At 51.4% G+C, this 54,752-nt stretch carries 69 protein-coding genes and 2 pseudogenes (2 of these 71 only partly in view); 53 read left to right on the forward strand and 18 right to left on the reverse strand.

The genetic code is table 11. The features are described 5' to 3' along the window. The 3 genes in view from fliH to fliF are tightly spaced (each overlapping or abutting the next) and all read right to left on the reverse strand, a layout consistent with a single transcriptional unit that may run on beyond the window. Positions 1-23: the 5' portion of a flagellar assembly protein FliH gene (gene fliH, locus U0026_RS09055; RefSeq protein WP_062778167.1), read on the reverse strand. The gene continues 676 nt to the left of window position 1, outside the view; the window shows 23 of its 699 coding nt (coding positions 1-23); its start codon is at positions 21-23; the stop codon falls past the left edge of the window. Next, positions 16-1,011, reverse strand: coding sequence for a flagellar motor switch protein FliG (gene fliG / locus U0026_RS09060; RefSeq protein ID WP_062778169.1), 996 nt, complete (start codon positions 1,009-1,011; stop codon positions 16-18). The genes fliH and fliG overlap by 8 nt, the downstream gene beginning before the upstream one ends. Continuing rightward, the gene (gene fliF, locus U0026_RS09065; protein ID WP_062778171.1) at positions 1,004-2,686 is read right to left on the reverse strand and encodes a flagellar basal-body MS-ring/collar protein FliF; all 1,683 of its coding nucleotides are present in this window, start codon (positions 2,684-2,686) and stop codon (positions 1,004-1,006) included. Before fliF ends, fliG begins: the two co-directional genes overlap by 8 nt. A 215-nt stretch (positions 2,687-2,901) precedes the next feature. On the opposite strand from fliF, the gene fliE reads away from it, so the two are divergent. The 3 genes from fliE (at position 2,902) to yedD (ending at position 4,582) form a co-directional block, all read left to right on the forward strand. Next, entirely contained in the window at positions 2,902-3,213 is a 312-nt protein-coding gene (fliE, locus tag U0026_RS09070; RefSeq protein WP_062778173.1) for a flagellar hook-basal body complex protein FliE, read from the forward strand. Between the two features lie 195 nt (positions 3,214-3,408). After that, on the forward strand, positions 3,409-4,077 hold the full coding sequence (locus tag U0026_RS09075) for a hypothetical protein (protein ID WP_062778175.1): 669 nt from the start codon (positions 3,409-3,411) through the stop codon (positions 4,075-4,077). Between the two features lie 91 nt (positions 4,078-4,168). After that, on the forward strand, positions 4,169-4,582 hold the full coding sequence (gene yedD / locus U0026_RS09080) for a lipoprotein YedD (RefSeq protein ID WP_062778177.1): 414 nt from the start codon (positions 4,169-4,171) through the stop codon (positions 4,580-4,582). A 43-nt stretch (positions 4,583-4,625) separates the two neighbouring features. On the opposite strand, the gene fliT is transcribed toward yedD, so the two are convergent. The 3 genes from fliT to fliD are packed head-to-tail and all read right to left on the reverse strand — an operon-like array spanning position 4,626 to position 6,834. Further along, positions 4,626-5,000, reverse strand: coding sequence for a flagella biosynthesis regulatory protein FliT (gene fliT, locus U0026_RS09085; RefSeq protein WP_062778179.1), 375 nt, complete (start codon positions 4,998-5,000; stop codon positions 4,626-4,628). Next, a complete protein-coding gene (gene fliS, locus U0026_RS09090) occupies positions 5,000-5,410 on the reverse strand; it encodes a flagellar export chaperone FliS (protein WP_062778181.1) in 411 nt (136 codons plus the stop codon). Before fliS ends, fliT begins: the two co-directional genes overlap by 1 nt. Positions 5,411-5,433: 23 nt before the next feature. Next, positions 5,434-6,834, reverse strand: a complete 1,401-nt coding sequence (gene fliD, locus U0026_RS09095; protein WP_062778183.1) for a flagellar filament capping protein FliD — start codon at positions 6,832-6,834, stop codon at positions 5,434-5,436. 264 nt (positions 6,835-7,098) lie between these two features. Here fliD and U0026_RS09100 point away from each other — a divergent pair, with 264 nt between their 5' ends. The 4 genes from U0026_RS09100 to tcyJ all read left to right on the forward strand — a co-directional run bounded on the left by U0026_RS09100 (position 7,099) and on the right by tcyJ (position 11,128). After that, complete coding sequence (locus U0026_RS09100) at positions 7,099-8,745, forward strand: FliC/FljB family flagellin (RefSeq protein ID WP_126440692.1); 1,647 nt, start codon at positions 7,099-7,101, stop codon at positions 8,743-8,745. 164 nt (positions 8,746-8,909) lie between these two features. Next, positions 8,910-9,629 (forward strand): RNA polymerase sigma factor FliA, encoded by a 720-nt coding sequence (locus U0026_RS09105; protein ID WP_062778248.1) that lies wholly within the window; start codon positions 8,910-8,912, stop codon positions 9,627-9,629. Between the two features lie 59 nt (positions 9,630-9,688). Then, a complete protein-coding gene (gene fliZ, locus U0026_RS09110) occupies positions 9,689-10,240 on the forward strand; it encodes a flagella biosynthesis regulatory protein FliZ (RefSeq protein WP_126440694.1) in 552 nt (183 codons plus the stop codon). Between the two features lie 87 nt (positions 10,241-10,327). Continuing rightward, the gene (tcyJ, locus tag U0026_RS09115) at positions 10,328-11,128 is read left to right on the forward strand and encodes a cystine ABC transporter substrate-binding protein (RefSeq protein ID WP_062778187.1); all 801 of its coding nucleotides are present in this window, start codon (positions 10,328-10,330) and stop codon (positions 11,126-11,128) included. Between the two features lie 85 nt (positions 11,129-11,213). Here tcyJ and U0026_RS09120 read toward each other — a convergent pair whose 3' ends face one another. From U0026_RS09120 to U0026_RS09175, 12 genes are all read right to left on the reverse strand, one after another. Then, the gene (locus tag U0026_RS09120; RefSeq protein WP_062778189.1) at positions 11,214-12,506 is read right to left on the reverse strand and encodes a tyrosine-type recombinase/integrase; all 1,293 of its coding nucleotides are present in this window, start codon (positions 12,504-12,506) and stop codon (positions 11,214-11,216) included. A 55-nt stretch (positions 12,507-12,561) separates the two neighbouring features. Continuing rightward, positions 12,562-12,798 carry an excisionase family protein gene (locus U0026_RS09125; protein WP_073971208.1) on the reverse strand — a complete coding sequence of 79 codons (237 nt, stop codon included), beginning with the start codon at positions 12,796-12,798 and terminating at the stop codon, positions 12,562-12,564. Between the two features lie 33 nt (positions 12,799-12,831). Further along, a complete protein-coding gene (locus tag U0026_RS09130) occupies positions 12,832-13,248 on the reverse strand; it encodes a hypothetical protein (protein WP_062778191.1) in 417 nt (138 codons plus the stop codon). Next, the gene (locus tag U0026_RS09135) at positions 13,245-13,529 is read right to left on the reverse strand and encodes a hypothetical protein (RefSeq protein ID WP_255265581.1); all 285 of its coding nucleotides are present in this window, start codon (positions 13,527-13,529) and stop codon (positions 13,245-13,247) included. Before U0026_RS09135 ends, U0026_RS09130 begins: the two co-directional genes overlap by 4 nt. A 2-nt stretch (positions 13,530-13,531) precedes the next feature. Further along, positions 13,532-14,080, reverse strand: coding sequence for a hypothetical protein (locus U0026_RS09140; RefSeq protein WP_062778193.1), 549 nt, complete (start codon positions 14,078-14,080; stop codon positions 13,532-13,534). Then, positions 14,077-14,400, reverse strand: coding sequence for a hypothetical protein (locus U0026_RS09145; RefSeq protein WP_062778195.1), 324 nt, complete (start codon positions 14,398-14,400; stop codon positions 14,077-14,079). The genes U0026_RS09140 and U0026_RS09145 overlap by 4 nt, the downstream gene beginning before the upstream one ends. After that, positions 14,393-14,737 (reverse strand): hypothetical protein, encoded by a 345-nt coding sequence (locus U0026_RS09150; RefSeq protein WP_062778197.1) that lies wholly within the window; start codon positions 14,735-14,737, stop codon positions 14,393-14,395. Before U0026_RS09150 ends, U0026_RS09145 begins: the two co-directional genes overlap by 8 nt. Then, a complete protein-coding gene (locus U0026_RS09155; RefSeq protein WP_062778199.1) occupies positions 14,734-14,931 on the reverse strand; it encodes a hypothetical protein in 198 nt (65 codons plus the stop codon). Before U0026_RS09155 ends, U0026_RS09150 begins: the two co-directional genes overlap by 4 nt. Next, on the reverse strand, positions 14,919-15,458 hold the full coding sequence (locus U0026_RS09160; protein ID WP_062778201.1) for a hypothetical protein: 540 nt from the start codon (positions 15,456-15,458) through the stop codon (positions 14,919-14,921). Before U0026_RS09160 ends, U0026_RS09155 begins: the two co-directional genes overlap by 13 nt. 135 nt (positions 15,459-15,593) lie before the next feature. After that, positions 15,594-16,421 (reverse strand): YfdQ family protein, encoded by an 828-nt coding sequence (locus U0026_RS09165; RefSeq protein WP_062778202.1) that lies wholly within the window; start codon positions 16,419-16,421, stop codon positions 15,594-15,596. Between the two features lie 57 nt (positions 16,422-16,478). Next, a complete protein-coding gene (locus tag U0026_RS09170) occupies positions 16,479-16,850 on the reverse strand; it encodes a hypothetical protein (RefSeq protein ID WP_062778204.1) in 372 nt (123 codons plus the stop codon). 420 nt (positions 16,851-17,270) lie between these two features. Further along, a complete protein-coding gene (locus tag U0026_RS09175; RefSeq protein WP_062778205.1) occupies positions 17,271-17,897 on the reverse strand; it encodes a LexA family protein in 627 nt (208 codons plus the stop codon). 102 nt (positions 17,898-17,999) lie between these two features. On the opposite strand from U0026_RS09175, the gene U0026_RS09180 reads away from it, so the two are divergent. The 46 genes and pseudogenes from U0026_RS09180 to sdiA form a co-directional block, all read left to right on the forward strand. Further along, a complete protein-coding gene (locus U0026_RS09180; RefSeq protein ID WP_062778207.1) occupies positions 18,000-18,245 on the forward strand; it encodes a Cro/CI family transcriptional regulator in 246 nt (81 codons plus the stop codon). Further along, positions 18,238-18,789, forward strand: coding sequence for a YmfL family putative regulatory protein (locus U0026_RS09185; protein WP_062778208.1), 552 nt, complete (start codon positions 18,238-18,240; stop codon positions 18,787-18,789). The genes U0026_RS09180 and U0026_RS09185 overlap by 8 nt, the downstream gene beginning before the upstream one ends. A gap of 163 nt (positions 18,790-18,952) precedes the next feature. Beyond that, entirely contained in the window at positions 18,953-19,132 is a 180-nt protein-coding gene (locus U0026_RS09190; RefSeq protein WP_073971209.1) for a DUF4222 domain-containing protein, read from the forward strand. Further along, entirely contained in the window at positions 19,122-19,982 is an 861-nt protein-coding gene (locus U0026_RS09195; protein WP_062778212.1) for a conserved phage C-terminal domain-containing protein, read from the forward strand. Before U0026_RS09190 ends, U0026_RS09195 begins: the two co-directional genes overlap by 11 nt. Then, on the forward strand, positions 19,979-21,313 hold the full coding sequence (locus tag U0026_RS09200) for a phage N-6-adenine-methyltransferase (protein ID WP_062778214.1): 1,335 nt from the start codon (positions 19,979-19,981) through the stop codon (positions 21,311-21,313). The genes U0026_RS09195 and U0026_RS09200 overlap by 4 nt, the downstream gene beginning before the upstream one ends. Continuing rightward, positions 21,313-21,444: pseudogene (locus U0026_RS09205) on the forward strand (LexA family protein); the annotation flags it as partial. The gene U0026_RS09200 and the pseudogene U0026_RS09205, both read left to right, overlap by 1 nt. 105 nt (positions 21,445-21,549) lie before the next feature. Beyond that, entirely contained in the window at positions 21,550-21,918 is a 369-nt protein-coding gene (locus U0026_RS09210) for a RusA family crossover junction endodeoxyribonuclease (protein WP_062778252.1), read from the forward strand. Positions 21,919-22,034: 116 nt separating this feature from the next. Beyond that, positions 22,035-22,406, forward strand: a complete 372-nt coding sequence (locus U0026_RS09215) for a KilA-N domain-containing protein (protein WP_062778216.1) — start codon at positions 22,035-22,037, stop codon at positions 22,404-22,406. Further along, positions 22,403-23,239, forward strand: a complete 837-nt coding sequence (locus U0026_RS09220; protein ID WP_255265582.1) for an antA/AntB antirepressor family protein — start codon at positions 22,403-22,405, stop codon at positions 23,237-23,239. Before U0026_RS09215 ends, U0026_RS09220 begins: the two co-directional genes overlap by 4 nt. Next, positions 23,236-24,255 (forward strand): DUF968 domain-containing protein, encoded by a 1,020-nt coding sequence (locus U0026_RS09225; RefSeq protein ID WP_062778218.1) that lies wholly within the window; start codon positions 23,236-23,238, stop codon positions 24,253-24,255. Before U0026_RS09220 ends, U0026_RS09225 begins: the two co-directional genes overlap by 4 nt. Positions 24,256-24,276: 21 nt before the next feature. Continuing rightward, positions 24,277-24,966 (forward strand): bacteriophage antitermination protein Q, encoded by a 690-nt coding sequence (locus U0026_RS09230; RefSeq protein ID WP_062778220.1) that lies wholly within the window; start codon positions 24,277-24,279, stop codon positions 24,964-24,966. 240 nt (positions 24,967-25,206) lie between these two features. Further along, the gene (locus tag U0026_RS09235; RefSeq protein ID WP_062778222.1) at positions 25,207-25,398 is read left to right on the forward strand and encodes a hypothetical protein; all 192 of its coding nucleotides are present in this window, start codon (positions 25,207-25,209) and stop codon (positions 25,396-25,398) included. Positions 25,399-25,548: 150 nt separating this feature from the next. Next, positions 25,549-26,601, forward strand: coding sequence for a DNA-methyltransferase (locus tag U0026_RS09240; protein ID WP_062778224.1), 1,053 nt, complete (start codon positions 25,549-25,551; stop codon positions 26,599-26,601). A 139-nt stretch (positions 26,602-26,740) separates the two neighbouring features. After that, on the forward strand, positions 26,741-26,956 hold the full coding sequence (locus tag U0026_RS09245) for a class II holin family protein (protein WP_062778226.1): 216 nt from the start codon (positions 26,741-26,743) through the stop codon (positions 26,954-26,956). Beyond that, the gene (locus U0026_RS09250; RefSeq protein ID WP_062778228.1) at positions 26,956-27,486 is read left to right on the forward strand and encodes a lysozyme; all 531 of its coding nucleotides are present in this window, start codon (positions 26,956-26,958) and stop codon (positions 27,484-27,486) included. The genes U0026_RS09245 and U0026_RS09250 overlap by 1 nt, the downstream gene beginning before the upstream one ends. Positions 27,487-27,501: 15 nt before the next feature. Continuing rightward, positions 27,502-28,014, forward strand: a complete 513-nt coding sequence (locus U0026_RS09255) for an HNH endonuclease (RefSeq protein WP_082806336.1) — start codon at positions 27,502-27,504, stop codon at positions 28,012-28,014. Continuing rightward, a complete protein-coding gene (locus U0026_RS09260; RefSeq protein ID WP_062778232.1) occupies positions 28,011-28,529 on the forward strand; it encodes a DUF2514 domain-containing protein in 519 nt (172 codons plus the stop codon). The genes U0026_RS09255 and U0026_RS09260 overlap by 4 nt, the downstream gene beginning before the upstream one ends. 86 nt (positions 28,530-28,615) lie before the next feature. Beyond that, on the forward strand, positions 28,616-29,071 hold the full coding sequence (locus U0026_RS09265) for a hypothetical protein (protein WP_062778234.1): 456 nt from the start codon (positions 28,616-28,618) through the stop codon (positions 29,069-29,071). Between the two features lie 375 nt (positions 29,072-29,446). Beyond that, complete coding sequence (locus tag U0026_RS09270; RefSeq protein ID WP_164717391.1) at positions 29,447-29,623, forward strand: hypothetical protein; 177 nt, start codon at positions 29,447-29,449, stop codon at positions 29,621-29,623. Positions 29,624-29,634: 11 nt separating this feature from the next. Then, positions 29,635-30,135, forward strand: a complete 501-nt coding sequence (locus U0026_RS09275) for a hypothetical protein (protein WP_126440696.1) — start codon at positions 29,635-29,637, stop codon at positions 30,133-30,135. Positions 30,136-30,309: 174 nt separating this feature from the next. Next, positions 30,310-30,798, forward strand: a complete 489-nt coding sequence (locus tag U0026_RS09280; RefSeq protein WP_062779693.1) for a DUF1441 family protein — start codon at positions 30,310-30,312, stop codon at positions 30,796-30,798. Further along, positions 30,798-32,903 (forward strand): phage terminase large subunit family protein, encoded by a 2,106-nt coding sequence (locus tag U0026_RS09285; protein WP_062779662.1) that lies wholly within the window; start codon positions 30,798-30,800, stop codon positions 32,901-32,903. Before U0026_RS09280 ends, U0026_RS09285 begins: the two co-directional genes overlap by 1 nt. Beyond that, complete coding sequence (locus tag U0026_RS09290) at positions 32,900-33,115, forward strand: hypothetical protein (protein WP_062779664.1); 216 nt, start codon at positions 32,900-32,902, stop codon at positions 33,113-33,115. The genes U0026_RS09285 and U0026_RS09290 overlap by 4 nt, the downstream gene beginning before the upstream one ends. After that, positions 33,040-34,617 (forward strand): phage portal protein, encoded by a 1,578-nt coding sequence (locus tag U0026_RS09295; protein WP_164717392.1) that lies wholly within the window; start codon positions 33,040-33,042, stop codon positions 34,615-34,617. The genes U0026_RS09290 and U0026_RS09295 overlap by 76 nt, the downstream gene beginning before the upstream one ends. Further along, positions 34,562-36,562 (forward strand): ClpP-like prohead protease/major capsid protein fusion protein, encoded by a 2,001-nt coding sequence (locus tag U0026_RS09300; RefSeq protein ID WP_082806343.1) that lies wholly within the window; start codon positions 34,562-34,564, stop codon positions 36,560-36,562. The genes U0026_RS09295 and U0026_RS09300 overlap by 56 nt, the downstream gene beginning before the upstream one ends. Positions 36,563-36,654: 92 nt before the next feature. Then, positions 36,655-36,981 carry a DUF2190 family protein gene (locus U0026_RS09305; RefSeq protein ID WP_062779697.1) on the forward strand — a complete coding sequence of 109 codons (327 nt, stop codon included), beginning with the start codon at positions 36,655-36,657 and terminating at the stop codon, positions 36,979-36,981. After that, positions 36,974-37,249, forward strand: a complete 276-nt coding sequence (locus U0026_RS09310; protein ID WP_062779668.1) for an ATP-binding protein — start codon at positions 36,974-36,976, stop codon at positions 37,247-37,249. Before U0026_RS09305 ends, U0026_RS09310 begins: the two co-directional genes overlap by 8 nt. Before the next feature lie 8 nt (positions 37,250-37,257). Continuing rightward, a complete protein-coding gene (locus U0026_RS09315) occupies positions 37,258-37,836 on the forward strand; it encodes a phage tail protein (protein WP_062779670.1) in 579 nt (192 codons plus the stop codon). After that, positions 37,833-38,234: a phage minor tail U family protein gene (locus U0026_RS09320; RefSeq protein ID WP_062779672.1), complete on the forward strand. Its 402-nt coding sequence runs from the start codon at positions 37,833-37,835 to the stop codon at positions 38,232-38,234. Before U0026_RS09315 ends, U0026_RS09320 begins: the two co-directional genes overlap by 4 nt. A gap of 10 nt (positions 38,235-38,244) precedes the next feature. Next, entirely contained in the window at positions 38,245-38,988 is a 744-nt protein-coding gene (locus U0026_RS09325) for a phage tail protein (protein WP_062779674.1), read from the forward strand. A gap of 54 nt (positions 38,989-39,042) precedes the next feature. Beyond that, positions 39,043-39,453, forward strand: coding sequence for a phage tail assembly chaperone G (gene gpG, locus U0026_RS09330; protein WP_062779676.1), 411 nt, complete (start codon positions 39,043-39,045; stop codon positions 39,451-39,453). A gap of 65 nt (positions 39,454-39,518) precedes the next feature. Further along, positions 39,519-39,782: a phage tail assembly protein T gene (locus U0026_RS09335; RefSeq protein WP_062779678.1), complete on the forward strand. Its 264-nt coding sequence runs from the start codon at positions 39,519-39,521 to the stop codon at positions 39,780-39,782. Further along, entirely contained in the window at positions 39,766-42,840 is a 3,075-nt protein-coding gene (locus U0026_RS09340) for a phage tail tape measure protein (protein ID WP_062779680.1), read from the forward strand. Before U0026_RS09335 ends, U0026_RS09340 begins: the two co-directional genes overlap by 17 nt. 20 nt (positions 42,841-42,860) lie before the next feature. After that, entirely contained in the window at positions 42,861-43,208 is a 348-nt protein-coding gene (locus tag U0026_RS09345) for a phage tail protein (RefSeq protein ID WP_062779682.1), read from the forward strand. Continuing rightward, positions 43,205-43,960 carry a phage minor tail protein L gene (locus U0026_RS09350; protein WP_062779684.1) on the forward strand — a complete coding sequence of 252 codons (756 nt, stop codon included), beginning with the start codon at positions 43,205-43,207 and terminating at the stop codon, positions 43,958-43,960. The genes U0026_RS09345 and U0026_RS09350 overlap by 4 nt, the downstream gene beginning before the upstream one ends. Before the next feature lies 1 nt (position 43,961). Then, complete coding sequence (locus tag U0026_RS09355; protein WP_062779686.1) at positions 43,962-44,672, forward strand: C40 family peptidase; 711 nt, start codon at positions 43,962-43,964, stop codon at positions 44,670-44,672. 30 nt (positions 44,673-44,702) lie between these two features. Continuing rightward, complete coding sequence (locus U0026_RS09360) at positions 44,703-45,038, forward strand: hypothetical protein (RefSeq protein ID WP_062779688.1); 336 nt, start codon at positions 44,703-44,705, stop codon at positions 45,036-45,038. Between the two features lie 53 nt (positions 45,039-45,091). Beyond that, positions 45,092-45,694: a tail assembly protein gene (locus U0026_RS09365; RefSeq protein WP_062779690.1), complete on the forward strand. Its 603-nt coding sequence runs from the start codon at positions 45,092-45,094 to the stop codon at positions 45,692-45,694. Between the two features lie 51 nt (positions 45,695-45,745). After that, positions 45,746-49,306, forward strand: a complete 3,561-nt coding sequence (locus tag U0026_RS09370; protein ID WP_241973973.1) for a TipJ family phage tail tip protein — start codon at positions 45,746-45,748, stop codon at positions 49,304-49,306. Positions 49,307-49,354: 48 nt separating this feature from the next. Further along, positions 49,355-50,503 (forward strand): tail fiber domain-containing protein, encoded by a 1,149-nt coding sequence (locus U0026_RS09375; RefSeq protein ID WP_126440697.1) that lies wholly within the window; start codon positions 49,355-49,357, stop codon positions 50,501-50,503. Positions 50,504-50,508: 5 nt separating this feature from the next. Further along, positions 50,509-50,673, forward strand: a complete 165-nt coding sequence (locus U0026_RS09380; RefSeq protein WP_156484230.1) for a hypothetical protein — start codon at positions 50,509-50,511, stop codon at positions 50,671-50,673. A gap of 472 nt (positions 50,674-51,145) precedes the next feature. Beyond that, positions 51,146-51,226 (forward strand): annotated as a pseudogene (locus U0026_RS09385) (S24 family peptidase); the annotation flags it as partial. Positions 51,227-51,449: 223 nt separating this feature from the next. Further along, positions 51,450-52,436, forward strand: coding sequence for a D-cysteine desulfhydrase (gene dcyD / locus U0026_RS09390; RefSeq protein ID WP_062778563.1), 987 nt, complete (start codon positions 51,450-51,452; stop codon positions 52,434-52,436). A 13-nt stretch (positions 52,437-52,449) separates the two neighbouring features. Next, positions 52,450-53,118 (forward strand): cystine ABC transporter permease, encoded by a 669-nt coding sequence (gene tcyL / locus U0026_RS09395; protein WP_062778561.1) that lies wholly within the window; start codon positions 52,450-52,452, stop codon positions 53,116-53,118. Further along, a complete protein-coding gene (gene tcyN, locus U0026_RS09400) occupies positions 53,115-53,867 on the forward strand; it encodes an L-cystine ABC transporter ATP-binding protein TcyN (protein ID WP_062778559.1) in 753 nt (250 codons plus the stop codon). Before tcyL ends, tcyN begins: the two co-directional genes overlap by 4 nt. 319 nt (positions 53,868-54,186) lie before the next feature. Beyond that, positions 54,187-54,752: the 5' portion of a transcriptional regulator SdiA gene (gene sdiA / locus U0026_RS09405; protein WP_062778557.1), read on the forward strand. Its footprint extends 157 nt past the window's final position; only the first 566 of its 723 coding nucleotides appear in the window; its start codon is at positions 54,187-54,189; its stop codon lies off the right edge, out of view.

Here is a 54,752-nt window from a genome sequence, read left to right on the forward strand (position 1 = left end):
TTCCACGGTGTGGTATCAGACATAGGTGTCGTCTCCGCTGCCAATCACCATCTCGCCGGTTTCGGCCAGTCGGCGCACAATAAGCAGAATCGCTTTCTGTTCGTTTTCCACCTGAGACAGACGCACCGGGCCACGGTTGGCCAGATCGTCTCTGAGAATGTCGGCTGCACGTTGGGACATATTGCGCAGGAACTTCTCGCGAAGCGGTGGCTCGGAACCTTTGAGTGCGATAAGCAGCGATTCGGAGTCCACTTCCTGCAACAGACGCTGGATACTGCGATCGTCGACTTCGACCAGGTTCTCGAACAGGAACATCTCGTCGATAATTTTCTGTGCCAGATCGCCATCGAACTCGCGAACGGCTGAGATAACCGCTTCTTCCTGCTGTGTTTTCATCAGGTTGATGATTTCGGCCGCCGTTCTCACGCCGCCCATTTTGCTGCGCTTGAGGTTCTGACCGTCGAGCAGGTTGTTCAGCACTTCGGTCAGCTCCGCCAGTGCGGCTGGCTGTACACCGCCGAAGGTGGCGATACGCAGCATCACATCGTGACGCAGACGTTCATCGAACAGCGCCAGAATATCGGCCGCCTGACCCCGTTTAAGGTGCACAAGGATGGTGGCGATAATCTGCGGATGCTCGTCGCGAATGATATCGGCCGCGCTCTGCGGTTCCATAAAGTTGAGTGTTTCGATACCGCTGGTGGTTTCGCGGGTTTCGAGAATATCTTCCAGTAGGCTGGAAGCACGTTCTTCACCCAACGCTTTGACCAACACTGAACGCAGGTATTCGTTGGCGTTGACGCTCAGCGCCGCGAACTGTTCGGCCTCAATTTCAAACTCAGCCAGTACATCGGTGAGCTGTTTATTGGAGATTTGCTTCACGCCTGCCATGGCGGTACTGAGCTGCTGGACTTCGCGCGTGCTGAGGTGCTTGAACACCTCGGCGGCGCGATCTTCGCCAATCGTCATCAGCAAAATGACGCTTTTATCGATCCCGGAAAGATTACTCATGGTCGTTATTCATCCATTGGCGAATGACCAGCGCCACCACGCGCGGATCGTTATCAGACATCTCACGAATACGTTGGCTCATTACCTCAGCACCCAGGCGCTGGTTGGCACGGCGCTGCTGCGTCTGCTCATCTTTGCTCAGGCGAACCTCAACGGCTTCCTGAATTTCATGTTGTGCTTTGTTCTGCTCAACGGCGGCCTGTGCAATTTGCTCACGACGTTGTAGCTGCGGTTTAACCGCTTTACGCCACAGCAGCCATGCCACGATAAGCACCAGCAACCAGCGTCCGGTGGACATCAACTGATCGATAAAGGTCTGTTGTTTCCAGAACGGCAGTTCGCCACCGGTTTCTTCGGTATCGTTAAATGGTGAATTGACCACGTTCAGGGTATCGCCACGGGGGGTGGAGAAGCCCATTGCTTCGCGGGTCAAATCCTCAATTTGCTTCATCTGATCGTTGGTCAACGGCAGCGGTTTGCCGGTCGGCAGATTGCGGTAATTGACCACGACGGCCACCGAAAGACGCTGGACATCGCCGACGTTCTTTTTGGTGTGCATGATGGTGCGGTCAACTTCAAAGTTGCTGGTTTCACTGCGCTGGCTGTTATGAGGGCCATTGGTGGTTGTGGTGCGCGATGCACCGTTCTGCGCATTCTGACCATTGGCGGCCTGGTTTGCAGGTTGGTTGGCAATCGGGGCCGATGGTGCGGGAGCCGGGGTATTAGACAGGGCGCCCGGAACGCCGCCCGGATACGGGCTGCCGCTTTGATCGCTCTCGCTCACCTGACGTGAGCGAACCGCCGCCTGGCTGGCGTCGCCGTTTGGCCGGTACTGTTCGTCGGTTTGTTCTTTGTTGTCAAAGTTAACCTGTGCGGTGACCTGCGCGTGAACGTTGCCGTTGCCGACAATCGGCCCAAGAATCGCTTCAATGCGGCGTTGTACGCGGCCTTCAACATCGGCGGTATATTTGAGCTGTGCGTCATTGAGGTCGCGCGCGCTGGTGTTGGATTGGGTCAGTAAATGCCCGCCCTGATCGACGAGCGTAACGTTACCCGGTGGCAGACCGGCAACGGCGCTGGAGACCAGGTGAACGACCGCAGAGATTTGCCCTTCATCGAGCGCACGGCCCGGTTCGAGGTTAACGGTAATCGAGGCGGAAGGGGATTTTTGCTCGCGCACGAACAGCGACGGTTTTGGCATCGCTAAATGCACGCGCGCGCTCTTCACCGGGCCGAGGGTTTCAATGGTGCGCGACAGTTCGCCTTCAAGCGCACGCTGGTAATTCACCTGCTCGCTAAACTGGCTGATGCCAAATTTTTCCTGATCGAGCAGTTCAAACCCGACGCTGCCGCCTTTTGGCAGACCCAGCTGTGCCAGACGCAGGCGCAGTTCATGCACTTTATCCGCCGGAACTTCCAGCGCGCCGCCGTTATCGGCAAAACGATAGGGGACATTCATCTGGGTCAGTTGGCTAACGATAGCGCCGCCATCCTGGTCAGACAGGTTGCTAAACAGCGTGCGGTAGTCCGGGGCTTTTGCCCACAGCACCATCGCCACGAGAATCGCTACCGCAGCAGCGCTCGCCACCATCAGCGGAATTTTTGGATTAGCGCGCAGGCGATTGACCCATTCCTGGGTTTTATTTTGTGGTGTAGCCGTAGCACTGGCGCTCATTGCGCACCTCGTTGATCCTGATCAATGGCGTTAAACGTGAACGAAAACAAAGCAGACTCCCAGGTCAGAACACATAAAGACAGCCATGCCATTATTTGACGCTTTGCAATTTTTGATGGGCCAAATAACCCATTTTTATAGCGCTATTTAACGCCTTTATCTTATTGACAAACTGGTAAGCTCGTTCACAGGTTAAAATCAATCTGGGAGTCAAGATGGCAATTCAGGGTATTGAAGGCGTCCTGTCACAGCTGCAGGCAACAGCGTCGATGGCACGAAATCAAAGCGTCGATACGCAGCCAACCATCAGTTTTGCCGGGCAACTGCACGCCGCGCTCGACCGCGTGAGCGAAACGCAAACCAGTGCCAGAACCCAAGCGGAGAAGTTCTCGCTGGGCGAGCCGGGCATTGCGCTAAATGATGTGATGACCGATTTGCAAAAAGCGTCGGTGTCGTTGCAGATGGGGATTCAGGTGCGTAATAAGCTGGTGAGTGCTTATCAGGAAGTGATGGGCATGCAGGTGTAGGTTGACGTGGGTGGCGAGGTTTCGCCACCGCGATGCTTAAAAATAAGTATCATGACAAGTGATTCCTTCTACAACGCTCTGTTCTCTCTTCCTGTTTATAGCGGGCGGTTTTGCCCTTTAACCCCGTGCGAACGGTGATTGCCGGGTGTAAACTGCCCACCGAATTTATCCGTTCTATAAACAGGGGTCTTTGAAATGCCATTATCCTTATGGGATAACTTTTGTGCGGGTTTAAATGTTGCGCGCAATGCCGTGCCTCTTTTTGAAACCGATGAGAACAGGGCCGTATCGGTAAAATTACGCGGTAAAGCTGGCATTCCCATTCTCAAGCGCTCAGCCCAAATGGATGCATTGATTCTGCAACAAACGGATCAACTACATAGTGGTTTTCTTGAACAAGACAATCGCTATGATGGATTGATTTATATGATGTTCTATCTCCGTGGCGGTAAAATTGTTCCCCTCTATATTGGCAAGACGGAATCGAAAGGTACTCGTAATCCTGTGTCCGCCAACATAAAAGATTTGCATATTGATACCGGCAAATTTGCGCGCTGGGGGGATAATTATGCCTACCATATTGGTGATCTCAGCGCCGTTGTCCTTCCCGGACATTTACCTGTGAAACAGACAATTAAATATCAGCGATGGGCCGAGGCCTTGTTTGCAAGCTATCCGACAGCGACGCCGGTACTCAAAGAACCAGTCTATTTTTGGTGTCATGCATGGGATAAATCGACCACCGGTATTTGGGCGCAATTCGGTGCGACTCGACTCACGTTTCTTGAGTATCTCATGATTGGTGTTGCCAGTGCGGCATTCCCGTGTTTGCTCAATTTCGAAGGTCGTAACCGTGCGCAATAAAGCAGCGATTCAATTCAGTCAATTACCGTGAAACGCCGACGGGTTTAACGCTATAATGTTTCTGTTTTTTTCTCCCGAAACAGGACGAATAATGAAAAAATTAGCCATTGTGGTGGCGCTGTTGACGCTTACGGGTTGTGCGCGGATTGAGGATTATTCAGCCGTGGTGAAAACGCCAGCACCGGCAGGATTGGCGGGTTACTGGCAGACCATAGGGCCGCAGAGTGCATTAATTAGCCCGGAAGCGATGGGGAGCCTTATCGTGACGGCAGATGGCGACACGCTGGATTGTCGTCAGTGGCAACGCGTGATTGCGCTGCCGGGTAAATTGACCCTGCGCGATGACGATCTTTATAACGTGACGCGGAAACTCGATGTGTATGCGGTCGAACGTGATGGCAACACCTTAGAGTACGACGGAATGATGTTGCAGCGTGTGGAGCGTCCTACTGTCGAGTGTGCGGCGGTGCTGGCCAAAACACCACTAGCCTCGGTATTGCCTTAAGAATAATGCTGCTCCGGCGTCGAGAGACCCGGAGCCCAGCACGTCAGTGGTTGCTGTCAACATTATCTTGCGGAACCAGTACATAGCCACCCTGGTTGCCATAAGTGTTCATTACCGTTTTTTGTATCGACGATTGGCCGACCAGTTTTGCCAGTTCGTCCATACGCGCCTGCAGCAGACGTTTCACCTGGCTTTCATTATCCAGCACGGTGCGCAAAAGCGGACGGAGCTGTTCCTGGAGCGGATCGCTGGGCTGGCTGTCCTGGGTTAATTGAGCAATATTCTGCACCGCATTAACGTAGTCCATCTCACTGGCAATCAGTTCGTCCCACAATCCATCCGTGGCAAGTCGCAGCATCATATTGCTTTTTTCAACCAGCTTTTGGTACGAGAGATAAAGGTGCGGTGCGTGGCTCATTAGACGGCGTCCTGAATCAAATTAGGCGTAAGTAAAGATTCCTTCCAGGCATCGGCGATATTGCGCATCAGGCCTTCGACCTCTTCCACGGCGCGGGTATCGTTGTGCAGATTAGCCTGCAGAAGGCGTCTGACCATATAGGCGTAGAGCGCTAACAGGTTTTTCGTCAGCTCGTCGCGGCTGTCTTCATCAAGGCCTATCTTCAGGCCGTTTTCGATGATATTGATGGCTTTTGACAGAGAAGTACCTTTCCCCTGCAAATTACCGTCCTGCATAAACAGGCGGGCGCGAATCAGCGCGCTGAGCGCACCATCGAACAGCATGGTGACCAGCTGTTGCTGACTGGCGCTCATCACCGCGCTTTCTACTCCAATCTGTGCGTAGGCCTGCGTACCTTTTGCCCCGTACATACCGTCTCTCCCGATATTGATGATTATTTAGAACTGCTGGTGGATTCGAACTGCTGCGTTAAGTAGCTGCTGGTGTTATTTAACGAAGACATCAGGACATCCAACTGAGTAAATTGTGCTTTATAGCGCGCGACCTTTTGATCGATAAGATCGCTGGCGGTGTTGTAATCTTTAGTGAGTTTATTCAGCGTCTTGCTGACGCCATCTTTGGCGGCCTGAATGATCCCGGTGGTGGAAAGCCAACTGGTCAGGTTGCTGCCGATGGCGGTGGTGATGCCGGTTTTTTTGCCGTCGCCGACGATAAGCGTGCCGACGCCTGCTGAATCTTTTTTCAGTGCTTCGGTGAGTTTTTTATCATCAATTTCAAGCTGACCGGTACTTGGGTCACTGGTGACGCCAATCTGCGCAAGGGTTTTATAGGACGATGAACTTAAGGTGTTGCTCAGTATACTTTTGAGCTGGGTCTGAATTGTACGCAGGGTGGTGTCACCGATCAGTGCGCCGTTATTGGTGCTTTGCGCATCGGCACCGGGATCGACGGCGGTGTATTTGGTCAGGCTGCTGAAGGTATCCTGCAGCGCGTTATACGCCGTCACCCAATCTTTTACCGCGGTCTGGGCTTTGGTGTTGTCCTGAGTGATGGTCAACGTCTGGTTACCGCTAGTGACATCATTCAGATTTAAGGTGATATCTTCCAGCGCATCGCTAATGGTGTTGCTGCTGTTTTCGATTGCTACATTATTGACGGTCAGTTCAGCATTTTGAGCGGTAACACTCTCTTTCATGCCGCCAGTGGTGCCGTTGTAGCCCATAAAGGTCTGGAGCGCACTGTCACCGCTGACGCTCAACGTCATGGCGTTGTCTTTACCCGTCTCATTTGAAGTGATGGACAGGCGATATTCGCCGTTGCCGACGTTGATGATACTGGCGCTGACGCCCGCTTTGGCGTTGTTAATCGCATCGCGGATTCCGGTTAATGATGAGTTCGCGGCGCTGATATCAATGGTCACCGGCTTTTTGTCGCCGCCTTGCTGAATGGTTAGCACGCTGTCGCTGGTGGCAATGGCGGCTTTATTGTCTTTCTGCACTGCTGTTGAGGTCAGCGTTTGCGCCTGCGCCAGTTGGGTAATGGCAATGGTGTATTTCCCGGCAATGGCGTTCCCGGTGGTGGTGGCGCTAAATGCGGTGCTGCTGCTGGTAGTAGTGGTGGCCGTAAACAGGTCGGCTTTCCCCAGCGCGGTATTGGCGGTCTGGAATGCTTCCAGCGCGCTTTTCATCGTGCCGTAGGCGCTGAGCTTAGAAGTATAAGATGATTGTTGTTTTGTAATAGGTGTCAGTGTGGCTTTTTCTGCCGCAGTCAGGCTATCCAGAATATCACCAAGCTTCAGGCCCGATCCTATTCCCAGTGAAGAAATGCTTGCCATTTTTAATCCTTAATATGTCGACACGTAAAATGAATATCTGGGTTATCGGCCTGAATACGTCAAAGTTTACGCTTATTGCGTTTTTTTTAATGGCAGGAATAAGGGGGATAGAAAAGAGTATTTCGGCGGCTAAAAAAAATCGTGATTACGAAAAAAAATTCTAAAGGTTGTTTTGCAGCAGACGATAACACCTTTGACGGCGATTGAGCCGACGGGTGAAAACCCAATACGTAATCAACGACTTGAAATATAGGATAACGAATCATGGCACAAGTCATTAATACCAACAGCCTCTCGCTGATCACTCAGAACAACATCAACAAGAACCAGTCTGCTCTGTCCAGTTCTATCGAGCGTCTGTCTTCTGGCTTGCGTATCAACAGCGCGAAGGATGACGCAGCGGGTCAGGCGATTGCTAACCGTTTCACCTCTAACATTAAAGGCCTGACTCAGGCAGCACGTAACGCCAACGACGGTATCTCCGTTGCACAGACCACTGAAGGCGCGCTGTCTGAAATCAACAACAACTTACAGCGTGTGCGTGAACTGACCGTTCAGGCAACTACCGGTACTAACTCCCAGTCTGACCTGGACTCTATTCAGGACGAAATCAAATCCCGTCTGGACGAAATTGACCGCGTATCTGGTCAGACCCAGTTCAACGGCGTGAACGTACTGGCAAAAGACGGTTCCATGAAAATCCAGGTTGGTGCGAACGATGGTCAGACCATCACTATCGATCTGAAGAAGATTGACTCATCTACATTGAAACTGACCGGCTTCAACGTGAACGGTAAAGGTGAAACAGCTAATACGGCTGCGACCTTGAAAGACATGGCAGGGCTTACTGCTTCTGCGTCAGGTACACCTGGTATTACTCTCTATACCGATAACAACGCAATTGCTAGCAGTGCCGACATTCTTAATGCAGTTGCTGGTACGAATGGTAGTACTGTCGCAACTAAGGCTGATGTAGGATTCGGCACAAGCACTGCAGATGTTATTTATACATATGATAAAGATGCTAATTCTTATTCTGCTACCACGACCGGTATCACAGGAAACAACCTCGCAACCTTCCTTAACCCAGAGGCAGGGGATACCGCTAAAGCGTCTATTTCTATCGGTGGTAAATCGCAAGATGTTATCATTGACAAAGCAGGTAAAATTACAGCGGCTGATGATGGCGCAGCTCTTTATCTTGACGGCACCGGTAACTTAACTAAAAACCGAGCGAATGCAGCAGATCCAGAGGCAACCTTGGCTGGTCTTCAGGCAGCTACGGCAACTAAAGAAGCTACTATTACAACCGATAAAGGTACATTTACTAGTAATGCGACTACAAACTTTGGTAGCACAGATATCAAAGTGGACGCAAACACTCTGGCTAACGTAGCTAAAAATGGTGGCTATACAGCTGTTGTAGCTGGTAAAACCTATGCCGTCACTGGTGGTACTGCTGCTGCAGGTACCGCATTCATTAATAACGGCCAGCTTAGCAATGATGCACCAACATACTATGCACAAAAAGATGGTTCTATTACTACAACTGAAAATGCTTCTTTAGGTAAGGTTGTTTATACGGATGCCGCTGGTAAATTAACTACAGATGCTACAAGTAAAGCCCAGTCTACTACTAACCCACTGGCAGCCCTGGACGATGCTATCAGCTCCATCGATAAATTCCGTTCTTCCCTGGGTGCTATCCAGAACCGTCTGGATTCTGCAGTAACCAACCTGAACAACACCACCACCAACCTGTCTGAAGCGCAGTCCCGTATTCAGGACGCCGACTATGCGACTGAAGTGTCGAACATGTCTAAAGCGCAGATCATCCAGCAGGCCGGTAACTCCGTGTTGGCAAAAGCTAACCAGGTTCCACAGCAGGTTCTGTCTCTGCTGCAGGGTTAATCTCCCGCAACCTGACCAACCCCGCCTCGGCGGGGTTTTTTTGATCCCTGAATTTCACTTACTCTTCAAATAAACCCCTCTTTTCCCCATTGTTCCATCGATTAAAACGCCTGTAGAAACGGATAATTGTGCCGATAACTCATATTAATGCAGGGCTGTTTATCGTGAATTCAATGTATACCGCTGAAGGTGTAATGGATAAACACTCGCTTTGGCAACGCTATGTGCCGCTGGTGCGTCACGAAGCGCTGCGCCTTCAGGTGCGTTTGCCAGCGAGCGTGGAACTGGACGATCTGCTCCAGGCGGGCGGTATCGGCTTATTGAATGCTGTTGAACGCTATGACGCTCTGCAGGGAACGGCATTTACAACTTACGCAGTGCAACGCATCCGTGGGGCGATGCTGGACGAACTACGCAGCCGAGACTGGGTGCCGCGTAGCGTTCGGCGGAACGCGCGTGAAGTTGCGCAAACGCTGGGTCAACTTGAGCAAGAGCTGGGACGAAACGCGACGGAAACTGAAGTCGCGCAGCGATTGGGAATCGCGATTGAGGAATACCGTCAGGTGTTGCTGGATACTAACAATAGTCAGCTTTTCTCCTACGATGAGTGGCGGGAAGAGTACGGCGACAGTATTGAGCTGGTGACGGAAGAGAATCAACACGAAAACCCATTACATCAACTGCTAGAAGGTTCTTTACGCGAACGCGTGATGGAGGCGATTGATGCCTTACCGGAACGTGAAAAGTTGGTGTTAACCCTCTATTACCAGGAAGAGCTGAATCTCAAAGAGATTGGCGCGGTTCTGGAAGTGGGGGAGTCGCGTGTCAGTCAGCTACACAGCCAGGCGATTAAGCGTCTGCGCATCAAGCTGGGTAAGTTGTAGGTTGGAATAACATATCGTTGGACCAAAAATGCCGCATTATGCAATGAAAACCCGGAGTTATCATGATGATGCAGGTAAAAAGACGGCCATTAAGCCGCTATCTGAAAGACTTCAAACACAGCCAAACGCATTGCGCTCACTGTCATAAACTGCTCGACCGCATCACACTGGTGCGTCAGGGCGAGATAGTGAATAAAATCGCTATTTCCCGTCTTGATACTCCCATGGATGAAACCGCGTGGCAGCAGGAGCGCAGCGCATGGTCTGCCCTGTGTCGCTTCTGCGGCGACCTGCACTGTAAAGAACAGAGCGCATTCTTCAATATTATCGACTTCAAACAATACCTTCTCGAAAAGACCGATATGAGCACCGGTACCGTACGCGAATACGTGGTGCGGTTACGGCGATTAGGCAACCATTTCAACGAACATCAAGTGCCGCAGTCCTTGCTGCTTGAACGTCATGCCGAGGAACAACTTGAGCCGTGGCTGCCGCAAATCAGCACCAATAACTATCGTATTGCGCTGCGTAAATACCTGCGCTTTCATCGCCAACACGCCTGCAGTGAAGCGCAAAACCTCGCGGATTGTGAAACCTCTGATATATATTAAATTGGAATATCATGGATCTGTTGGTTGTTTGTCATTGATGGTGAACGGTTTACACTACCAAAAAAGTGATGCTTTTCGGGGGGCATAATGAAGCTGAAGTTTCTGGGTCGTCAGGCGTTGATGGGCGTAATGGCCGTTGCGCTGGTAGCGGGAGCAAGCGTACAGACGTTTGCTGCTGAGAATTTGTTAAACCAGGTTAAAGAGCGCGGTACGCTGCGTGTCGGGCTGGAAGGCACCTATCCTCCGTTCAGTTTCCAGGGCGAAGATGGCAAGTTGACCGGTTTTGAAGTGGAGTTCGCCAACGAACTGGCAGAACACCTCGGCGTGAAAGCCGACCTGAAACCGACCAAATGGGACGGGATGCTGGCATCGCTGGATTCTAAGCGTATTGATGTGGTTATCAATCAGGTGACCATTTCACCAGACCGCCAGAAGAAATATGACTTCTCCACGCCGTACACCATCTCCGGTATTCAGGCGCTGGTGAAAAAAGGCAGTGAAGATTCCATCAAAACGGCGGCTGACCTGAAAGGGAAAAAAGTCGGCGTGGGTCTGGGCACCAACTATGAAGAGTGGCTGCGTCAGAACGTTCAGGGTGTGGATATTCGTACTTATGACGATGACCCAACCAAATATCAGGATCTGCGCGTAGGCCGTATCAACGCGATTCTGGTCGATCGTCTGGCCGCGCTGGATCTGGTGAAGAAAACCAACAACACGTTGGCGGTTGCTGGTGAAGCGTTCTCGCGTCAGGAATCCGGCGTTGCGCTGCGTAAAGGCAACGAAGATCTGCAAAAAGCCATTGATGGCGCCATTGACGCCATGCATAAAGACGGTAGCCTGAAGGCGCTGTCTGAAAAATGGTTCGGTGCTGACGTTACACAGTAACCGTTCTGATTGAAAAAAGGCGCTGATAGGGCGCCTTTTTTCATTTAAGGCGCGCTAGCGGCTTAAGTGACTGAATTGTATAACCCTATTTAACCATGCCCACCATTTGGGACACTCTTGGGACATAATTTGTTAGCTGCCTGTTCAGCATCTCCACCTGCAAGGCATTACTCTCTGGCATCCATGCGCCATATACCTTAAATACCATTTGTGCATCTGCGTGACCCATCTGGTTTGCAATGAAGTTTGGGTTTGCGCCTGCGGCCAGTGACCAGCATGCATAAGTGTGGCGCGACTGGTATGCTTTACGGTGCCTGATTCCCGCGCGCTTCATTGCTGCATCCCATGTTTTGTTGATAGAATTCATCGAATAGCAATCCCCTGCACGCTGTGATTTATCAGCTACTCGTGGGCTGAAGACGAAAGTGCATGAGTGGTTAACACTACGTCCGTACTCTCTGGTCACAACATTAACCTGGTGCTGTTTCCCTAAACGGGTTAGCTCCGCTTGATCCTTAAGCACGTCGATAGCCGGTTGAATAAGATGAATCACCCTGTCTGTACTCGCCAAAGTTTTTGGCAGGGTGAACTCTTTCAGCTTGGTCCGATTTCGTCTGACCATCAGCGTTCCTTCCTTCAAGTCGACATCCTCCCAGGCTAGCGCGCAAATCTCTCCATGTCGTAGCCCTGTGTAAACCGCCAGCACCCACAGATTTTTAAGTTGCCGCTGGTGGCAGGCATCAATAAATCTGATGAACTCCTCTTTGGTTAGAGGATCGGGCGGCTGGCGTGACTTCTTCAGGAGGGACACCCCAGTAAATGGATTTTGCCCAATGTAGCCATTATCGACGGCAAATTTAAATACGCCGGATGTTATCGACAGATACTGATTTACGGTCGCAACACTGCGTCCCTTCACGATTGTTTTCTTCCCACCGCCAGGCGTTTGATAACCGGTTAGCAACTCTCTTCTAATGAAAAGGATATCTTCCTGGTTAATAGACGACGCTAGTTTATGCGGGCCCAGCTTTTGCAGCATGTTGTCCATAACTGATTCATAGCTATGAAGAGTACGGCTGGCGATCTCCATTTCCTTCAATGAAAGCCATTTTTTTACCAGTTGAGAAACGGTGATTTCTTTGCTGGCGATCCCGAATAATTCCAGATTAGGTGATTCCGGAAACCGAGTGGCGTAATCAAAGCTGCCCATTCTGATAGAGAAGACAACCGACGAACGCAGCTCGCCGGCTAGTTTTCTATTCTTCATGGTGTTAGGGACACCGAGGTTTTCCCTGACACGTTTACCTTTATAGTTAAACCAGATGCGTAAGGTGCCACCATGGTTTTCGACGCCTGTTGGATATGTGATTTTATCCATTGATTCCTCCGGGCGCCCAAGAGCGATGTGAGCTTACCTTTTTCATGGTGTTAAATCATCCCGGTTGCTTGTTTCTCAGTGACGCGACCCATGAATCAACGGCTTTTCTGTTGTACATGCACTCGCTGGACGGCTTCGGGCTGCCGTCAGGGGACACGTGGATATACTCCCGGCCAACGAGCCAGCATTCTTTTCTGGCCCGAAGAATGGTTCCTGGCTTAAGGCCGGTGACAGCTATAAGAACGCTTTCACAAACCCACTCGTTCGGGGCTAGCTGGATAACATTGCTCATGATTTTTTCTCCAAATAAACCGGCTGCACCCGGTTATTTATCTTTGTAAGCGCATGACGAGCAACCATTACGGATGCCGTCATTGCAATTACGACACATAGGGTGTTCTTCTCTTTCGTGTTGCTGGTGGCCTTCGGTAATCATCCCAGCATCTGCATGAGCTTCAGCGTCGACTGCCGGCGCTGGCGGGACGGTGTAGAGGTTATAGACATCATCAGGGAGAGAGTGCCCAGCGCTGGTGAAACATAGCGCGTATTTTCTGCCGTCTCCGCGTCCGCGCTGGATATCAACCACCGCCACCGGCTCACCCTTAGCCCTCCGCACTTCCCGCAGCTCTTTCAGGGCAGCCAGCTGGCGCGGATAAAGCCCATAGCGCTCAAGCCCCCAGATAAGCTGATCGAGCTCTTCATCGGTTACTGGTGCTTGAGGGGCTGTTAAGTTGATTGTCATAATCCACGCTCCTTCCTCGTCTGAGCGCCAACTGCGCCGCTAATACCATCTGGCGTTAAATTCACGCTATAGAACAAGCCATCAATTTTTTTACATGAGCGGTTACACCAATCAACAAGCCCCTCACGAAATAAAACAGGAAGCGATGGGCAATTAACTCTATGAGAACCTTTGTCCTGCTCACCTCTTTCCATATCGCCTCGCATAAAATATCGTGTGCCGCTGTTCATGCGACGTAACGTATAAACCTGAGCATCTGTTAATCGAATTTGACGGCTCATCATCATTCTCCTTCGATAACCTGGATGCCTGCGACGCGGGCCTGTATGTCAGACTTCGCAACGCTTTCCCATTTATCTCCATGCTCAAGATAAATACCGAGGAACCAATGGATGACCGCTGCCTGCTCATTCTCTGATTTCCGCTTAATCTCCTCGCCGGATTTACGCAGGAGTTCCGCCAAGTGTGCGCACAGGAAGTTGGGGCGTCCGAGGATGGCTATCAGGTCATCATTTAGCGCTGGAAGCTTCACGGTGACGGTGCGGGACTCGCCTTCCATCGGTGGCAGGTCAGGCGTATTGACGCCGAAAAGCGCCGCCAGCGCCCGGTAGTTCAGCTCACTGTGATAGCGAACTTTGCAGCGAACCAGTTTCTCGGCGGCTGCGTTGATTGCCTGCGCCTTCTCCAGCGCCTCTACCACCTGAATCACGGCATCAGGAGTTGCTTCATCGTGGAAGGCATCCGTGTCATAGCCCCATTCATTGGCTTCTGATTTTGCTTTTAGCGCCGCCGCTTTCATGCGCTGCGCCAATGGGGTGATTTCGTTGCTCATGCCGTCATCTCCTTCCGTTCATGGCCCAGCGCATAGCGGGCTTCAATCGGATCATTCTCTTCATAATCGCCATTCACGCTGGCTACCATCGCCACACAGCAGGCATTACAGCAGCGGTACGACATCAGCTCGCCGTCAAATTTCCATGTAGTGCTGCGATGCACTTCACCTTTGGCAAGTGAGCCAGCACAAACATGGCATTTGTATTCACTGCGGCCAGTAACGATTTTGTTCGATAGCTCAGTGTCACCAGGTGTGCCGAAATCACCTTCAAAGAGGTCAAAATCCAGCGCATCGTCTAAAGCCGCTTTATCAGTCATTCCACGCCTCCAGCTCGTTCAGTATCTCTTCGTCGATTTCGTCGTTTGTGGCCTCTTCGTTGAGGTAGTCGCGTGCCTCTTTGAGATACTTTTCGCGACGTTCGTCGTACCATGCTGAAAACTCTGGCGACCAACCAATCGTCGTGCCGTCATAGTCAAATTTGGCGTTGTTTTCGGCCATGCGCTCTACCATGCAATTAGCCATAGTCAGTGCGGCTTCCCGGATATAGCCGCGCAAGTGATGCTTACGCCAGTGCGGGCTTACTTTGGAATCACAGAGGCTTTTGAATTCAACAGCCCAGCGGCGGATACAGCGTGCGTTCAGTGATTTGCTCATTCTGCAGCTCCGTGGCGTAGTTGTTCTATTTCAGCCCTAGCGGTCACCAGTTGATCCATAGCTTCAGTCAGGGCCACGAATGTTGTATCAAGGCGGCTGGCTACTTCACGCATAACCTGGCCTTGTGCTGGTGGTAGTCCTGCAACCGATGCATGTGCTTCAGCCACGAGTTCCTTCACTTTTAGGCGGCGCATTTGCGGATCTCCATCAGTTCGTTAAAGCGATTAATGAACAAACCAAAAGCCTGCCCGGGTCTAAGTGGGATAATCTGGATAAGGTCAGAGCACGGAATACCCTCCAGACAGTCCCATTTTGATCCGTCGTCGATTTCCAGATCGCGGCGCTCGGTGGCCAGCAAAACTAGATCCGCATACTTCACAACGGAAGCCTGTTCAAGCGGGATGCCATATTTGAAACGGATAAGCCCGTCAACATAGGTTTCGATCCGACGATAATCCGGCAGCAGTGCTTTAAGTGGGGCGGGAATGTCCTGACAATATGCTTCGGCTGCATCGTGCATCAGCGCTTCAAAGGCGAATTCTGGCGGTACGATCTGGCTAACCAGCACCGAGTGCTGAGCCACGCTATAGAACTCCGGCAGGTGCCCTGCGAATCGGCAGATGTGGGAAAGGGCGGTCGCAATATCTTCAATATCGATATCGTCAATAGTGGCATTAAGGTAGTTAAATTTTTTGCCGGATAAGGTCTGAATGTAGCTCATCGTTTTCTCCATACTGGTTTTGCGCTCTGCACTGCGCGGATTTTGGTTGCACGAATCCCTCGCCGGGTGGCGATAATTAACGGAATTACGCTTCACTAATAACCCCCAGCGACGGGGGCTATTAAGGCAGAACAATTACGCGCTGAATTTACCGATAAAGGTTTCAACCGGTTTGCTGTCAAATTTGCCGATCAGCAGGTCGCGGAATTCACTGGCGATCGCTTCTTCCTGGGCTTCCAGCTGTACGATACGGAGAACAAAACACGGTTCACCGCTTTTGAGCAGGCTATTGCGCAGACTGAATGCACGCTCACCCAGACCTTCATACGGTACGCACTTAAATTCGAACGCCACCGGCATAACGTCTTTGCTGCTGGCTTCAATGCTTTGCATCAGTGATTTCTTACCTGCGAAATCACCATCTTCGTGATCAGACTGGGTTGCCTGTTGGATGGTGACGCGGCGAACGGCTTGGGCAGCCTGCGTAATCTGCATTGTGTTACCGTCGGCATCGAATGCCAGCAGGAAGTCTTTCCAGTCTTCCAGCCATTCAGCAATCTGCTTTTGGCTCAGGCGTTCACCGTTAATAGCCAGCAATGCGCGGAATGGAGCCGTCTTCTTCAGGCCGATCGATGCAATGTTATCTGCATGGCCAGGGTTAACGAGAGTGCCGATGTTGAAGATCGAACGGGCGCGCATGTTATCGGCATCAATGAAGCAGCGGGCTGGTGTTTCCTCGCTGGCATAACCCGTAGAATAACGAGCGAAGTCGTCAATGCTTGTTGTTTCCATTGTGCCACGGAAGCGGAAGCGCTCGATGCCAAAGCGTTCCAGGCTTTCGATACTGATGTTTTGAGGGAGTAGGGCGGTTGGGCATGCGGTTTCACGTACCTTATCCAGCGAGAACGCGGAAATAGTAAGTGCCTGAACGTCCTGGATCGCGCCGCTATTTAGCTGGGTCATAACAATTCCTTAAAAGTAGATGTTTAGAAATTAAATCGATGCTGAATTAATTGCGGCTTACTTCGCCGTGCGTAGTTTTGCGTCTGGATCACCTGCAAGAGTAAACAGGTTGCCCTGGTCTTCCTGCAAAATGGTGAGCTTCCCGCCTTTGTTAACCCACATAGGGGTTTCGGTGGTGTCTTCCTCTGTGGCCTTACCGCGTGGCGTTGGGGTGACGTATTGAAGCTTATGTTTAATTTTCACACGCTTCTCTTCGACGGAATTACCCATGCGCTCAAAGTCAAAGGTCAGCGTGACCTTGCCTTTATTGCCATTATTCAGAACGCCCAGAGCGGTGTTGTTTAGTGCCGCTGCGATTTTGTTCATGAACACGCCGGCATCCAGTTCGCCCAGAAAATCGGGCACTACGGTCATGCGATCATTACTCATGGTTACCTCATTGTGACGGCTGCCACCGTCATTAAGTTTTCATCCATACACGAAGTTGTGGCGGTGGTGCCTCCACCTGCCGGTTCAGCCACGACCGGCGACGTACACTTCAAGACACATATTCATTTTTAAGTTGAATAAGCTGTTGGCCTCGTCACGTGCGCATAGCCGCAATTACCACAACGAAGAGAGCACTGCCGGTGTCCGAATTGAACGGACCTTTTCGTTGCCCATTGCCACTGATTCGTGGTGTCAGGAATCGAACCGAACATTAAACCTTGCTCGTCAATGCTCTCATCGTTGTGTGTTGTGATACGGAGTTGCTGTTAGTAAATAAAATCTAACTTAACTTAGTTTTGTGGTCAAGGCAAAATACCAAACATTTCTTAGTTTGGTACTTAGAGAAGGATTAGGTTGAAGTTAGAGTTCGTACTGAACGCCTTTAACAACACCAATGATGGTGCAGTTTCCGTTGATAGAAATATTAGGGTAGCGAGGGTTTAGGGGGACAAGGAACTTTTGTGGCCCATCAATGACCAGTTTTTTAACGGTTGCCTCGTTAGTCCCATCTAATCGGGCTACCACAATTTTCCCATGCGATGGCTCTGCATCTGGATCAACAATGACCGTTGCGCCCTGAGGGATAGTTGGTAAGCCGTTAGGGTTTGTCATTGAATCTCCCTGAACATCAAGTGCAAAAGAGCGGTCGCTGATTCGTAATGAGGTTTCAACCCATCGTTCCGCATCTTCAAAGGCGCAGGCCTGCCTACTTTCAGTGAAGGCACCTGCTTGCACCCAAGAGATAACTGGAATTTTACGCATGCTAGTTATCAATTTATCTTCAAAATTAGTTCCGTAAAGAATGTAATCTATTGATGTATTGAAATATTTTGCAACCTTGCTTAAGGCTTCTCCACTGGGAGTATTCAAGTCTTTTTCCCAATATCCCACCGCAACATCGCTTACCCCACAGAATTTACCTAACTCTTTCTGTGTTGTTTTTGTTATGCGCCGCAGACCTTTTATACGCTGGCCTACCGATTCCATGTTTTCTCCTTTAATCGATAAAAAACTAACTAATCTTAGTTTTTGTTGACCAAAGTAAGATTGATTATTAATATCTAACATAACTTAGTTAAAGGGGGTTCCATGACCACAGATGACATTGAAAAATACTTTGGTAGTGCTGAAAAAGTTGCCGATTTTTTTGGGATTACGAGTGAGGCCGTTTACCAGTGGAGAAACAGGCCGGGTCGGTTAATACCAAAGGGCAGGGCAGCTGAAGCAGCTTACAGAACCGACGGAAAACTTACCTTTTGCCCTGAGGTATATGGGAAGACTAGCGGAACATCAGCAAACCAGAAACCACAGATTCAGGGGGGTAACCGTGGGTAACGAACCTCTGTGGAAAATTGAACGTCAGCCTGCCTGGCTGGTGGCCGCAATTAAAAAGACGATTACCGATCTGCCTGGTGGATATGTTGAGGCGGCGGAATGGTTGGGAACGACTGAGAACGCATTGTTTAACCGCCTACGTACCGAAGGCGATCAGATTTTCCCGCTGGGCTGGGCGATGTTGTTACAGCGTGCTGGTGGTTCAAACCATATTGCAGACGCAATTGCACACCACACCAACGGCGTTTTCGTAAAGCTCCCGGACATTGAGCAGATGGGTAACGAGGAACTGTTAACGAAATTTAATGATCTGCTGGCAGCGTTAGGGCGTTTTGCTCAGTTCCACAATGAATCAACAGCGGACGGTGTGTTGGACAACGAGGAAAACAAAAAGATGAAGGCAAAAGGCTACCGTGTGCAGTCGCTGGTGGCAGAAATAATGGTAGTGACAGAAATGTTATTTGGGGAAGGTGACGCCCGCGAGTGTGCAGCTCCGGGCGTCCTGGCGAATAACTCTACGTGTATGGAGAAAAAATCCGCATGACCAGTTTAACGGCTTTTAACCGTCTACCGCAACTCAGGATGATCCCGGTACCGGGTGTCCCGATGTTTCGGTATGAACGCAGAGTATCAAACCGCTGGGTACCGTGTAACCACAGTCGGGCGCTATCCATTGTGGGTGTCTACTACCGGAGGGCAAAACGCTTATGCGCGAACTTAACCGAAGGTTCAAAGACCACCGTGGAATCCAAGTCCTTGTTATCCGCTGGGAGCCAGAAACACAGCGCGTTATCTATCTGCGTGAAGGCTACGCGCACGAGTGCTTCAGTCCACTCGAACTGTTTCGCAAAAAGTTCAGGGAGATAAGGGACGATCATGAGCACTAAATTAACCGGCTACGTATGGGATGGTTGCGCGGCGTCGGGCATGAAGTTGTCTAGTGTTGCAATTATGGCTCGCCTGGCTGATTTCAGCAGCGATGAGGGCGTGTGCTGGCCGTCCATTGAGACTATCGCTCGTCAGCTTGGTGCTGGGGTTAGTACGGTCAGAACTGCAATTGCAAAACTGGAGACTGATGGTTGGTTAACACGTAAAGCCCGCCGTCAGGGCAACCGGAACGCGTCCAATGTTTACCACCTGAATGTCAAAAAGCTCCAGGCTGCTGCCTTTTCTCACCTGTCAGAATCTGACGCGTCAAAATCCGACGCATCAAAATTTGACGGCTCAAAATCTGCCCCGTCGGATTCGAGCAAAAGCGGCGGTTTTGACCCGGCAGAATCTGGCGGGGATCCGTCAGTAAAATCAAAACCAGAACCACAAGTAACTACTAAAGCCCCTTGTCCGGTTGCTGGGCAACCCGACCCTGAAGTTGAAATTACTGATCAAGCGATTGTGGTTTTAACCCATCTGAACCTGATTAGCGGATCCCGGTACCAGAAATCAAAAACCTCTCTGGAAAACATCAGAGCCCGATTGCGTGAGGGTTACAGCGTTGCAGACCTGCAGTTGGTTATCGACCTGAAACATGAACACTGGACCGGCAACGACGAACAGTACCAGTACATGCGACCAGAAACGTTATTCGGGCCGAAGAAATTTGAAGGTTATCTGTCTAGCGCTGCCCGCTGGGAGAAAAAAGGTCGGCCCGCTCGTAATACCTGGAACAAAACTGGCGAACGCGACGTAAATGCCATCAGTCAACCTAACGACACTATTCCACCGGGGTTCAGAGGATGATTAAAAATCAATACTGCCAGGCGCTGGCGGAAATGCGCAGCAAAAGCGCGCACAAGTTGAAGGAAGTTGGCGATCAGTGGCGAACTCCGGATCTGCTGTTTTGGGGCATCAATGCAATGTTCGGTCCACTGGTTCTCGATCTGTTTGCAGATGATGATAATGCGAAGTGCCCGGCATGGTACACCGCAGAAGATAACGCGTTAACGCAGAACTGGTCTGGTCGCCTGCTGGAACTCGGCGGCGCTGGATACGGTAACCCACCATACAGCCGGTCTCAGTATCACGAAAAGCAGGCGATCACCGGCATGTCTCACATCATGAATTATGCAGCAGCTGAGCGTGAAAAAGGCGGGCGTTACGTGTTTCTGATTAAAGCTGCACCGAGTGAGGCATGGTGGCCCGAAGATGCTGATCATGTCGTCTTTATTCGAGGACGGATTGGCTTTGATCTGCCTAACTGGTTTATCCCGGCAGACGATAAGCAGGTGCCAACTAGTGCGTTTTTCGCTGGTGCAATCGTAGTCTTTGATAAGTCATGGCGTGGGGAACGTTTCAGCTACGTCGGGCGAACTGAGCTAGAGGCAAAAGGCCGGGCGTTTATGTCGCTGGCACAGTTTGCCGCCAGCAAGGCACAACTTGCCGCCGCACCTTCCGAACCACCAGCACCAGTGCAAGAGGCGGACAAGCCAGAGCTGCCACTTACCCAGAAGGATATTTTTCATGTCAGCGGTGCCGAGGCGTGGGCATGCGTCAGTGCAGCGTTCGGCGACAAAGAAGTGTACTCATTCAGTGAATCGAAGTTTGGGCATACCTGGGCGGCGGACTCCGTTGAATCGCCAGAATTTACCCAGGTTTCTCCTTTGACGATCAACAAAGCAAAACAGTATTTACGTGAGAGCATTTTGTTTGGTGTGAATGAATGGTTGCTGTCAATTCAGTTCGACATCGAAGAGGCGAGGGCTGATATGTCAGAACGGCTTCGCACGGTAGCCCTTGAATCCTCCAACGAATACGGCATGGACAGCACTGGTTTTATTGCAGCTATGGAAAGTCTGGATGTTGCCAGTTGGTCCAATATCCGCCACATCCGTATGCATATCCGTGAGAAGGCAAAACCAGTTGCCGATCCACTTCCTGAGTCCCGCATCTGGCCACTGGAAGTTGGTCTGGTCTTCAATCAGATTGAAGGCTCAGACGCCCTGGCGCCACAGCAGCAAAATAACCTCAAAGCACACATCAACCAGCTTTGGCTTGAGCGCACACCTACGAACGAGATTATCTCAATAGCGCGCAGCCTGGCTGAGAATATGCAGGAGGAAAAAGTCGAATGATGAACTTAACTCCACGCCAGCAGCATGTTCTGGATCTAATTAATGCGTATCAGCGTGAGCATGGTTTCCCACCAACTAATTCGGAGCTGTCGGGGCTGCTGGGGTGCAGCTCCCCCAATGCTGCTGCGGATCATCTGCGCGCACTGGAGAAAAAAGGGGCGATCAGCATTACCCGGGGTGTATCTCGCGGGATTTCCATCATCCAGCCAAAACCGGAAAACAATGCCGGGCGGGGTATGAAGCTTGTACTGCCGTTCCCCCCGAGCGTTAACGCCTACTGGCGCGCCCCCAACAAGGGGCCGCTGGCCGGTCGCCATTTGGTCAGCGCCGACGGCCGCAAATACCAGAGCGCTGCCAGTGTTGCAATCATCGAGCAGCTTCGCCGCCTGCCTAAACCGTCAACAGAGCAGGCTTCAGTAGAAATCACCCTGTATCCGCCGGACGCGCGCCGCCGTGATCTGGACAATTACAATAAAGCGCTGTTTGACGCGCTGACACATGCGGGGGTTTGGGAGGACGACAGCCAGGTAAAACGCATGCTGGTGGAGTGGGGGCCAATAGTGCCGAAAGGCCGGGTTGAAATAACGATTACGCCATTCAACTAAGGGGAAAATATATGTCCAACTGTGGGTTGAATGACTGGCGTGATGGCAGTAATGTCGGACAGTGCAAGCGAAATGGGCGTGCAGGCCCTTCGCAACAATCAGTGTATGGAGAGAATATGACCAATAATCATGTTGTGGGCACTGCTACGCCCAAAAAAGACACTTATCTCGTTGTTGACGGATGTTTAATCAATTCATTCGAACCAAATCTCTACAGCCTCAATGATATTCATAAGGCTTCTGGTGGATCTGCGTCAAAAAAACCTGCGTTTTACCTCAGAACGCTGACAGCAAAGAGAATCCTTAATGCCATCCCTGGCGATCATTGGGAAAAATTGCATGTTATCCGTGGTGGAGCAGTTCAGGGGACTTTTGCCTGCCGGGAGTTAGTTTTTGCCTATGCTCTTTGGTTGAGCCCTGACTTCTATGTTCGTGTTCTGAGCAATCTCCCTTTCATCGGCACTCTGTGCAACGGGGAGGCAAAATGAGTCAATTACATCAGATAATACCGATCACGCAGGGGAGTATCGGCAATCACATGGCCTCAATGGCCAGTGCTAAACGTCTCCATGCATTTCTTGGAGTCGGTCGTGACTTCACTACCTGGATCAAAGCCCGCATTAAGCAATATGGGTTTGTTGAAGGCGCTGATTATGTTCTTGTCGAAGATTTGAGCTCCCCAAAATGGGGGAGCTCAAAAGCACGACCTCAGGTAGAGCATGACTATCTGATCACTATTGATATGGGTAAAGAATTGGCCATGGTGGAGAGAAATGAAAAGGGCCGTCAGGTTCGACGCTATTTCATCACCTGCGAACAACAAGCGAAAATGCGTGCAGGCGTTTCATCGCTGCCAAATTTCTCTGATCCAGCACAAGCCGCTCGAGCATGGGCTGATGAATTCGAAGCACGACAACGTGCCGAAGCTGTTACCCACCAGCAGGCCGAATATATCGAGCATCTCGAGAGCCTCTTTACCGATGGACTCTCTCCTGTTCAGTTCTGCAAGCGCCTGAATGGCGTAAACACTAGCAAGATCAGCGCCTGGCTTGTCTCTGCTAATTGGCTATACGACGACAATCCAGACGGGCGCAGCGCGCAATGGCGTGTTCGTTCCTATGCTCGTGACAAATACCTCACAGAGAAAAGCAGCAAAGTCTCACCAAATTCAGCTGTTAGCTTTACCACCTATCAACCTGTCTTGCTCCGGGAAGGTGCTATCTGGATCTACAAAAACTACCTGAAAGGTAAGCTTCCGATGAAGGTCACGTGGAACGGCAACTTTACTCACGATAAAGAGCTGGCCGGGGTCGACCATTGAGAGCATTACTCACGCCTGAAATAGTGCCGCGCCTCGGAGTGGTTCTGTTCAAGCCTGGTCGGGAGTTAATGCACCTGTTTGCATCTGGACGGGTGCTGGTCGAACGTGAGCCAGAAAACATGGCTCGGTTTCCGTCAGGCCGGATCCCCAATGCTCGCCAGCCGCTGCTGGAAGATGCCCGGCTAAACACCTTCTTCACTGATGAACGGGTTATTGCAGCTGCTGGTGGAATGGCTGGGCTTGAACATTGGCTGCGCCAGCGCGTAACGAAGTGCCAGAACCCGGATCCGGATTACCACCATGCGGAATTAACTACCTTATGGCATCAGCCTGGCGCGCTGTTGGTGTGCTGGCATTGCGATAACAAACTGCGTGGGCAGACGACGGAAGAGTTACAGGCGCTTGCGCTGGGCAATGTCGCCGAATGGATTATTGATATTGTGCAGGCAGGGCTGGGTTACAACAAAGAGCGTTCTCTCTCTTTAGCTGAACTTTGCTGGTGGGCCGTTCAGTCTGGCATTGCAGATGCTATCACCGAAGGGATGGCGCAGCGGGCGCTACGATTGCCGGAGGAGCCACATCAATCTGTTATGCGGGAGAGTGACATTGTGCCAGCGCTGCCCGCCACCAGCATTTTACAGAGTAAGGCGCGTATCCCGGTTGAACAGGTGAAGTCGGTTCTGACATTAAAAGCGGATCCAGAATCACCGGAATCGTTCATGCTGCGTCCTAAGCGCCGCCGCTGGGTGAATGAGCCGTATACCCAGTGGGTTAAAACGCAGCCCTGTGAAGGCTGCCGACGGCCAGCAGACGACCCGCATCATATCGTTGGGCACGGTATGGGCGGCACAGCAACAAAAGCCCACGACCTCTTCGTGATCCCTCTGTGCAGAGAGTGTCACGACGAATTGCACGCCGGTGTATCGGCATTCGAACAGAAGCACGGCACTCAGTTAGAGATGCTGCTGCATTTTCTGGATCGGGCGCTGGCGATCGGGGTAATTGCGAAAGCTTAAGTGTATGGAGCGTTACAGCGCATGAATCAACAGAATCTGAATTACGTTAGGAATGAACTTCGCCGGGCGCTGCTGGATCTTTCTGGTGGGACCAAAGGGCAGTTAGAGGCATTTAGCGAACATCCACCAGCGGACAAGAATGCCACACCGCGCCGTTGCGTTAACCTCGTTGAACTGGAGGGAGAGTCAGGGGGACGCTTTATTAACTCCCTGAGCGCCCCTTTATATGTGCTGGAGACACGCAGCCGCCGCCGGCCTATGCCGCCAATTAAAGATATTGAGTTTGAATCAGCACCGTGGCGCCGCGCTGTTAATTCACTGAATCAATACCAGCAAGCCTGGCTGCGATATTGCTACGGGTTTGACCTCAGTTATAAGCATCAGGTGATGATGTGTGAGCATGTCTGGAGCAGCTATCAGAAGTGTCAGGTGGATAACCCGTTACAATCCCGCGTCATTAAAAAACTGGTCGGTCTGGTATGGCTTGCTGGGCAGGAAGTTGCCGCCACGAGAAGTAATGAAACCTATAAGGACTATGCTGGTGCGGCGCTGGCGCGAATGGTTAGCGTTGACCGTTCTACCTGGTTGCGTGTTTATTCGGGCCATTGGGCTGCGTTGAAAGCGGCCTTTGTGGATCTGGATGAGCATGCTTTGTGCCTTGCACTGGATCACTTTGAGGATGAAGAAGTGCTTAAAGTGGTAGAAATGTGAACTAAATTTCACTATCTCCTTCAATCTCGCTTGCAAAATGCAACAAAATAAGCCATATTTGAAGCATATTTGATATGTTGCCAAAGTTTTATAAACCCGCCACCGAGCGGGTTTTTTTATGGCAAAACAGACCTGCCGGGCGAATTAACGCGCTGGTGGTAGCAGTATAGAATTCTTCTCTTGCTGGCTTGGGCGACCAGAGTTATCTGTATGTCACACCATAAAATAAAGGTAAAAGACATGCTAAATCAGCAAGATATGACAGAAACAGCAAAGGCTGTTTTGAATGAATTAAGCGAAAAACCAGCTACGGCTGGAGAGATTGCGCAGAATACCCACCTTAGCCGCGAACGTTGCCAGCTCATTCTCACGCAGTTGGTTATGGCGGGGTTATCAGATTACCAGTTCGGATGTTATAAGCGCCTCCAGTGATGGGGGCATTTCGCTGTGGAAATGGGCGGCTGGTGGGTGTTGTAGCACCCAGCCAGCCATTAGCTCATGCTTTCAGGTCACAAGCTAACCAAGGCCCACTGCTTTAGCGCAAAAGCAAAGTGAGGTTATCAGAGTTACGCTTACTGATCTATGAAAAATACTGTAAAAATACACAGTGTTGAGTTAATCAACGCTGATAGTCTGCATTATATTGCCAGCCTCCCTGATAACTCGATTGATCTGATTGTTACGGATCCGCCGTATTTTAAGGTGAAGCCGAACGGCTGGGACAATCAATGGAAAGGGGATGAAGACTACCTACGCTGGCTTGATAGCTGTCTGGCTGAATATGCCCGAGTGCTTAAACCAGCTGGCAGCATTTATCTATTTTGCGGTCACCGTCTGGCCTCAGACATTGAGATCATGATGCGGGGCCGCTTCAACGTCCTAAACCATATCATCTGGGCTAAACCATCTGGTCGTTGGAATGGCTGCAATAAAGAAAGCCTGCGCGCCTACTTCCCCTCAACGGAGCGGATCCTGTTTGCTGAACATTATCTGGGGCCGTATACGGGGAAAGAGGACGCCTACGAGAGTAAAAGCACTGAACTCAAACAGCACCTTATGACGCCGCTGATCGACTATTTCCGCAATGCCCGTGAATCGCTGGGTGTTAGTTCAAAGGAAATAGCAAAGGCAACCGGAAAGAAAAATATGGCGTCTCACTGGTTCGGTGCAAGCCAGTGGCAGCTACCGAATGGAGTGGATTACCGAAAGCTGCAGGAATTGTTCACCCGGATCGCCATCGAGAAACACCTGCAGCAAAAGCTGGAACATCCTCACCACCAGCTGGTGGCTACCTACCAGTCATTGAATCGTAAGTATTCGGAATTGCTGGAAGAGTATAAAACGCTCCGGCGTTGCTTCTCCGTTTCTGCTGCCGTTCCGTATACCGACGTATGGACACATAAGCCCGTTCAGTTTTATCCAGGTAAACATCCATGCGAAAAGCCTGCCGACATGCTGAAGCAAATCATCAGCGCCAGCAGCAGGCCGGGCGATATTGTTGCCGATTTCTTTATGGGGTCTGGTTCCACAGTGAAAGCTGCAATGGAGTTAGGTCGCCGAGCTATCGGTGTAGAGCTCGAAGCTGACCGCTTCATGCAAACGGTCGGTGAAGTAAAAGACCTCAGTAAACCATAACGGACACCATGGCCTCGTTGCTGTGGTGGCCATCGAATTCAGGATTCGGGAATCACTCCTAACTTACCCTTTGACATAAGAGCCCGCGAGCCTGACCCCTTTCCAACACACAGCACCCGCCACGCTGCGAGGTGAGAGCATGTATCGAATGGACAAACTGACAACAGGCATTGCCTACGGTGCGTCAGCCGGAAACGCCGGATTCTGGGTACTCCAACTGCTGGATAAAGTATCTCCATCACAGTGGGCGGCTATTGGCGTTCTCGGAAGCCTGATGTTTGGTCTGCTGACATATCTGACAAACCTCTATTACAAAATCAAAGATGATCGGCGTAAGGCTGCCCGGGAGGACTGATGTCGAATAAAGCCAAATTGAGTGCCGCGATGTTGGCTCTCATTGCTGCTGGTGCGTCTGCTCCGGCGTTGTTTGACCAGTTCATGAGTGAGAAAGAAGGCAATGCGCTGGTAGCTGTGGTCGATCCAGGCGGTGTCTGGTCGCTATGCCACGGTGTCACCGTAATCGACGGTAAGCGAGTCGTGAAAGGCCAAACCGCTACTGAAGCGCAATGTAAGACGATTAACGCTATCGAGCGTGACAAGGCGCTGGCGTGGGTTGACCGCAATATCAAGGTGCCGCTGACTGAACCGCAGAAGGTCGGCATCGCGTCGTTCTGCCCTTATAACATCGGGCCGGGTAAATGCTATCCGTCAACGTTCTATAAGCGGATGAATGCCGGTGATACGAAAGGCGCCTGTGAAGCTATCCGCTGGTGGATTAAAGACGGTGGACGAGATTGCCGTATTCGTTCGAATAATTGCTTTGGACAAGTAGAACGTCGTGATCAGGAATCAGCTCTGACCTGCTGGGGAATAGATAAAAGCTAAGCCTCTGGAGGGGCTATGAACCCGATTGAGAAACTTTCTTATGATGAAACCTCACCTAGTTGCTTGCGATGGAATAACGGTGCAGCCCGCCAGGTGAGAGGAAAATCCGTCTCACATAAAAACTCGGATGGATACTTTTGTGTAACGCATTATCGGAAATGCTTCATGGACCATAGAATTGTATGGGAAATGCATAACGGGCCGATACCAGAGGAGATGCAGATTGATCATATTTCAGGAGATCGAGCTGATAACAAGATTGAGAATCTCCGACTGGTGACCAGCGCGCAGAATCAGTGGAACAGAGAAACAATCAAGCGCGAGCTTCCAAGGGGTGTATCCGCACACCATAAAGGTTGCTATCTGGCAGCTATTCGTTGTCGTGGTGTTCGGCATCGTAAATGGTTTAAAGACATTCACAATGCGACCAACTGGATAAAAGCTATGAGAGATTCCTTGCATGGCGAATACGCCTTACATTCTAGCACTCGCGATGGTGCGCTCACGTGCTGGGGGATAGACCAGTGAACCTGCGCTGTCAGTTCATTGCTATTTCGTTGCTGGTGGCCGTTGCATTCATCGCCGGTAGCGTATGGAGCAGCCGCGGTTGGGAAAAGAAGTGGGCAGAGCGTGACAGCGTGGAATCATCGCAAACCGCGAACGCGCAGACTGCCGCCCGCATGATTGAACAAGGGCGAATTATTGCCCGTGATGAGGCTGTAAAAGATGCACAAGCACAAGCCGCTAAATCTGCTGCCACTGCTGCTGGCTTGTCTGCCACTGTTAGCCAGTTGCGCACCGAAGCAACAAAACTTGCCACCCGCCTGGACGCCGCAAAGCATACCGCAGATCTTGCCGCTGCCGTCAGAAGCAAAACAACCGACGCCGACGCCAGAATGCTCGCCGACATGCTCGGAGGCCTTGCAGAGGAAGCTAGATATTATGCTGGAAGAGCTGACGAAAGCTACAGGGCAGGAATGACGTGTGAGCGGATTTACGAGTCGGTGAGAGAGTCAAACAATAACCCTATAGCCTCGCAATAGAAGGGGTTTTAACAGAGGTGACCACTGGGCTTTTGACTTTGTTGTCTTTAGGTTAAAATATTAGTTCTCATAGAATGGAGAATTTAATGTTCAAGCAATTCAGGCGCAATATTGCTTCTGCAAAGGTAAGAAAGTATATAGCTCACTGGATGGAAGTTATGTCGCTTACATTCAGGAATTCTATGGCAGGAAATTATATTGACCAGAAGGATTTAGACAGAATTAGCCTTGTTATTATTAGCACTGCAATCACTGAGGCAAAAGTTTGTAGTGGCATAATCATGACATGTGTTGCTGATGTAGCGGCTAGAGCAGGCATGACCGAAGAGGATTTAAGCTATCTTCCGTATCAGGTGCTTGCCATAACGAAAGGGGTGGAAGGTCGTTCCCCGTTAGAGTCTAAGAAAGGTATGCTTGGGCTCATTTCACCTGGTTATGAGTTTTCTGATCAGGATGCGGGTTGGTTCGATACTAATATTGAAATCATAACTAAGCAGCTTAAAAATGATTTGCGAAGCGTAGTTAATACGTTGCAGGATTGATTACTTTTGCGCGTATGATTTCACAGCCCCCTTTGGGGTGGTTTCCATTAGTTTAGGTTTTACAGCGGGCGTTCACTGAGTGCCTGCGATATTGTCGACCAATAATCAGGTGCGCGAGATGTCGGGTAATACCGATCCGGACGAAGCGTGACGCTGCTATAAGCTGGAGGATGGTGCAGACGACCAATATCTTCTGGCTCAATGGTTCGAATCCATTCCTGATTACCACACCCAAGCCACTGGCATTCGCTGGTGGTTTTTTTATGCGCATCGCACGCGCAAATCTAAGAAAGTCTTTCAGCTGTGAGCCTGGGCAAACCGTTAACTTTCGGCGGACCTGCCGTGCGATAGGCTCACGCCTAAAAGGAAAATATCATGCAATTAGGCAAAAAATCGAAAGCTGGGTTGAGAGTGTTTATTCGTACTCATGGGAATTTCATCGTTGCCAATAAACGGGGAATACCACGCATTGTTGTAGGGGCTATTGACGAAACCCAAAACACCTTGCGTAGCGGAAGTCCTTCTACGTTCAAAAAATTCAGCTCACGCTAAAAGGAAATACCATGCCTAATACCTATCAAATTTGTGAAGTAACAGTAACGCTTCCACCCCTTGGCTCCACAACTACTGACGGTTGCGGCAACAAGATTAAACATGGCGATAAACGCCGCGTGCATCTTTATGCCGTGAAACCTGATTGGTGCCAAGGAAGCACCTTTGAAGGTTTTATTGTTGGATGGTTTACACATGCAGGTTATAGCGAGTCTCAGCACAAGCGCAGCCAAAGAATTATGATGCCAGATGGTTATAAATTGGTGGCCATAAGTGTTGACGAGTACGGATTGCCAAAGTCACGGGATAGCTTGCCAGTGCATTTTTCTGGTGGTTACGTGAGTAACCTAGAAGATGTCGATGCCACAGCGTCTGCGGAATATAGTGTAAAAATGGGCATCAGTATTGAAAACAACGATAAGGCAACTTCATTTTTTGAAGAGGCCGTCCGCAAAGCCGTTCAGAAAGAATGTCAGCCCGGCGGTGCTGTCTGGCGTATGCGCTGCCGATAATCATTCAAATTTGAATGGGTCCTCCCGGCGGGGTGGCCTGCCACGGGGCGGCTGGCTCGCGGGAAACGGCTAGTTTTTCGGATCCTAGGTCATCATCATCATTCGCGCAGGTTATTGATCTCATTAGAGGCGATTTCGTGCAGATGTCGAATCGTTCAAAAAGTGTTCACCATCATGGACCAGGAAATTGCTGCATTAAAACTGAATATCAACCAGCTGGCAGGAATAACTGGCGTACATCGCCAGACGGTAGCCACCAGGCTGAAAAACATCGAACCTGCGCCGGGCAGTAACAGCAAATTAAAGCTTTATCTGGTCACTGATATTCTGGCTGAACTGATGATCCCCACTGTGTCAGCCAACATTGATGACATGCCGCCATCTGACAGGCTTTCTCACTGGAAAGCGGAGAATGAACGGCTGAAGTTCGAGCAGGATACCGGGCAGTTAATACCTGCCGATGAAGTGGCGCGAGAATTCTCATTGATGGCGAAAGCCGTCGTCATGGTACTTGAAACCCTCCCTGATGTACTCGAGCGTGACTGCGCGTTAACGCCGGCTGCGGTTTCTCGCGTGCAAAGCGTTATCGACGATCTACGCGACCAGATGGCAGAGAGGGTACAGGACGCTGAAGCAGAGGAGGAAGAGCCAGAGGAGGACTGATGGCAAAGCGGGCATCCGCCAGGGGCATCCGTCGTGATGTTTCCGGTATTTTACGCGCCCCGCGTCGCATGCAGGTGGCCGATGCGGTCAGTACTTATATGCGCGTGCCAATGGGGGCGGGGAACTCCGTTCCATGGGATCCGGATCTAGCACCTTACGTAATTGAGCCGATGAACTGTCTGGCATCACGTGAATATGATGCGGTGGTGTTTGTTGGTCCGGCGCGAACAGGTAAAACCATTGGCCTGATTGATGGCTGGATTGTCTACAACGTTGTCTGCGACCCGGCGGATATGCTGCTGATCCAGATGACGGAGGAGAAAGCACGCGAGCACTCCAAAAAGCGTCTTGATCGTACCTTCCGTTGTAGCCCCGAAGTGAAAATCCGGCTCAGTCCGCGTCGCAATGATAACAACGTCTACGACCGCACGTTCCGCGCCGGCAACTACCTGAAAATTGGCTGGCCATCGGTCAATATCATGTCCTCATCGGATTATAAGTGCGTGGCACTGACCGATTATGACCGCTTCCCGGAAGACATCGACGGCGAGGGCGATGCTTTTTCACTGGCATCAAAGCGAACGACAACGTTTATGTCGTCGGGTATGACGCTGGTCGAGAGTTCACCGGGCCGAGATGTACGTGATACAAAATGGCGCCGTAGCTCTCCACATGAAGCGCCACCCTCAACGGGTATTCTGGCGCTGTATAACCGCGGCGACCGCCGCCGGCTTTATTGGCCTTGCCCACATTGCGGTGAACACTTCCAGCCTGAAATGGACAACATGGCAGGCTACCGGGATATTGCTGATCCGGTGCAAGCTGGTGAAAACGCTCATTTGCAGTGTCCAGCGTGTAAGGGGCAAATCACCCCTGATATGAAGCGCGGCCTGAATATGAAGGGGGTATGGTTACGTGATGGGCAATCTATTGACGACCAGGGTGTTGTAACAGGAGTGGGGCGACGTTCGCGCATTGCCTCTTTCTGGATGGAAGGCCCGGCAGCTGCATACCAGACCTGGTCGCAGCTCATCTACAAATTCCTAACCGCCGAGCAAGATTATCAGGCAACCGGTAGCGAAGAAGCTCTTAAAACCGTCGTTAATACCGACTTCGGGCGTCCGTATCTTCCTCGTTCCAGTATGGAGCAGCGTAAAAGCGAGTTGCTTGAACAGCGCGCCGAGGATGTGCCGAAACGGTCCGTGCCGGATGGTGTCAGTTTCCTTGTGGCGACAGTTGACGTACAGGCGGGGCGTAACCGACGGTTCGTAGTGCAGATCACCGGGTATGGAAGCATGGGCGAACGGTGGCTGGTGGACCGGTACAACATACGGCAATCAATGCGCTATGACGCTAATGGCGAGAGCCAGCAGATTGACCCAGCGAGTTACCCGGAGGACTGGGACCTATTGCTGAGCGATGTGTTTAATAAAGCCTGGCCGCTGTCCTCCGACCCGACCCGGTGCATGCGTCTGATGGCGATGGCAGTGGACTCCGGTGGGGAAGATGGTGTTACCGATAATGCCTATAAATTCTGGCGCCAATGTCGGCGCGATGGGCTCAGCAAACGGATTTATCTCTTCAAAGGCGACAGCGTTCGCCGCTCAAAACTCATTACCAGAACCTTTCCCGATAATACCGGCCGCTCAAGCCGACGGGCACAGGCATCTGGTGATGTACCGCTTTTCCTGCTCCAGACCGATGCTCTGAAAGACCGGGTGAACAACGCGTTATGGCGTGAATCACCTGGCCCCGGTTATGTGCATTTCCCGGAATGGCTCGGTAGCTGGTTTTACGATGAACTGACCTATGAGGAGCGTTCAACTGATGGTAAATGGAGTAAGCCGGGACGCGGCGCGAATGAAGCGTTTGACCTTCTGGTCTATGCAGATGCGCTCGCCATCCTCCACGGCTACGAGAAAATTAAATGGCCCGATGCTCCTGAGTGGGCGCGGCGGGAAACGTGGCTGGAGAATGCGCCGGCGGAAGCTGGCGAAGCGGCATCCCAGAAACCTGAGCCTGTACCAACGAAAACCCGGAAGCGGAAAAAGCCCGTAACCGATGATGATAATCCCTGGACAAGTCCAGGAGGAGGGTGGTTGTGAGTCAAAGTACGATTGAAACGATGATCCAGCGTTACACAGAAGCAGAAATGGCAGTGCTGGAAGGCAAAACCATCCGCTTTAATGGGCAGGAAATGACGATGGAAAACCTCTCCGAGATCCGTAAAGGTCGGCAGGAGTGGGAACGCCGCCTCGCTTCCCTTATTTCGCAGCGTCGTGGGCGACCCGGCTACCGACTGGCGAGGTTTCCATGAGCCTCTTAGATGATGCGATTGGTGTTTTATCCCCCGGATGGAAGGCTGCCCGATTGCAGGCGCGCGCGAAAATCAGGGCGTATGAGGCTGTGACCCCGACCCGAACCCACAAAGGCCGCCGTGAGAATCGCTCCGCCGACCAGCTAAGTAATATGGGGGCTGTTTCATTGCGGGAGCAGGCCCGGTGGCTTGATAACAACCACGATCTTGTGATTGGGGTATTCGACAAGCTGGAAGAGCGGGTGGTTGGTAAGGCCGGAATTATTGTCGAACCGCACCCGAAAATGACTAACGGGAAAATAGCCAAAAAGCTGGCCGATCAGATTCGTAGCAAATGGGCTGAGTGGTCTGTCAGGCCCGATGTAACAAACCAGTTTACCCGTCCGATGCTTGAGCGTCTGATGCTGCGTACCTGGTTGCGGGACGGAGAAGTGTTTGCTCAGCTTGTCAGCGGAACGGGGAATGGGCTGACGCCAGCCGCCGGGATACCTTTCTGGCTTGAAGCGCTTGAGCCTGATTTCATCCCCATGAACAGCGACGCGGCGCGCCAGCTCAATCAGGGTGTTTTTGTCGATAACTGGGGCAGGCCAAGGAAATTTCAGGTTTATAAAAGCCTGCCTGTATCAGGTCGGCAGTTTGATACGAAAGAGATCGATGCGGAAAACATGCTGCATCTGAAATTCGTCCGTCGCCTGCACCAGACCCGAGGTGTGTCGATGCTATCAGGTGTTCTGATGCGTCTTAGCGCACTAAAAGAGTATGAAGATGCAGAACTCACCGCCGCGCGTATTGCTGCCGCGTTGGGGATGTATATCAAAAAAGGCGATGGCCAGAGTCTGGAGGACAACAATAGTTCATCAGATGATGACCGTGAACTGATGATTCAGCCCGGGATCATCTACGACGATCTAAAGCCGGGTGAAGATATCGGCATGGTGAAATCTGACCGGCCAAATCCCAACCTTGAAACTTTCCGCAATGGGCAACTTCGAGCTGTCGCCGCAGGCAGTCGGCTCAGCTTCTCGAGTACCTCCCGAAACTACAACGGCACCTACAGCGCGCAGCGGCAGGAGCTGGTTGAATCCACAGACGGTTACCTCATTTTGCAGGACTGGTTTATTGGCGCGGTAACCCGGCCAATGTATCGCGCCTGGCTGAAAATGGCGGTAGCCGCTGGCGAGATCCAATTACCCCGCGGTGTCGACATGGATTCGCTGTATTCGGCGGTGTATTCCGGTCCTGTCATGCCGTGGATCGACCCGGTTAAGGAGGCTAATGCCTGGAAAGCTCAAATCCGGGGTGGTGCCGCGACGGAATCTGACTGGGTACGCGCCAGCGGTCGCAACCCGAACGATGTCAAAGCGCGCCGTAAGGCTGAGATTGACGAAAACAAAGAGATGGGCCTGGTGTTTGATACCGACCCTGCTAACGACAAAGGAGGCACCAGTGCCGAAGCCAAAGAACCGGGCGCACCGCCGTCCGAAAGCCAGCGCAGAAAGTAATTCGTGGTTCCGCATGCAGGCCAGTGCCGATAACGAAGCAGATATCTATATCTACGACGAAATTGGCTACTGGGGCGTGACGGCGCGTCAGTTTGTGAATGACCTGAAGGCGCTGGGCGATGTAACCCATATTAACCTTCATATCAATTCGCCCGGTGGCGATGTCTTTGATGGCATCGCCATTTTTAATGCCCTGAAATTCCACGGTGCCGCGATTACCGTTCATATCGACGGGCTGGCGGCATCAATGGCATCGGTGATCGCCATGGTGGGGAATCCGGTGATCATGCCGGAAAATACCATGATGATGATTCACAAGCCCTGGGGATTCTCCGGTGGTGACGCGAACGATATGCGCGACTACGCCGATTTGCTGGATAAAGTTGAATCCGTCCTGATCCCCGCATATGCGGAGAAAACCGGTAAATCAACCGAAGAAATCGCCGCCATGCTGGAAGATGAAACCTGGATGGATGGTAAAGAGTGCCTCGAGCTGGGCTTTGCTGACCAGGTCACGACTTCTCTGCAGGCGATGGCCTGTATTCAATCAAAACGTATTGAGGATTTTGAAAAGATGCCAAAAAGCATTCGTAATATGGTCACCCCGCCACGCAACACCGCTCAGCGTGACCCACAACCGCAGGTGCCAGCGCCTGCTGCTGGTGCAGATGAAGCAACTATTCGCGCCCAGGTGCTCGCCGAGCAAAAGAACCGTGTAAACGCAATTAACGATCTCTTTGCAATGTTCGGCGGCAAGCATCATGAGCTGCAGAATAAATGTATTGCGGATCCGGAATGCACCGTTGCACAGGCAAAAGATGATCTGCTGGCTGCTCTGGGCAAAACAGCGACCCCGTCGAATAAAACCAGTGATGCGCACATTTACGCTGGTAACGGTAACTTTGTCGGTGATGGTGTCCGTCAGGCGCTGATGGCGCGTGCAGGTTTTGAAAGCATGGAACGAGACAACGTCTACAACGGCATGACACTGCGTGAGTATGCGCGTATGGCGCTGACCGAACGCGGTATCGGTGTATCCAGCTATAACCCGATGCAGATGGTCGGCATGGCGCTGACGCACAGCACCTCGGACTTCGGTAATATCCTGCTGGATGTTGCCAACAAAGCGCTGCTGCAGGGATGGGAAGAGGCAGCAGAAACCTTTGAGCAGTGGACCAAAAAAGGCCAGTTGTCAGACTTTAAAACGGCGCATCGTGTCGGTCTGGGTGGCTTCCCATCTCTGCGTCAGGTTCGCGAAGGGGCTGAATATAAGCATGTGACCACCAAAGATAAAGGTGAAAGCATCGCGCTGGCCACCTACGGAGAAATCTTCTCCATTACCCGCCAGGCGATTATCAACGATGATCTAAACCAGTTGACGGATGTCCCTATGAAAATGGGCCGTGCGGCAAAAGGGACGATCGGCGATCTGGTCTACGCCGTCCTGACCGATAACGTTAAATTGTCCGATGGTAAGGCGCTGTTCCATGCGGATCACGCCAACCTGTCTGCGGGTGCCATTTCTGTTGGCAGCCTTGATGATGCACGCAAGATGATGCGCCTGCAGAAAGAGGGTGAACGCTTCCTGAACATTCGCCCGGCTTATATGCTGGTGCCGGTGGCACTCGAAACCCTGGCGAACCAGACGATTAAGTCCGCCAGTGTGAAAGGGGCAGATATCAACTCCGGTATTAATAACCCGATTCAGAACTTTGCCGAGGTCATTGCTGAACCGCGTCTGGATGCTAAAGATAGCAATGCCTGGTATCTGGCTGCAGCGAAAGGATCCGATACCATCGAAGTGGCTTATCTGAACGGTGTTGATACTCCGTATATCGACCAGCAGGAAGGTTTCTCGACTGACGGCATCGCGACCAAAGTGCGCATCGATGCCGGTGTTTCCCCTCTGGATTACCGCGGCCTGGCGAAATCAACCGGGAAATAATCCCCTTCAACAAAGCATTACATCCTTAGCCCATCAGGGCTTTTTTTATATCTGAATTCGGCTCCGTGAGGGGCCGGATGGAGACTGAATTTATGGCGAAGAATTTTGTACAACCTGGCAAAACCATTGTGATTGCCAATGCGGGTGGCGCTGCAATCCTGAGCGGTTCGCCGGTGCTGGTGGGGAAATTGCTGGCGGTGGCCATTACGGATATTGAGGCAGGCCAGGTGGGAGACGGTTTTGCCGAAGGTGTTTTCCTGCTGCCTAAGCTATCAACCGACGCTATTACCATTGGTGCGCAGGTTCATATCAAAGACGGTGAGGTGCAACTCGATGCGACTGATGCCGATCTGGCTGGAGTTGCCTGGGAAGATGCTGGCGCGGGTTCCTCTACTGTAGCCGTAAAAATCAATGCCTAACCCCTTTGAAAAACTGGCCAGCCGCATGGACGCGGCCACGGTTAATAAAATGGGCAAACCGGCGACCATTAACGATATCCCCATGATTGTTGTTCCGGCGGAGTCGCTGGAGGAAATGGGGCCATTGGCAGGAACCGGGCGAGCGCTGGTGGTTTTTACTGCCGGATATCGGCCGCACCGTGGTGATGTGGTTGTTTTCGAGGGTGAGGAGTTTCGTCTTACCCGCCATGAGCGATTTAACGGTAAGCCGCGCATCTTTATTGAATAGGAGGTGGCATGTCGGTTAAAGGGCTTGAAAGGGCTATCCAGAACCTGAATAGCCTGAGTCGATTGATAGTCCCTGATGCCACGGCTAAAGCACTTAACCGCGTCGCGGGGAGGACTATCAGCCAGGGCAGCAAAAAGGTCGCCAAAGAGGCCACAGTTGACGATAACCGGAAAAAAGGGCTCCCGGTCAGGCTGGTCAGGCAGCGTTCGCGGCTGCGCAAGGCCAGCCATAACAGGCTTGTGGCTTCTATCAAAATCAACCGGGGTAATTTACCTGCGATCAAGTTAGGTACAGCCCATGTACGGCTTGCCCGGCGTAAAGGCGCAAAACATGGTCAGGGAAGTGTGCTGAAAGTCGGGCCGTATACCTTCCGTAATGCATTTCTTCAGCAACTGAGCAACGGGCGATGGCAGGTGATGCGGCGTGTCGGAAAGGCGCGCTACCCGATTGATGTGGTGAAGGTTCCGCTGGATGCCCGGTTAACGGAGGCGTTCACCACAATCTCTAAAACCCTTATCCAGAGTGATATGCCCAAAGAGCTGTCCTCTGCGCTCAAAAACCAACTGAGGATCCACCTGAAACGATGAGCAAACACAGTGCTATTCGCGCCGCTATCCTGGCAAAACTTAAGAGCGACATTACCGGCGAGGTGAGCTGGTTCGACGGTCGCCCGGTATTTCTTGAAGAGCAGGATCTCCCCGCGGTCGCCGTTTATTTGTCGGACGCTGAATACGCTGGTCAGACGCTGGACGAGGATGACTGGCAGGCAGTACTGCATGTTGAAGTATTCCTGAAAGCGTCCAATCCTGACACTGCGCTGGATAACTGGATGGAAGAAAAAGTTTATCCGGCCATGGCAATGGTTCCCCAGCTCGATCAGTTAATCGAAACAATCACCCCGCAGGGCTATGACTATCAGCGTGATGATGAGATGGCCACGTGGGGTTCGGTTGATTTGACTTACTCCATTACTTATTCAATGTAAGGAAATCACAATGCCAACACCAAATCCTCTCGCACCGGTAAAAGGTGCGGGTACAACATTATGGCTCTATACCGGCACTGGCGATCCCTATGGCAACCCGCTGAGTGATGCAGACTGGACCCGGCTTGCAAAAATCAAGGATTTGACACCGGGGGAAATGACGGCTGAATCCTACGATGACACCTACCTGGACGATGAAGATGCGGACTGGAGCTCTACCGCTCAGGGGGAAAAATCTGCGGGTGATACCAGTTTTACCCTCGCGTGGAAGCCAGGTGAAAGCGGACAGCAGGGGCTGGTTCAGTGGTTCACTCTTGGCGATGTTCGTGGTTATAAAATTAAGTATCCAAATGGCGCCGTCGATGTATTCCGTGGCTGGCTGAGCAGCCTGGGTAAAGCGGTGCCAGCGAAAGAGGTCATTACGCGTACCGTCAAGGTGACTAACTCCGGCAAGCCGTCTCTGGCAGAAGAGGACCGCTCGGCGGATGTTCCGGTAACGGGCCTCAGCGTGGCGCCGAAAACCCTGGCTCTGTCTGTTGGTGCAACGAATACGCTTACCTTCAGCATTCTGCCTGCCGGGGCAACAGATCAATCTCTCCGGGTTGTGTCGGCTGATAAGTCGATTGCCTCTATCACTATTGCGGACAACGTTGTCACGGTTACGGGTGTAGCTGCCGGTGAGGCCGAGATTATCGGTATGACCCCGGATGGTGAGCATGTTGCAATTGCAACGGTCACCGTCACCGCTCCCTGATTAATTCCCTCTGATACGGCTCCTTTCTGGAGCCTCTTTAACAGGTAAAAAAACATGTCATTTCTGAAAAAGGAATCCCTTCCCCTGGAAGGCGGTAGCGTCGTGCTCTATGAACTGTCAGCACTGCAGCGTGCTGATTATTTTGACTATCTGGCGAGTCTTGAAGCCGACACGCCCGAAGATATTTCCGAGATGAAGCGTATGGCGCTGATGGTGAAGCGAAATGTTCAGGTGAATGCCTGGGTTGTTTCCCGTTCACTGTGGCAGAGCACGCCGGAGCGTGACGAAGATGAATTGCATCTGGAAGTGATGCGCACGTGGTCCTCGGATGCGCTGAATATTGCGGTTGAAAAGGTTCTGGATCTCAGCGGTATGGCACCAAAATCCGGGACGGAAGGTAGCAATAATACCGGAGCAGAGGATGAGAACAGCGTCAAGGACGAGCTGGCACCTCTGGCAAAATAGCCGCCCGTGAGCGCTGCTTTGTACATCGGCTGGCGCGCGAGTTCCGGCGCCCGGACTGGCGGCGCATGTTAAGCGAAATGAGTGCGACGGAATATTCTGGCTGGGTCAATCATTTTGCCGCAACGCCATTCAGTGAAGAGTTGCTGGATGCCGAGTTTGCGACGACTAAAGGGCTGATTGTAACGATGCTCACGGGCAATAGTGACATAAATGATGCTGATTTCAGCCTCCTTTCTAAACCGGATGATGAGCCAGAAAAAACGGATGATGATCTGATGCTGGCGGGAGAGGGGATATTTGGGGGAGTGAGATATGGCCCAGCAGATTAGCGATTTAGTTATTAATCTCGACGTGGATAGCGCCACATTTGCTGAACAGGTTGCCCGGATTAAAGGGCAGCTCACCGGCATGGCCGATGAGTCCGAGAAATCGCAGTCACGGATTGCGCAGGCTACCGAGCGGCAGGCCACGGCATTTAAGCAGATGGGCGATGCTGGAGCCCGAGCGGCGAATGACATGCAGGAGAAGCAGTCAGCCGCTGCTGATGCAATGGCAAATGACTGGAAAAAAACTGCCGCAGCGGTGGAGGAAACGCACCAGCGTGTTGCTGCTTTTAATCGAAAATTGCAGGAGAACAGCAACAGTGCTGCAGCAACGGGGAAGCAACAGGATGAACTGACCGAAGTCTTTTTTCGGCAAATTGATGGTGCGAAGCGTCTTACCGGGGAAACAAACTCTCTGGCCACCGCCCAGGCGCAATTCCGTAATGCTCGTTCTCAGGGAATGATTTCTCAGCAGGACTATCTTGTCCTGCTCTCTCGCACAGCAGAGCGCCAGAAGGAGCTTAGCCAGGAAGAAGAAAAGGCCAGCGCCGCGCGTACTCGTTTTATCCAGAGTCTGAAATCTCAGGTCGCGGCGCAGAATCTCTCTAATACCGAAATGTTGCGCTTTAAAGCGGCACAGCTTGGTGTGAGTGATGCTGCAGACATCTATATCCGGAAACTGGATACCGCGAAAACGGCTACGCGTGGACTGGGCATTCAGAGTGCCGCGGCGCGGCGTGAGCTCGGTGTACTCGTCGGTGAGCTGGCAAGAGGGAACTTTGGCGCGCTTCAGGGCTCCGGGATCACGCTTGCGAACCGGGCTGGCTGGATAGAGCAGTTGATGACATTGCGCGGGCTGGGGATTGCTGGCGCTGTGGGCGGCATTGCGGCTTCAATCTACGGGCTGAGTAAAGCCTGGTATGAAGGAAGTCAGGAATCCGTTGAATTTAATAAGCAGCTGATCCTGACCGGGAACTCTGCGGGTAAGACGGCGGGGCAGCTGGCTGAGCTGGCAAAATCCATTGCGGGAAATCATGGCTCCCAGGCAACCAGCGCTGCTGCTCTGGCGCAGGTTGTCGGCAGCGGTAGCTTCAAAGGCTCCCAGATTGAGAGCATTACGCGCGCTGCTGTAGCGATGCAGGAAGCAACCGGGAAATCCGTTGATGAAACGATCAAGAATTTCCAGAAACTTTATGATTCTCCGACCAGAGGCTCTGCGGAGCTTAATGCACAGCTGAACTACCTGACGGCGGCACAGTTCGAGTACATTTCGTCACTCGAGCGGCGTGGTGATAAGGAAACCGCCGGGCAGGTTGCGGCGGATGCTTATAGTCGTTCTGAGCAGCAGCGCAGCCAGCAACTGCTTGATAACCTTGGACTGGTAGAAAGGGCCGCTTTAGCCACCCGCAATGCTTTCAAAGGGATGTGGGATGAACTGCTGAACATCGGACGGGGTAGCGGCGGTGACGCGACTAAGCTCCAGACGATGAAAGACACTCTGGCAGAAATTCAGGAGAACAGTAAGCAGGGGATTTGGGGGCGTTTCAAAAATAATGCGATGGGCGTGGATAAAGCCCAGCTCGAGGCGAACATTAAAAACCTTGAGTTTGTTGTTGCGTCTCAGGAAGGATACAACCAGAAAAAAGCCGAGTTCAACCAGATCAATAAAGACGGTATTGAAGCGCAGATCGCGTTCAATAAATATCTTGATGCTGGTACGACTCAGGCGGAAAAGCGAGCGCTGGCACAAAGGGATCTAAACAAAGCCATCGCTGATAATGCGAAGGCGGCGAAAGCGACGCAAACCCTTCCTGAGAGTGAACGGGTTAAGCTGTGGAGTCCGGAGGACATTGCAAAAGCGCGCGCCGGGATCGAGAAGCAATTTAAAGACCCCAAAACACCGAAAGCGAAAGGTTACACCACTCCCGCCGGCGATAAGGCTGAGGACTCCGGCCAGAGGGATTTACTGGCCCTTCAGTCCCAGTTGAGTGTGCTTCAGCAACATAAAAGCATTACCGATACCATTAGCCAGCAGCGTAAGGAACTCTGGTCCGCAGAGGCTCAGTTCTCGGTACTGGAGGCCGCGTCCAGGACTCGCCAGTTATCTCTGCAGGAAAAATCCCTGCTATCGAGTAAAGGCCAGGTACTTGAACTGGCGCAGCAGAAAGCGTTGCTTGGCGACCAGATTGTTGCCCAGGAGCAGCTTAATAAGCGCATGGACGCCGCAGCGAAATATGCTACCCAGATGGCCGAGAAGCAATCAGCCCTGACCGGTAGCGCGACGATGAGCGACCGCATGGCTGGTCGCGAATCGACGTTTGCCCAGTTGCGTAGCGGGTGGAAAAATGCCGGTGGCAGTCTGGAGGACGCAGGTTATCAGCAGCAACTGAAAGCCGCTCAGGACTACTACGCGGAGGAAGATAAATTAAGAGGGGACTGGTCGTCTGGTGTGCAGAAAAGCTGGGCTGAGTACGCTGACGCCTCCACCAATACCTACGAGCAGATGAAGAGCGCAGGAACAGCGGCACTGAATGGCCTCACCTCTCAGTTGACTACGTTCCTTACTACGAGTAAAGGCAGTTTCAAGGAGTTCACGGTTTCCATTCTGAGTATGCTCTCTGAAATTCTGATCAAAATGGCACTGGTTAACGGTGTAAACAGTGTGACTGATGCTTTTGGACTGACCGCAAACGCGGACGGTGGCGTCTATAACTCAGCATCTCTTAGCGCCTACAGTGGCAGCGTTGTTGACCGGCCAACTTTCTTTGCCTTTGCGAAGGGCGGCGGTGTGATGGGCGAGGCTGGGCCGGAAGCTATTTTACCTTTACGACGTGGTGCAAACGGCAAGCTGGGGGTGGTGGCCGGGAATGCTGGTGCCGGTAATCCTGTCTTTAACAACACCATCATTGTGCAAAGTGATGGTACCACCTCTGCAAAATCCTCCGGCAGCAATGATGGTATGAGCAAAGCAATGATGAAGATGCTCGATCAGTTCTGTCAGAACAATATCGCCAAAGCCATCAGACCTGGTGGCCAGCTTTTTAATGCGATGAAAACGCGCTAACCCACCAATTCAGGAATACTATGGCAATCAAAACTTTTATATGGCCCATCCAGGTGTCAGGACAGCCTGCAGCCGAATACACCCGTATTGTCAGAAAAGTCCAGTTCGGTGACGGGTACCAGCAAGTTTCGGAAAACGGTATTAATTCGGAAAGCATCAAATTTTCATATTCGTACCGTGGCCCGTTAACAACGGCCCTCGCTATCAGGGATTTTTGCCGCGAGCATTGTACCCGATCATTTATCTTCACCCCCCCGCATGGCGAAAAGGGGCTTTATCGTGTGGCTGCTGACTCTATAAAGCTCCTGCCTAACGGCAAGACTCAGGCAACCATTTCAGCAACATTTGAACAGGCGTTTGCACCATGAGTTTAAACAGTGATTATCAGAAGCTTGAGCCGGGTAATGTGATCCGGCTTTTTGATATCGATGGCACCGTGTTTGGTGTCAGCGATGTACTTCGCTTTCATGCGCATAATATTGCGCACACGCCCGAGGAAATCACGGCTGCCGGTGGGGATGAGGACAAGCTGCCCGCAAAATCTATCTGGTGGCAGGGGCTGGAATATAAAGCCTGGCCGTGTGAAATAGAAGGGATAGAGACGGCTACCGACGGAACCAGCGCACAGCCGACGCTGTCGGTCGCTAACATTGATAGTTCCATTACCGCGCTGTGTCTTGCTTACGATGACTTGCTACAGGCGAAAGTCACCATCCACGACACGCTGGCGCAGTATCTGGATGCGGAAAACTATCCAGAGGGAAACCCGACGGCGGATCCGCAGCAGGAAAAGCTGAAGGTGTTTTATATCGATGCCAAAGATAGTGAAACGAATGAGGTAGTGGCATTTAAGCTCACCAGTCCGATGGATCTGCAGGGGCTGATGATACCGACGCGCCAGCTGCATTCACTTTGTACCTGGTGCATCCGCAACAAGTACCGCTCCGGTGATGGTTGCGACTATGCCGGGAATCGCTATTTCGATAAGCACAATAATCCGGTTGACGATCCCTCGCTGGATGAATGCCCCGGCACGCTGACGGCGTGCAAACTCCGCTTCGGCGATGGAAATGAGCTGCCGTTTGGCGGTTTTCCGGGCACCTCACTTCTCAGGAGCTGATATGCGACAGAAGATTATCAATGCCATCATGGCGCATGCTGCTGCTGAATATCCGCGGGAATGCTGTGGTGTGGTGGTGCAGAAAAGCCGGGTGCAGCGTTACATTCCTTGCCGCAATCTGGCAACGGACCCGACTGAACATTTCCATCTTTCATCAGAGGATTATGCCGCTGCTGAAGACTGGGGTACGGTGATTGCCATCGTACACAGTCACCCGGACGCCACAACGCAGCCGAGTGAACTGGATAAGGCACAGTGTGACGCGACGCTGCTGCACTGGCATATCGCAAGCTGGCCGGAAGGGGATATCCGTACTATCCAACCGCGCGGCGAGTTACAGCTGCTGGAACGTCCATTCGTACTCGGGCATTTCGATTGCTGGGGGCTGGTGATGAGCTATTTCCGACAGACGCATGGCATTGAACTGACGGATTACCGTGTGGATTATCCCTGGTGGGAGGACCAGTACCCGGAGAACTTTTACCGTGATTGCTGGTATGAGTGTGGCTTCCGGGAGTTTACTGGGCCGCCGCGCGCTGGCGACATGGTTATCATGCAGGTACAGGCCAATAAGTGGAACCATGCTGGGATCCTGCTGGAAAACAATATGCTATTGCATCATCTGTATGGACATTTGAGCCAGCGCGTTCCGTATGGCGGCTACTGGCAGGAACGGACAATGAAGGTACTACGGCATAAATCTCTGTGCTAACCTTTTGCATTATCGAAAGGGGATAGGGATATGAAAAAGGCCATATTATTTGTTTCTTTGTTGGGGTTGTTCGGGTGTAGCGCTTCTTCTTTGCAGGAAGGGGAACCGATTTATACTGGTCATTCGTCAAAGAGCACAGCGCAATATAATAAATGCTTGTCACCAAAATGGCAGGACTTACACCCGCAAGCAACGAGCATTGAAACGGAAACCGGATATAGAATATCGGCTGCCGATGATTTATTCGGAGTTTTATCTATGGCGGTTATACAAGGGGACGATAAAGGCGGCTCTGATGTAAAAGTGTATGCAGCCAGTAGGGGCATTGGGGATCCATGGAGTAAAGCTGCTCGCTCTTGCCTCTAAGATTTGTCTAATCGCTAAAGCCACTTTATGTGGCTTTTTTTATTGGGGCTTATATGCAAGAAGTCATGACAAGAATTGAGTTGGGTGGAAAGCTAGGCAAATCATTTGGGAAAGTACATAACCGGCTAATAACAACTACAGCCGAATCAATAAATGCCTTATCAAAGACTATCCCCGGTTTTGAAAAATACCTTAATACCAGCAAAATGCGCGGGCTAACGTATGCTGTATTTAAAGGTAAAAAAAACCTCGGGATGGATGATTTAGGCTTTCCAGTTATGGGAGAGGTGATTCGCATTGTTCCCGTGGTGATTGGGAGTAAAAAAGCAGGTTTACTGCAAACAATTCTGGGAGCCGTTCTTGTTGTTGTCGGAGCATTGGGGGCAACCATAGGTCAGGCATGGGGTGGGGCTGCATGGGGGCCAGCTGCAATGAAAATTGGTGCAGCGATGATGCTGGGCGGTATTGTGCAGATGCTTTCCCCACAACCAGCCGGGCTCGCCAGCAAGCAGGATGCCGATAACCAGGCTTCCTACGCCTTTGGTGGTGTGACAAACACCGCTGCTCAGGGTAACCCTGTTCCTTTTGGCTATGGACGACGCCGGATCGGTGGCGCAATTGTATCGGCGGGTATTTACGTCGAAGACAAGCAATAGCAAATATCATTTCTAACAACCACCTTCGGGTGGTTTTTTTATGGGTAAAATATGGCGCCGAAAAAAATCACAGGGCGGAAAGGTGGCGGTTCTAAAAGCCGGACGCCGACGGAGCAACCGGATGATCTCCAGTCTGTCGCAAAGGCAAAATTGCTGGTGGCGCTCGGTGAAGGTGAATTTGCTGGCGGATTGACCGGCAAAGATATCTACCTCGACGGCACGCCGCTGGAGAACGCCGACGGCTCGAAAAACTTTGGTGGGGTAGTCTGGGAATTTCGCCCAGGGACTCAGGCTCAACAATACATCCAGGGGATTCCTGGATCAGAGAACGAAATCAGTATGGGGGTTGAGATATCCAGCGCCACCGCCTGGACCCGTACTTTCACAAATACGCTGCTCTCTGCTGTACGCCTGCGAATTAAATGGCCTTCGATTTACAAGCAGCAGGACAACGGTGACCTGGTGGGATACACCATCAATTACGCTATCGACCTGCAGACCGACGGTGGCACATGGAAAACGGTGCTAAGCACGCGCGTATCAGGTAAAACCACAACGGGCTATGAGCGTAGCCATCGCATCGATTTACCCCATTCTGGCAGCACATGGACTCTACGCCTGCGTAAAACCACAGGGGATGCGAACAGCGCCAAAGTAGGCGACACAATGACGCTTCAGAGCTACACGGAAGTGATCGACGCCAAGCTGCGTTATCCGAACACCGCGTTGCTCTACATTGAATTTGATTCGAGCCAGTTTAATGGCTCCATTCCGCAGATTTCCTGCGAGCCGAAAATGCGGGTGATCCGCGTGCCGGATAACTACGACCCGGAAACAAGAAGTTATCTCGGTACCTGGACCGGTGCGTTTAAATGGGCCTGGACAGATAACCCTGCGTGGGTGTTTTACGATCTGGTTCTGAACGACCGCTTTGGGCTCGGCAATCGCCTGACGTCTGCCAATATAGACAAATGGTCACTCTATGAAGTCGCGCAGTATTGCGATCAGATGGTGCCGGATGGGAAGGGCGGCGACGGCACAGAACCGCGTTATACCTGCAATGTCTACGTGCAGGACCGGAATGACGCTTACACCGTAATGCGTGATTTTGCCGCTATTTTCCGGGGAATGACTTACTGGGGCGGTGATCAGATTGTTGCGCTGGCCGATATGCCGCGGGATATCGATTTTTCCTACACTCGCGCAAACGTAGTCGATGGCCTGTTTACATACGCCAGCAGCACCACCAAAACCCGTTACACCACCGCGCTGGTTTCCTGGTCCGATCCTGACAACGCCTACGCCGACGCCATGGAACCGGTATTCGAGCAGCAGCTTGTTGCGCGCTACGGCTTTAATCAGTTGGAAATGACCGCGATTGGCTGCACACGGCAATCAGAAGCGAACCGCAAAGGGCGCTGGGGCATCCTCACCAACAACAAAGACCGGGTAGTTACCTTCTCCGTTGGGCTGGACGGTAATATTCCGCAGCCAGGTTATATCATCGCTGTCGCTGATGAGCTGCTTTCAGGCAAGGTTACGGGCGGTCGTATTCGTGCGGTGAATGGCCGGGTTATCGAACTGGATCGGGTGGCTGATGCCGTTGCTGGCAACCGTCTGATCCTCAACCTGCCATCTGGTGCGGCGCAGAGCCGAACGATTCAGGCGATAACCGGTAACAAGATTACTGTTACAACGACATTCAGTGAAACGCCGGAGGTGGAATGCGTGTGGGTTGTCGAATCGGATGAACTCTACGCCCAGCAATACCGGGTTGTTAGTGTTGCCGATAATAACGACGGCACGTTTACGATCTCCGGTGCGGCACATGACCCGGATAAGTATGCCCGGATCGATACGGGCGCCATCATTGACCAGCGACCTGTCAGCGTGATCCCGCCGGGCAATCAGTCAGCGCCGGCGGATATTGTCATCGAGAGTTATTCAGCTGTGCAGCAGGGCATCAGCGTGGAAACGTTGCGCGCGACCTGGTCCGTTGTGGATAACGCTATCGCATATGAAGCACAGTGGCGCCGCGATGATGGAAACTGGGTGAATGTACCACGGAGCTCAACGACGAGCTTTGAAGTGGAATCCATTTACTCCGGGCGTTATCTGGTGCGCGTTCGCGCAATCAACGCGGCGGAAATATCCTCCGGATGGGGATATTCGGAAGAGGCCACGCTAACCGGCAAAGTGGGGAATCCGCCGAAGCCAGTTGGATTTGCTGCGACCGGGATTAACTGGGGCATCCGTCTGAACTGGGGATTCCCGGCAAATACCGCTGATACACTCAAAACTGAAATTCAGTACACCGCCAACGCCGATCATTCTAATCCGCTCCTGTTGTCTGATGTCCCGTATCCGCAGTCCGAATATGTCCAGTTGGGTCTTAAAGCTGGGCAGGAGTTCTGGTACCGCGCGCAGCTCGTCGATAAATCGGGGAACGAATCTGGCTGGACGGACTGGTTGCGAGGAATGGCTAACGATAATGCGGATGATTATCTGGGAGATATAGCCGGCGATTTTCTGACATCAGAAGATGGTGACCGCCTGACGGGAGACATTGATACCAACCTTGAAGGCATTATGCAGAACGCGCTGGCGAACCACGGAACCGTTGAGCATCAGTTTGCTCAGTTAGGTGAGGTCCGCGCTGATATCCTGGTGGTGAAGACAACTATCGCCGATGTTAACCAGGCGATGGCAGAAATGTCCACGCAGGTACAAGCGCAGTTCAATGGCGTGACTGCGGCGCTGGAAGATAAGCTGACTGCCGTCGTTGATGCTACTGGAGCCTCAGCGATTTACACCCTGAAAACCGGTGTTCGCATCAACGGGATAATGTATAACGCCGGGATGTCGATTGCGGTGCTGGCGGAGTCTGGGCAGCCGGTAGTCACTCGCATCGGGTTTAATGCTAACCAGTTCGTCCTGATGAGTGGCAGTGGGAATACACAGTATTCACCTTTTGCCGTCGTGAATGGGCAGGTATTTATCAGTGATGCGTTTATCCGTAATGCCTCAATTGATGGTGTGAAAATAAAAGACGCCACTATCAAAGGTGCAAAAATAGCGGATGCATCCATTGATTACGCCAAAATCACAGACACATTACAATCAGCCAATTTCAGTGACGCTTCCCATACCGGCTGGGCGTTATATAAAAACGGGGACGGAAAATTTTACGGTACTGTTGCCGCTGAGAAAATCGAAGGTGATATCTCAGCTATCTGGACATTCTCATCCATGCTTATTACTCAGGGTAACATCACCAGTAAGAGTGTTGTGTGGGAAGGTGGGTCAAGATATGCAGTGCGAATCTGTATTCCATATTTCCATGGCAGTATCGCATCAACGCGAGATGACCAGGTGTATAGATGGCGAATACTGATAAATGGACAGACGGCGTTCGGGTGGTTTACTAGTACTGGCACGACAACTGTTGAAAATGAATCGGCTGGTTTTGTCGATGTTCCTGCCGGCGTAACAAATGTCAAAATTACGGTTCAGATTGAGCGTGTAAGTGGCAACATAGGGAATACGTTATATTTCTCGCTCCAGCCCTTCGCGATAATTGTTTCACCAGCGACCGCACGTTTTTCTGGCTAATAGACCCGCTTCGGCGGTTTTTTTTATTTCCTAATTTCTGGAGTCCTTATGTCCGTAGGAACATTAACCCTGACCAACAAATCAGCCGCTGTTACCGGTTCCGGCACGGCATTCACAACCGAACTGGCGGCCGGTGATTTCGCCGTAGTTACCGTGGGAGGCATTCCGTATTCGCTCCCAGTGAAAAGTGTTGAAAGCAATACCTCGCTGACGCTGGTGAGTAACTTCACTGGCCCAAGTCAGGCGGGAGCAGCATGGTATGCCGTGCCGCGTGTTGCGATGAACCTGGTTACCGCTGCACTTGTCACACAAAGCGCCGAAGCTCTGCGGGGGCTTAACTTCGACAAACGGAACTGGCAGCAGTTCTTCACCGCTACTGGCGATGTCACCATTACGCTTCCAGATACCAGCCAGACGACAGGGCCATCAGCTAAAAAACTGATGAGTAGCGTGGAAGCTAAAGCAGATGCCACGGATCTTCGCCTTGATACGATAAATGGTAAATCTGGTGGGGTTGTTAACGGTGAAATATCATTGACCCGTTCAGCAGCTGGATACAGATCCAACAGGATAGTTTTTACGACCATCGATAATGAAGAAGGACTTACTGCATGGGCTGAGAGACACGATTTTGCAGATAGCTCCAATCGTCAGATTCTTAACATAGGGTCTGTATCAGGGTCGCGCAAAGCTGTATTAAATGCCGAAGGAGGCATACTGTGTAGAGCAGGTATCAATAATTTCTCAGCATTACGAACCGGGTATTTTATTGATTACGAATCCGGTCCAGTGGCGTTGTATATAGACTCTACTCGTGCAGGGTCAATTCAGTTAGCAACCACATCCGATAAGCTCCTGAAAAAAGAAATACAATATCTTTCAGATAAAAACACAATGAATGAGGTATCTATTTCAGCCACAGCACTGAGCGAGGTCATGGGTTGGAAGCCTGCGACCTTCAAGTTTAAGAAGCGAGGTATCATTCCTGAAAGTGAGACGCAGCTTGGTTTTATTGCCAACGACTTAGTTGAACTATCCCCGGAGTGTGTGAAGGGCAAAGGTCTTGAAGAGGGATTCGATGAAAACAACGCCGCTGATGCTTATTCTCTGGACGAGACAGCCATGATTGCCAAACTGACGTTATCAATCCAGGAGTTGCAGAAACAAATTACTGATCTTCAGGAGCGCAGAGTTTAACGGTCATGCGATACGGAAAGCGGCGCTACTACGCCACTTACAAGCTGATAACCGGGCTGAGTGGTGAACCAGTAGATATCCCGGATGATGTATTTATCTCGGTGCGCGTTGAGATGCCTGCTGACTCTGTTTACAGCCGGAGCTTGCATGAGCGCGGGAATGAGAGCTAATCATGATTTTATCCATTTTTTTTTGATAAGCTTGGTGCAAATCAGCCAGAAAAAAAAGTACACAACATGAGCCAGTTAACGTTACATGAATTCGCATCGATAAATTGTAAACTGAAAGATATCAGCGACACATGGTCAGATTTATGGGTTCTTCTGCATATCTTACCGGTCGGCATTGGTAGGGTGGTCAGTCTGCGTTACGGTAACCTTATAGGTGACTCCCTTGTAGTGGAGGCGAACGGAAGATTTGAAGAGAAAATCCTATCTGTACCAGCCGTTGTTCGCCACATTGTACAGAGGCGCAGGGACAAATATCCCCACGATGTTTACGTTTTTCAGAGTCACTCCAACCGGGTCAAATTTCAGCAAAGGCCAGTAACAGTTATTGCATTCAACCAGGCATTGAAGATTGCCTCCAAAGGAGTGACGGATAAGGTGGTGAGCAGCAAAAGTGCTCGATGGTAGTTCGCCATCAAGAGGTGTTTTCGGGGTGATCACTTACATTATCAATGATGCGCGTTCGGGAGAGTTCGACGACTGCCCGGTGATGTGATGGGGCATGTATGGGACAAATATGCTATTTTTGGGGCATTATGGGACACTATTGGGACGTTATAACACATATGAACTTTACCGATTTTCATATGGCATATACTTATAACACTATGAATAAACTAAAGAAAACTCATGCTCTTGGGCGCTCTTTAGTGATTTCTGAAAATAGGGCTACATTTTTCATTTAAGGCGCATAATAAAAACAAGACCAAGGAGATTTTATGTCACTGCAAAATTTAACCCGTTTTCCGCGTCTGGAATTTATTGGCGCGCCAACGCCGCTGGAGTATCTGCCGCGTTTTTCTGACTATATTGGCCGCGATATTTTTATCAAGCGTGATGACGTCACGCCGCTGGCGATGGGCGGCAACAAGCTGCGTAAGCTGGAATTTTTAGCGGCTGATGCGCTACGAGAAGGCGCTGATACGCTTATCACCGCAGGGGCCATTCAATCTAACCATGTGCGTCAGACGGCGGCCGTCGCGGCGAAGCTGGGTCTGCACTGTGTGGCACTGCTGGAAAACCCAATGGGGACGAAAGCGGAAAACTACCTCAGCAACGGTAACCGTCTGCTGCTGGATCTGTTTAATGTCCAGATTGAGATGTGCGATGCCTTAAACGATCCCAACGCGCAGCTGGCAGAACTGGCAACGCGGGTGGAAGCGCAGGGCTTTCGTCCTTATGTGATTCCGGTTGGCGGTTCGAATGCACTGGGTGCGTTGGGCTATGTTGAGAGCGCGCTGGAAATTGCTCAGCAGTGTGAAGGTGCAGTCACGCTTTCCTCCGTGGTGGTTGCATCCGGAAGTGCCGGAACGCATGCTGGGCTGGCGGTAGGGCTTGAGCAATTGATGCCTGAAGCCGAGCTGATTGGCGTGACCGTATCGCGTAGCGTGGCCGATCAATTACCTAAAGTGGTGACGCTGCAACAAGAGATTGCCCACAGTCTTGAACTGACTGCGAAAGCCGGGATTACGCTGTGGGACGACTATTTCGCCCCAGGATACGGCATTCCTAATGACGACGGGATGGAAGCGGTAAAATTGCTGGCTCGTCTGGAAGGGATCTTGCTTGATCCGGTCTATACCGGTAAAGCGATGGCGGGACTTATTGATGGTATCAGCCAGAAACGCTTTAAGGATGAAGGCCCCATTCTGTTTATCCATACCGGCGGCGCGCCTGCGCTGTTCGCTTATCATCCTCACATTTAAATAGAACGCGCTCATGCAAGAAAGTATTCAACTCGTTATCGATTCCGCACCATATCTGCTTAAAGGTGCTGTATTTACGCTCCAGCTCAGTATTGGCGGGATGTTCTTTGGCCTGATTCTGGGCTTTATACTCGCGCTGATGCGCCTGTCGACCATCGCGCCTGTGCGCTGGCTGGCACGTTGCTATATCTCAATCTTTCGCGGTACACCGCTGATTGCGCAGCTGTTTATGATCTATTACGGTCTGCCGCAGTTTGGCATCGAACTGGATCCCATTCCATCGGCGATGATTGGTCTGTCATTAAACACCGCGGCCTATGCGGCGGAAACGCTGCGTGCGGCGATCTCGTCGATTGATAAAGGGCAGTGGGAAGCCGCTGCCAGCATTGGCATGACGCCGTGGCAAACGCTCCGTCGGGCCATTTTGCCGCAAGCGGGAAGGGTGGCGTTGCCGCCACTGTCGAACAGTTTTATTAGTCTGGTGAAGGACACTTCGCTTGCGGCAACCATTCAGGTTCCTGAGCTGTTTCGTCAGGCGCAGCTTATCACCTCGCGTACGCTGGAGGTGTTCACCATGTACCTTGCCGCTTCGCTGATTTATTGGGTGATGGCAACGGTGCTGTCAGCGTTGCAGAACTATTTTGAAAACCAGCTTAACCGCCAGGAGCGAGACCCGAAATGAGTGCAATTGAAGTCAAAAACCTGGTGAAGAAATTTCATGGACAGACGGTACTGCACGGTATCGATTTGGAGGTGGACGAAGGTGAAGTGGTGGCGATAATTGGGCCAAGCGGCTCAGGTAAAACCACGCTGCTGCGCAGTATCAATCTGTTGGAACAGCCGGAAAGCGGCACCATACGAGTTGGGGATATCACCATTGACGCGGCGCGTCCAATCAGCCAGCAAAAGGGGCTTATCCGCCGTCTTCGTCAGCACGTTGGCTTTGTCTTTCAAAGCTTCAATCTGTTTCCCCACCGTACGGTGATGGAAAACATTATTGAAGGTCCGGTGATTGTGAAAGGGGAAGATAAACCCGGCGCGATTGCGCGGGCGCGGGAGTTACTTGCCAAGGTTGGATTAACGGGTAAAGAGGAAAGCTTTCCTCGCCGCTTGTCCGGCGGTCAGCAGCAACGCGTGGCGATTGCTCGTGCACTCGCGATGCGCCCGGATGTTATCTTGTTTGATGAACCGACATCAGCTCTCGATCCTGAACTGGTGGGTGAAGTGCTGAATACGATTCGCGCGCTGGCGGAAGAAAAACGCACGATGGTGATTGTGACTCATGAAATGAGTTTCGCGCGCGATGTTGCGGACCGGGCAATTTTTATGGATCAGGGACGTATTGTGGAGCAGGGTGATGCAAAAGCGTTGTTTGCTAATCCACAGCAAGCGCGTACACGGCAGTTCCTCGAAAAATTCCTCATGCAATAGCACAAAGCTCTGCTCCTGTGGGTGCAACAGGAGCAGAGGCTAATGACTTATTTCACGCCGTAAATGATGACATGGCGTGAAGACGGTGCTTTAGATAAAAAGTTTTACTTAAGGATGCCTTATTAATAGGTAGGTTTAATGTCGTCTGCAGAAAGTAAAATACGGTTGAAGACCGGTGTGTAGGGCCTTTAGTTACCAAAACAGAGCAAATGGGAATTATTTTTATGAAGAGTGATATTTTATACATATAAATAAGATTTATGTGTTAGTTTTCTGTATTCATAAAAATAATTGTTAATCAGGGGGTTTCTCGTTTGTGATGAGAGACGATGATTTTTTCAGTTGGCGGCGGGAAATGCTGCATCTTTTTCAAGCAGCCTCGGAAAGCGAACAGATTTACAGGCTACTGCAGCAGCAAACAGAAAATCTGCAATATGATTTCTTCGCTTTGTGCGTCCGTCATCCAGTGCCTTTCACACGTCCTAAAATCTCGGCGTATAGCACCTACCCGGAAGCCTGGATGTCGCAGTATAAGTCAGCAAACTTTATGGCTATCGATCCCGTACTTAAACCCGATAATTTTTCACTGGGCTTTTTACGCTGGGATGATGAACTGTTTCGTGATGCGCCGGAACTGTGGGATGCCGCCCGCGACCACGGTCTGCAAACCGGTGCGACTCAGTGTTTGATGTTGGCAAATCATGCTCATGGTTTCCTGTCAATTTCGCGTATGCGCACGACACATAATCCGCACGCGGAGGATGTCATTGCATTACGTTTACAGGTTCTGTTAGAGGGAAGTCTGCTGGCGTTATTACGTCTGGAAGATGAGATGGTGATGCCGCGGGAAATGAAATTCAGCAAACGGGAATTAGAGATCCTGAA

It is taken from the genome of Kluyvera intermedia, from assembly GCF_034424175.1.
GTDB lineage: Bacteria > Pseudomonadota > Gammaproteobacteria > Enterobacterales > Enterobacteriaceae > Kluyvera > Kluyvera intermedia.

What these genes read in the sequence shown, in the direction of transcription:
- U0026_RS09335 (WP_062779678.1), top strand. Translation starts at nt 39,519, where the DNA reads ATGTTAAGCGAAATGAGTGCGACGGAATATTCTGGCTGGGTCAATCAT.
- tcyL (WP_062778561.1), top strand. Translation starts at nt 52,450, where the DNA reads ATGCAAGAAAGTATTCAACTCGTTATCGATTCCGCACCATATCTGCTT.
- U0026_RS09130 (WP_062778191.1), bottom strand. Translation starts at nt 13,248, where the DNA reads ATGACAATCAACTTAACAGCCCCTCAAGCACCAGTAACCGATGAAGAG.
- fliD (WP_062778183.1), bottom strand. Translation starts at nt 6,834, where the DNA reads ATGGCAAGCATTTCTTCACTGGGAATAGGATCGGGCCTGAAGCTTGGT.
- U0026_RS09285 (WP_062779662.1), top strand. Translation starts at nt 30,798, where the DNA reads ATGGCAAAGCGGGCATCCGCCAGGGGCATCCGTCGTGATGTTTCCGGT.
- U0026_RS09275 (WP_126440696.1), top strand. Translation starts at nt 29,635, where the DNA reads ATGCCTAATACCTATCAAATTTGTGAAGTAACAGTAACGCTTCCACCC.
- U0026_RS09320 (WP_062779672.1), top strand. Translation starts at nt 37,833, where the DNA reads ATGAGCAAACACAGTGCTATTCGCGCCGCTATCCTGGCAAAACTTAAG.
- gpG (WP_062779676.1), top strand. Translation starts at nt 39,043, where the DNA reads ATGTCATTTCTGAAAAAGGAATCCCTTCCCCTGGAAGGCGGTAGCGTC.
- U0026_RS09265 (WP_062778234.1), top strand. Translation starts at nt 28,616, where the DNA reads ATGTTCAAGCAATTCAGGCGCAATATTGCTTCTGCAAAGGTAAGAAAG.
- U0026_RS09160 (WP_062778201.1), bottom strand. Translation starts at nt 15,458, where the DNA reads ATGAGCTACATTCAGACCTTATCCGGCAAAAAATTTAACTACCTTAAT.
- yedD (WP_062778177.1), top strand. Translation starts at nt 4,169, where the DNA reads ATGAAAAAATTAGCCATTGTGGTGGCGCTGTTGACGCTTACGGGTTGT.
- U0026_RS09245 (WP_062778226.1), top strand. Translation starts at nt 26,741, where the DNA reads ATGTATCGAATGGACAAACTGACAACAGGCATTGCCTACGGTGCGTCA.
- fliE (WP_062778173.1), top strand. Translation starts at nt 2,902, where the DNA reads ATGGCAATTCAGGGTATTGAAGGCGTCCTGTCACAGCTGCAGGCAACA.
- U0026_RS09135 (WP_255265581.1), bottom strand. Translation starts at nt 13,529, where the DNA reads ATGAGCCGTCAAATTCGATTAACAGATGCTCAGGTTTATACGTTACGT.
- U0026_RS09190 (WP_073971209.1), top strand. Translation starts at nt 18,953, where the DNA reads ATGCGCGAACTTAACCGAAGGTTCAAAGACCACCGTGGAATCCAAGTC.
- fliS (WP_062778181.1), bottom strand. Translation starts at nt 5,410, where the DNA reads ATGTACGGGGCAAAAGGTACGCAGGCCTACGCACAGATTGGAGTAGAA.
- U0026_RS09210 (WP_062778252.1), top strand. Translation starts at nt 21,550, where the DNA reads ATGAAGCTTGTACTGCCGTTCCCCCCGAGCGTTAACGCCTACTGGCGC.
- U0026_RS09220 (WP_255265582.1), top strand. Translation starts at nt 22,403, where the DNA reads ATGAGTCAATTACATCAGATAATACCGATCACGCAGGGGAGTATCGGC.
- dcyD (WP_062778563.1), top strand. Translation starts at nt 51,450, where the DNA reads ATGTCACTGCAAAATTTAACCCGTTTTCCGCGTCTGGAATTTATTGGC.
- U0026_RS09305 (WP_062779697.1), top strand. Translation starts at nt 36,655, where the DNA reads ATGGCGAAGAATTTTGTACAACCTGGCAAAACCATTGTGATTGCCAAT.
- U0026_RS09145 (WP_062778195.1), bottom strand. Translation starts at nt 14,400, where the DNA reads ATGACTGATAAAGCGGCTTTAGACGATGCGCTGGATTTTGACCTCTTT.
- tcyJ (WP_062778187.1), top strand. Translation starts at nt 10,328, where the DNA reads ATGAAGCTGAAGTTTCTGGGTCGTCAGGCGTTGATGGGCGTAATGGCC.
- U0026_RS09270 (WP_164717391.1), top strand. Translation starts at nt 29,447, where the DNA reads ATGCAATTAGGCAAAAAATCGAAAGCTGGGTTGAGAGTGTTTATTCGT.
- U0026_RS09200 (WP_062778214.1), top strand. Translation starts at nt 19,979, where the DNA reads ATGATTAAAAATCAATACTGCCAGGCGCTGGCGGAAATGCGCAGCAAA.
- U0026_RS09365 (WP_062779690.1), top strand. Translation starts at nt 45,092, where the DNA reads ATGCAAGAAGTCATGACAAGAATTGAGTTGGGTGGAAAGCTAGGCAAA.
- U0026_RS09235 (WP_062778222.1), top strand. Translation starts at nt 25,207, where the DNA reads ATGCTAAATCAGCAAGATATGACAGAAACAGCAAAGGCTGTTTTGAAT.
- U0026_RS09360 (WP_062779688.1), top strand. Translation starts at nt 44,703, where the DNA reads ATGAAAAAGGCCATATTATTTGTTTCTTTGTTGGGGTTGTTCGGGTGT.
- U0026_RS09155 (WP_062778199.1), bottom strand. Translation starts at nt 14,931, where the DNA reads ATGCGCCGCCTAAAAGTGAAGGAACTCGTGGCTGAAGCACATGCATCG.
- U0026_RS09370 (WP_241973973.1), top strand. Translation starts at nt 45,746, where the DNA reads ATGGCGCCGAAAAAAATCACAGGGCGGAAAGGTGGCGGTTCTAAAAGC.
- U0026_RS09250 (WP_062778228.1), top strand. Translation starts at nt 26,956, where the DNA reads ATGTCGAATAAAGCCAAATTGAGTGCCGCGATGTTGGCTCTCATTGCT.
- fliG (WP_062778169.1), bottom strand. Translation starts at nt 1,011, where the DNA reads ATGAGTAATCTTTCCGGGATCGATAAAAGCGTCATTTTGCTGATGACG.
- U0026_RS09325 (WP_062779674.1), top strand. Translation starts at nt 38,245, where the DNA reads ATGCCAACACCAAATCCTCTCGCACCGGTAAAAGGTGCGGGTACAACA.
- U0026_RS09215 (WP_062778216.1), top strand. Translation starts at nt 22,035, where the DNA reads ATGACCAATAATCATGTTGTGGGCACTGCTACGCCCAAAAAAGACACT.
- U0026_RS09075 (WP_062778175.1), top strand. Translation starts at nt 3,409, where the DNA reads ATGCCATTATCCTTATGGGATAACTTTTGTGCGGGTTTAAATGTTGCG.
- U0026_RS09195 (WP_062778212.1), top strand. Translation starts at nt 19,122, where the DNA reads ATGAGCACTAAATTAACCGGCTACGTATGGGATGGTTGCGCGGCGTCG.
- U0026_RS09175 (WP_062778205.1), bottom strand. Translation starts at nt 17,897, where the DNA reads ATGGAATCGGTAGGCCAGCGTATAAAAGGTCTGCGGCGCATAACAAAA.
- U0026_RS09150 (WP_062778197.1), bottom strand. Translation starts at nt 14,737, where the DNA reads ATGAGCAAATCACTGAACGCACGCTGTATCCGCCGCTGGGCTGTTGAA.
- U0026_RS09120 (WP_062778189.1), bottom strand. Translation starts at nt 12,506, where the DNA reads ATGGATAAAATCACATATCCAACAGGCGTCGAAAACCATGGTGGCACC.
- U0026_RS09345 (WP_062779682.1), top strand. Translation starts at nt 42,861, where the DNA reads ATGGCAATCAAAACTTTTATATGGCCCATCCAGGTGTCAGGACAGCCT.
- U0026_RS09355 (WP_062779686.1), top strand. Translation starts at nt 43,962, where the DNA reads ATGCGACAGAAGATTATCAATGCCATCATGGCGCATGCTGCTGCTGAA.
- U0026_RS09100 (WP_126440692.1), top strand. Translation starts at nt 7,099, where the DNA reads ATGGCACAAGTCATTAATACCAACAGCCTCTCGCTGATCACTCAGAAC.
- U0026_RS09315 (WP_062779670.1), top strand. Translation starts at nt 37,258, where the DNA reads ATGTCGGTTAAAGGGCTTGAAAGGGCTATCCAGAACCTGAATAGCCTG.
- U0026_RS09375 (WP_126440697.1), top strand. Translation starts at nt 49,355, where the DNA reads ATGTCCGTAGGAACATTAACCCTGACCAACAAATCAGCCGCTGTTACC.
- U0026_RS09255 (WP_082806336.1), top strand. Translation starts at nt 27,502, where the DNA reads ATGAACCCGATTGAGAAACTTTCTTATGATGAAACCTCACCTAGTTGC.
- fliF (WP_062778171.1), bottom strand. Translation starts at nt 2,686, where the DNA reads ATGAGCGCCAGTGCTACGGCTACACCACAAAATAAAACCCAGGAATGG.
- U0026_RS09240 (WP_062778224.1), top strand. Translation starts at nt 25,549, where the DNA reads ATGAAAAATACTGTAAAAATACACAGTGTTGAGTTAATCAACGCTGAT.
- U0026_RS09310 (WP_062779668.1), top strand. Translation starts at nt 36,974, where the DNA reads ATGCCTAACCCCTTTGAAAAACTGGCCAGCCGCATGGACGCGGCCACG.
- U0026_RS09380 (WP_156484230.1), top strand. Translation starts at nt 50,509, where the DNA reads ATGCGATACGGAAAGCGGCGCTACTACGCCACTTACAAGCTGATAACC.
- U0026_RS09340 (WP_062779680.1), top strand. Translation starts at nt 39,766, where the DNA reads ATGGCCCAGCAGATTAGCGATTTAGTTATTAATCTCGACGTGGATAGC.
- U0026_RS09180 (WP_062778207.1), top strand. Translation starts at nt 18,000, where the DNA reads ATGACCACAGATGACATTGAAAAATACTTTGGTAGTGCTGAAAAAGTT.
- U0026_RS09140 (WP_062778193.1), bottom strand. Translation starts at nt 14,080, where the DNA reads ATGAGCAACGAAATCACCCCATTGGCGCAGCGCATGAAAGCGGCGGCG.
- U0026_RS09125 (WP_073971208.1), bottom strand. Translation starts at nt 12,798, where the DNA reads ATGAGCAATGTTATCCAGCTAGCCCCGAACGAGTGGGTTTGTGAAAGC.
- U0026_RS09170 (WP_062778204.1), bottom strand. Translation starts at nt 16,850, where the DNA reads ATGAGTAATGATCGCATGACCGTAGTGCCCGATTTTCTGGGCGAACTG.
- tcyN (WP_062778559.1), top strand. Translation starts at nt 53,115, where the DNA reads ATGAGTGCAATTGAAGTCAAAAACCTGGTGAAGAAATTTCATGGACAG.
- U0026_RS09350 (WP_062779684.1), top strand. Translation starts at nt 43,205, where the DNA reads ATGAGTTTAAACAGTGATTATCAGAAGCTTGAGCCGGGTAATGTGATC.
- U0026_RS09280 (WP_062779693.1), top strand. Translation starts at nt 30,310, where the DNA reads ATGGACCAGGAAATTGCTGCATTAAAACTGAATATCAACCAGCTGGCA.
- U0026_RS09165 (WP_062778202.1), bottom strand. Translation starts at nt 16,421, where the DNA reads ATGACCCAGCTAAATAGCGGCGCGATCCAGGACGTTCAGGCACTTACT.
- fliT (WP_062778179.1), bottom strand. Translation starts at nt 5,000, where the DNA reads ATGAGCCACGCACCGCACCTTTATCTCTCGTACCAAAAGCTGGTTGAA.
- U0026_RS09230 (WP_062778220.1), top strand. Translation starts at nt 24,277, where the DNA reads ATGAATCAACAGAATCTGAATTACGTTAGGAATGAACTTCGCCGGGCG.